General features: G+C 58.0%; 54 protein-coding genes, 7 tRNA genes and 2 pseudogenes (1 of these 63 running past the window's edge). 49 read left to right on the top strand and 14 right to left on the bottom strand.

Going from position 1 to position 57671, the window contains the following annotated elements:
* The 7 genes from I2E13_RS00310 to I2E13_RS00285 all read left to right on the top strand — a co-directional run.
* Positions 1-9 carry the final stretch of a pyridoxamine 5'-phosphate oxidase family protein gene (locus I2E13_RS00310; RefSeq protein ID WP_195403847.1) on the top strand. The gene continues 438 nt to the left of window position 1, outside the view, so 9 of the gene's 447 nt are visible here — the last part of the coding sequence; its start codon lies beyond the left edge, outside the window; the stop codon is at positions 7-9.
* A 54-nt stretch (positions 10-63) separates the two neighbouring features.
* The gene (locus I2E13_RS10870; protein WP_271817549.1) at positions 64-252 is read left to right on the top strand and encodes a pyridoxamine 5'-phosphate oxidase family protein; all 189 of its coding nucleotides are present in this window, start codon (positions 64-66) and stop codon (positions 250-252) included.
* 54 nt (positions 253-306) lie between these two features.
* The gene (locus I2E13_RS10865; RefSeq protein WP_229057751.1) at positions 307-474 is read left to right on the top strand and encodes a hypothetical protein; all 168 of its coding nucleotides are present in this window, start codon (positions 307-309) and stop codon (positions 472-474) included.
* A gap of 256 nt (positions 475-730) precedes the next feature.
* Positions 731-1801, top strand: a complete 1071-nt coding sequence (gene argC / locus I2E13_RS00300; RefSeq protein WP_195403846.1) for an N-acetyl-gamma-glutamyl-phosphate reductase — start codon at positions 731-733, stop codon at positions 1799-1801.
* Between the two features lie 135 nt (positions 1802-1936).
* Positions 1937-3205: a bifunctional glutamate N-acetyltransferase/amino-acid acetyltransferase ArgJ gene (gene argJ / locus I2E13_RS00295; RefSeq protein WP_195403845.1), complete on the top strand. Its 1269-nt coding sequence runs from the start codon at positions 1937-1939 to the stop codon at positions 3203-3205.
* A gap of 81 nt (positions 3206-3286) precedes the next feature.
* Positions 3287-4267, top strand: a complete 981-nt coding sequence (gene argB / locus I2E13_RS00290; RefSeq protein WP_117806086.1) for an acetylglutamate kinase — start codon at positions 3287-3289, stop codon at positions 4265-4267.
* A 69-nt stretch (positions 4268-4336) separates the two neighbouring features.
* Positions 4337-5620, top strand: a complete 1284-nt coding sequence (locus tag I2E13_RS00285; protein WP_195403844.1) for an aminotransferase class III-fold pyridoxal phosphate-dependent enzyme — start codon at positions 4337-4339, stop codon at positions 5618-5620.
* A 611-nt stretch (positions 5621-6231) separates the two neighbouring features.
* Here the strand turns inward: I2E13_RS00285 and I2E13_RS00280 are convergent.
* Positions 6232-6307, bottom strand: a tRNA-Val gene (locus I2E13_RS00280).
* Positions 6308-6494: 187 nt separating this feature from the next.
* On the opposite strand from I2E13_RS00280, the gene asnB reads away from it, so the two are divergent.
* From asnB to I2E13_RS00190, 18 genes are all read left to right on the top strand, one after another.
* Positions 6495-8375: an asparagine synthase (glutamine-hydrolyzing) gene (gene asnB / locus I2E13_RS00275; RefSeq protein ID WP_195403843.1), complete on the top strand. Its 1881-nt coding sequence runs from the start codon at positions 6495-6497 to the stop codon at positions 8373-8375.
* 112 nt (positions 8376-8487) lie between these two features.
* Positions 8488-10050, top strand: a complete 1563-nt coding sequence (locus I2E13_RS00270; protein WP_195403842.1) for a Mur ligase family protein — start codon at positions 8488-8490, stop codon at positions 10048-10050.
* Positions 10051-10157: 107 nt separating this feature from the next.
* Positions 10158-11069 carry an HAD family hydrolase gene (locus tag I2E13_RS00265; protein ID WP_195403841.1) on the top strand — a complete coding sequence of 304 codons (912 nt, stop codon included), beginning with the start codon at positions 10158-10160 and terminating at the stop codon, positions 11067-11069.
* Between the two features lie 51 nt (positions 11070-11120).
* Entirely contained in the window at positions 11121-12005 is an 885-nt protein-coding gene (murI, locus tag I2E13_RS00260) for a glutamate racemase (protein ID WP_195403840.1), read from the top strand.
* A 54-nt stretch (positions 12006-12059) separates the two neighbouring features.
* Positions 12060-12785 (top strand): ribonuclease PH, encoded by a 726-nt coding sequence (gene rph, locus I2E13_RS00255; RefSeq protein WP_195403839.1) that lies wholly within the window; start codon positions 12060-12062, stop codon positions 12783-12785.
* Between the two features lie 143 nt (positions 12786-12928).
* A complete protein-coding gene (gene rdgB / locus I2E13_RS00250; protein WP_022094898.1) occupies positions 12929-13570 on the top strand; it encodes an RdgB/HAM1 family non-canonical purine NTP pyrophosphatase in 642 nt (213 codons plus the stop codon).
* 3 nt (positions 13571-13573) lie between these two features.
* Positions 13574-14020, top strand: coding sequence for a D-aminoacyl-tRNA deacylase (dtd, locus tag I2E13_RS00245; RefSeq protein WP_195403838.1), 447 nt, complete (start codon positions 13574-13576; stop codon positions 14018-14020).
* A 306-nt stretch (positions 14021-14326) separates the two neighbouring features.
* The gene (locus I2E13_RS00240) at positions 14327-14623 is read left to right on the top strand and encodes a Veg family protein (protein ID WP_006234957.1); all 297 of its coding nucleotides are present in this window, start codon (positions 14327-14329) and stop codon (positions 14621-14623) included.
* Positions 14624-14625: 2 nt separating this feature from the next.
* Entirely contained in the window at positions 14626-15534 is a 909-nt protein-coding gene (gene ispE / locus I2E13_RS00235; RefSeq protein WP_195403837.1) for a 4-(cytidine 5'-diphospho)-2-C-methyl-D-erythritol kinase, read from the top strand.
* Positions 15535-15571: 37 nt separating this feature from the next.
* A tRNA-Pro gene (locus I2E13_RS00230) sits at positions 15572-15648 on the top strand.
* A 112-nt stretch (positions 15649-15760) separates the two neighbouring features.
* Positions 15761-16036 carry a twin-arginine translocase TatA/TatE family subunit gene (tatA, locus tag I2E13_RS00225; RefSeq protein ID WP_195403836.1) on the top strand — a complete coding sequence of 92 codons (276 nt, stop codon included), beginning with the start codon at positions 15761-15763 and terminating at the stop codon, positions 16034-16036.
* A 106-nt stretch (positions 16037-16142) separates the two neighbouring features.
* Entirely contained in the window at positions 16143-16613 is a 471-nt protein-coding gene (gene greA / locus I2E13_RS00220) for a transcription elongation factor GreA (protein ID WP_006234960.1), read from the top strand.
* Between the two features lie 79 nt (positions 16614-16692).
* Entirely contained in the window at positions 16693-18657 is a 1965-nt protein-coding gene (gene lysS / locus I2E13_RS00215; RefSeq protein WP_118094802.1) for a lysine--tRNA ligase, read from the top strand.
* A gap of 320 nt (positions 18658-18977) precedes the next feature.
* A complete protein-coding gene (locus I2E13_RS00210) occupies positions 18978-20546 on the top strand; it encodes a threonine/serine exporter family protein (RefSeq protein WP_229057750.1) in 1569 nt (522 codons plus the stop codon).
* Positions 20547-20844: 298 nt separating this feature from the next.
* Positions 20845-23487, top strand: coding sequence for an ATP-dependent Clp protease ATP-binding subunit (locus I2E13_RS00205; RefSeq protein WP_195403835.1), 2643 nt, complete (start codon positions 20845-20847; stop codon positions 23485-23487).
* A 124-nt stretch (positions 23488-23611) separates the two neighbouring features.
* Entirely contained in the window at positions 23612-23971 is a 360-nt protein-coding gene (locus tag I2E13_RS00200; protein ID WP_099432102.1) for a type II toxin-antitoxin system RelB/DinJ family antitoxin, read from the top strand.
* Positions 23968-24489: a PIN domain-containing protein gene (locus I2E13_RS00195; RefSeq protein ID WP_195403834.1), complete on the top strand. Its 522-nt coding sequence runs from the start codon at positions 23968-23970 to the stop codon at positions 24487-24489. The genes I2E13_RS00200 and I2E13_RS00195 overlap by 4 nt, the downstream gene beginning before the upstream one ends.
* A 148-nt stretch (positions 24490-24637) precedes the next feature.
* A complete protein-coding gene (locus I2E13_RS00190; protein WP_195403833.1) occupies positions 24638-26095 on the top strand; it encodes an aminoacyl-histidine dipeptidase in 1458 nt (485 codons plus the stop codon).
* Between the two features lie 750 nt (positions 26096-26845).
* Here the strand turns inward: I2E13_RS00190 and I2E13_RS00185 are convergent.
* The 3 genes from I2E13_RS00185 to I2E13_RS00175 are packed head-to-tail and all read right to left on the bottom strand — an operon-like array spanning position 26846 to position 29782.
* Positions 26846-27988, bottom strand: a complete 1143-nt coding sequence (locus I2E13_RS00185) for a methyltransferase (protein WP_195403832.1) — start codon at positions 27986-27988, stop codon at positions 26846-26848.
* Positions 27981-29015, bottom strand: a complete 1035-nt coding sequence (locus tag I2E13_RS00180; RefSeq protein ID WP_324249362.1) for a radical SAM protein — start codon at positions 29013-29015, stop codon at positions 27981-27983. Before I2E13_RS00180 ends, I2E13_RS00185 begins: the two co-directional genes overlap by 8 nt.
* A gap of 41 nt (positions 29016-29056) precedes the next feature.
* Positions 29057-29782, bottom strand: coding sequence for a DUF5969 family protein (locus I2E13_RS00175; protein WP_195403830.1), 726 nt, complete (start codon positions 29780-29782; stop codon positions 29057-29059).
* A gap of 171 nt (positions 29783-29953) precedes the next feature.
* Here I2E13_RS00175 and I2E13_RS00170 point away from each other — a divergent pair, with 171 nt between their 5' ends.
* Positions 29954-30607: a DUF1648 domain-containing protein gene (locus I2E13_RS00170; protein WP_195403829.1), complete on the top strand. Its 654-nt coding sequence runs from the start codon at positions 29954-29956 to the stop codon at positions 30605-30607.
* Between the two features lie 500 nt (positions 30608-31107).
* Entirely contained in the window at positions 31108-31590 is a 483-nt protein-coding gene (locus I2E13_RS00165) for a hypothetical protein (RefSeq protein WP_195403828.1), read from the top strand.
* A gap of 429 nt (positions 31591-32019) precedes the next feature.
* On the opposite strand, the gene I2E13_RS00160 is transcribed toward I2E13_RS00165, so the two are convergent.
* Genes I2E13_RS00160 through I2E13_RS00150 form a run of 3 tightly spaced genes read right to left on the bottom strand, consistent with a single transcriptional unit; the run spans position 32020 to position 34154 of the window.
* Positions 32020-32202 (bottom strand): hypothetical protein, encoded by a 183-nt coding sequence (locus I2E13_RS00160; protein WP_195403827.1) that lies wholly within the window; start codon positions 32200-32202, stop codon positions 32020-32022.
* A 12-nt stretch (positions 32203-32214) separates the two neighbouring features.
* Positions 32215-33261 (bottom strand): radical SAM/SPASM domain-containing protein, encoded by a 1047-nt coding sequence (locus tag I2E13_RS00155; protein WP_195403826.1) that lies wholly within the window; start codon positions 33259-33261, stop codon positions 32215-32217.
* Entirely contained in the window at positions 33261-34154 is an 894-nt protein-coding gene (locus I2E13_RS00150; protein ID WP_195403825.1) for a PqqD family protein, read from the bottom strand. The genes I2E13_RS00155 and I2E13_RS00150 overlap by 1 nt, the downstream gene beginning before the upstream one ends.
* A 172-nt stretch (positions 34155-34326) precedes the next feature.
* Here I2E13_RS00150 and I2E13_RS00145 point away from each other — a divergent pair, with 172 nt between their 5' ends.
* The 3 genes and pseudogenes from I2E13_RS00145 to I2E13_RS11245 all read left to right on the top strand — a co-directional run.
* Positions 34327-34686, top strand: coding sequence for a DUF3784 domain-containing protein (locus tag I2E13_RS00145; RefSeq protein ID WP_195403824.1), 360 nt, complete (start codon positions 34327-34329; stop codon positions 34684-34686).
* 96 nt (positions 34687-34782) lie between these two features.
* The gene (locus tag I2E13_RS00140) at positions 34783-36387 is read left to right on the top strand and encodes an ATP-binding cassette domain-containing protein (RefSeq protein WP_195403823.1); all 1605 of its coding nucleotides are present in this window, start codon (positions 34783-34785) and stop codon (positions 36385-36387) included.
* A gap of 101 nt (positions 36388-36488) precedes the next feature.
* Positions 36489-36947, top strand: a pseudogene (locus tag I2E13_RS11245) (ATP-binding cassette domain-containing protein); the annotation flags it as partial.
* A gap of 517 nt (positions 36948-37464) precedes the next feature.
* Here the strand turns inward: I2E13_RS11245 and I2E13_RS00130 are convergent.
* Complete coding sequence (locus I2E13_RS00130; RefSeq protein ID WP_229057748.1) at positions 37465-37956, bottom strand: helix-turn-helix domain-containing protein; 492 nt, start codon at positions 37954-37956, stop codon at positions 37465-37467.
* A gap of 122 nt (positions 37957-38078) precedes the next feature.
* A complete protein-coding gene (locus I2E13_RS00125) occupies positions 38079-38657 on the bottom strand; it encodes a manganese efflux pump MntP (protein ID WP_195403821.1) in 579 nt (192 codons plus the stop codon).
* A 396-nt stretch (positions 38658-39053) separates the two neighbouring features.
* Between I2E13_RS00125 and disA the strand changes: the two genes are divergently transcribed.
* From disA to I2E13_RS00030, 19 genes and pseudogenes are all read left to right on the top strand, one after another.
* Positions 39054-40094 carry a DNA integrity scanning diadenylate cyclase DisA gene (disA, locus tag I2E13_RS00120; protein ID WP_411161258.1) on the top strand — a complete coding sequence of 347 codons (1041 nt, stop codon included), beginning with the start codon at positions 39054-39056 and terminating at the stop codon, positions 40092-40094.
* On the top strand, positions 40094-40822 hold the full coding sequence (gene ispD, locus I2E13_RS00115; RefSeq protein WP_195403819.1) for a 2-C-methyl-D-erythritol 4-phosphate cytidylyltransferase: 729 nt from the start codon (positions 40094-40096) through the stop codon (positions 40820-40822). Before disA ends, ispD begins: the two co-directional genes overlap by 1 nt.
* Positions 40812-41306 carry a 2-C-methyl-D-erythritol 2,4-cyclodiphosphate synthase gene (gene ispF / locus I2E13_RS00110; RefSeq protein ID WP_006234975.1) on the top strand — a complete coding sequence of 165 codons (495 nt, stop codon included), beginning with the start codon at positions 40812-40814 and terminating at the stop codon, positions 41304-41306. Before ispD ends, ispF begins: the two co-directional genes overlap by 11 nt.
* Positions 41307-41309: 3 nt before the next feature.
* On the top strand, positions 41310-42776 hold the full coding sequence (cysS, locus tag I2E13_RS00105; RefSeq protein WP_195403818.1) for a cysteine--tRNA ligase: 1467 nt from the start codon (positions 41310-41312) through the stop codon (positions 42774-42776).
* Between the two features lie 255 nt (positions 42777-43031).
* Positions 43032-43952 carry a 23S rRNA (guanosine(2251)-2'-O)-methyltransferase RlmB gene (rlmB, locus tag I2E13_RS00100; protein ID WP_195403817.1) on the top strand — a complete coding sequence of 307 codons (921 nt, stop codon included), beginning with the start codon at positions 43032-43034 and terminating at the stop codon, positions 43950-43952.
* A gap of 3 nt (positions 43953-43955) precedes the next feature.
* A complete protein-coding gene (locus I2E13_RS00095) occupies positions 43956-44633 on the top strand; it encodes an NYN domain-containing protein (RefSeq protein ID WP_055285223.1) in 678 nt (225 codons plus the stop codon).
* A 224-nt stretch (positions 44634-44857) separates the two neighbouring features.
* Positions 44858-44932, top strand: a tRNA-Thr gene (locus tag I2E13_RS00090).
* Positions 44933-45725: 793 nt separating this feature from the next.
* Positions 45726-45807 (top strand) — tRNA-Tyr (locus tag I2E13_RS00085).
* Between the two features lie 10 nt (positions 45808-45817).
* Positions 45818-45893: transfer RNA gene (locus tag I2E13_RS00080), tRNA-Thr, on the top strand.
* A gap of 3 nt (positions 45894-45896) precedes the next feature.
* Positions 45897-45973: transfer RNA gene (locus I2E13_RS00075), tRNA-Met, on the top strand.
* Positions 45974-46069: 96 nt separating this feature from the next.
* Positions 46070-47260: an elongation factor Tu gene (gene tuf / locus I2E13_RS00070; protein WP_117563790.1), complete on the top strand. Its 1191-nt coding sequence runs from the start codon at positions 46070-46072 to the stop codon at positions 47258-47260.
* Positions 47261-47539: 279 nt separating this feature from the next.
* Positions 47540-47689 (top strand): 50S ribosomal protein L33, encoded by a 150-nt coding sequence (rpmG, locus tag I2E13_RS00065; protein ID WP_102372646.1) that lies wholly within the window; start codon positions 47540-47542, stop codon positions 47687-47689.
* A 13-nt stretch (positions 47690-47702) separates the two neighbouring features.
* Positions 47703-47778, top strand: a tRNA-Trp gene (locus I2E13_RS00060).
* 76 nt (positions 47779-47854) lie between these two features.
* On the top strand, positions 47855-48193 hold the full coding sequence (gene secE, locus I2E13_RS00055; protein ID WP_117583102.1) for a preprotein translocase subunit SecE: 339 nt from the start codon (positions 47855-47857) through the stop codon (positions 48191-48193).
* 3 nt (positions 48194-48196) lie between these two features.
* On the top strand, positions 48197-48733 hold the full coding sequence (gene nusG / locus I2E13_RS00050; RefSeq protein WP_006234984.1) for a transcription termination/antitermination protein NusG: 537 nt from the start codon (positions 48197-48199) through the stop codon (positions 48731-48733).
* 120 nt (positions 48734-48853) lie between these two features.
* On the top strand, positions 48854-49282 hold the full coding sequence (gene rplK / locus I2E13_RS00045; protein WP_022093893.1) for a 50S ribosomal protein L11: 429 nt from the start codon (positions 48854-48856) through the stop codon (positions 49280-49282).
* 117 nt (positions 49283-49399) lie between these two features.
* A complete protein-coding gene (gene rplA / locus I2E13_RS00040) occupies positions 49400-50107 on the top strand; it encodes a 50S ribosomal protein L1 (protein WP_022093892.1) in 708 nt (235 codons plus the stop codon).
* Positions 50108-50419: 312 nt separating this feature from the next.
* Positions 50420-51139: pseudogene (locus tag I2E13_RS00035) on the top strand (beta/alpha barrel domain-containing protein).
* Positions 51063-51713, top strand: a complete 651-nt coding sequence (locus tag I2E13_RS00030; RefSeq protein WP_233502585.1) for an isocitrate/isopropylmalate family dehydrogenase — start codon at positions 51063-51065, stop codon at positions 51711-51713. Before I2E13_RS00035 ends, I2E13_RS00030 begins: the two are co-directional and overlap by 77 nt.
* Before the next feature lie 351 nt (positions 51714-52064).
* Here I2E13_RS00030 and I2E13_RS00025 read toward each other — a convergent pair whose 3' ends face one another.
* The 5 genes from I2E13_RS00025 to I2E13_RS00005 all read right to left on the bottom strand — a co-directional run bounded on the left by I2E13_RS00025 (position 52065) and on the right by I2E13_RS00005 (position 57453).
* Complete coding sequence (locus I2E13_RS00025; protein WP_117635373.1) at positions 52065-53195, bottom strand: DUF4179 domain-containing protein; 1131 nt, start codon at positions 53193-53195, stop codon at positions 52065-52067.
* On the bottom strand, positions 53176-53736 hold the full coding sequence (locus I2E13_RS00020; RefSeq protein WP_117802921.1) for an RNA polymerase sigma factor: 561 nt from the start codon (positions 53734-53736) through the stop codon (positions 53176-53178). The genes I2E13_RS00025 and I2E13_RS00020 overlap by 20 nt, the downstream gene beginning before the upstream one ends.
* A gap of 231 nt (positions 53737-53967) precedes the next feature.
* Positions 53968-54678 carry a metallophosphoesterase family protein gene (locus tag I2E13_RS00015; protein WP_195403816.1) on the bottom strand — a complete coding sequence of 237 codons (711 nt, stop codon included), beginning with the start codon at positions 54676-54678 and terminating at the stop codon, positions 53968-53970.
* The gene (locus I2E13_RS00010; protein ID WP_117855827.1) at positions 54675-56591 is read right to left on the bottom strand and encodes a BMP family ABC transporter substrate-binding protein; all 1917 of its coding nucleotides are present in this window, start codon (positions 56589-56591) and stop codon (positions 54675-54677) included. The genes I2E13_RS00015 and I2E13_RS00010 overlap by 4 nt, the downstream gene beginning before the upstream one ends.
* 94 nt (positions 56592-56685) lie before the next feature.
* The gene (locus tag I2E13_RS00005; protein ID WP_089572515.1) at positions 56686-57453 is read right to left on the bottom strand and encodes a mechanosensitive ion channel family protein; all 768 of its coding nucleotides are present in this window, start codon (positions 57451-57453) and stop codon (positions 56686-56688) included.
* Between the last annotated feature and the right edge of the window lie 218 nt (positions 57454-57671).

The following is a 57671-nucleotide window of genomic DNA, read 5'->3' as shown; positions in this document are numbered from 1 at the left end:
GGGCTCTAATTTCCCAAATTGACTACCCATTCCAAAAAGACTGGTCAGGCGACAGGAGGAAACGTGGACGGATTGAATACGGTTTTGGAGTATCTGACGTCGGTGCCGGCGTGGTACTTGGCGACGAGCGTAGACGGGCAGCCACATGTACGCCCATTTTCGTTTGCTCAGATTCAGGACGGTAAGCTGTGGTTTGTGACGGCGCGCACCAAAGACGTGTGGCAAGAGCTGCTGCAAAATCAGCGTTTTTAGGCCACGAGTTGGTGGCCGGGCCATGGCTGGCTCATCTTGCGCGGGCGTGTCGGCTTGGATGACCAGGCCGCTCCCGATATGCGCGAGGCGGGATGGAAACATCTTGAGCGCTTGAGCGAGCACTATGAGGGGCCTAACGACCCCACGCTCGTCTTCTTTAGCGTAGAGAAACCCGAGGCCTTTATCTGCAACCATGACGAATGGGTGCCGGTCGAGCTCTAGCCAGCTGGCTCATCCTAACAACTTGGTTTTCGCATGGGCGGGCCCCGTATTGCCCGGCGCCGTTAGGAGCGTCGGTCAATACGGGGCCCGCTCTATTTGTCAATTCCTTCAAGCGAATGTGTCGGGAATGTTTCAATGCATGAATATGCAAAAGATTTGCGTATATATGCATCTTTTGGTGTTAAAGTTTCAACCCACTTCATAACGACGGCTGCGGGATGCGCATTGGTGCATAACTGCAGACAAGGAGTCTGATATGTCTGTAAAGGTTGGAATCGTCGGTGCGGCTGGATATGCCGGCGCCGAGCTCATTCGCCTCGTCCTCGGTCACCCCGAGTTTGAACTTGCTGCCATTACGTCCAACGCCGATGCCGGCCAGCCGTTGTCTGCGGTGTATCCGAGCTTTGCTGGCGTGAGCGATCTGGTTTTCACCACGCATGACGCCCCCGAGCTTAAGAGCTGCGATGCGGTTTTTCTTGCCGTGCCGCACACGGCTGCCATGGCACAGGTGCCCGCGCTGCTTGCCGCGGGCGTTTCCTGTTTCGATCTTTCGGCCGACTACCGCCTGAACGACGCGTCCGTCTTTGAGACATGGTATGCCGCCGAGCATACGAGCCCCGATCTGCTCAAGACCCGTGCCTTCGGTCTGCCCGAGCTGTTCTGCCAAGACTTGGAGACCGCCGCATCCGACCATGCTAACGGCAAACCCGTGCTGGTCGCCTGCGCCGGTTGCTATCCCACCGCAACGAGCCTTGCCGCCGCGCCCGCCGTGCGCGCCGGCTGGGTTGCCCAGAGTGGCCCCGTGATCGTTGACGCTATCAGCGGCGTGACGGGCGCCGGTAAGTCCTGCAACGCCCGCACCCATTTTTGCAGCGCGGACGAAAACCTGGAGGCCTATGGCGTGGGCAAGCATCGTCATACGCCCGAGATTGAGCAAATCCTTGGCCTAACCGATTGCGTCGTCTTTACCCCGCACCTGGCACCGCTCAAGCGCGGTCTGCTCTCTACGGTGACGATGCCGCTTACGCCGCAGGCTATCGATACCTTGACCCTTGAGGACGTCGTCGACCATTACAAGCAGTTCTACGCCGGTCGCACCTTCGTGCGCGTACTCGATGCCGGCCAGCAGCCCAAGACGGCTTCGGTCGTCGGCACCAACGCTGCCCAGATTGGCCTCGCGCTCAACAAGCGCGCGGGCGTGCTGGTGGCGACGGGTGCTATCGACAATTTGTGCAAGGGCGCTGCGGGCCAAGCGGTCCAGTGCGCCAACATCGTCTTTGGCTTTGACGAGCGACGAGGCTTGCCCACAGTGGCGTGCCCGGTGTAGCACATTCGATTGTTAACGATTTGGTAGTCGGGCATCGAGTGGGGCGCCACTCTTAAGCTGGTCTCATGATCACGACTGGCATGGCGCACCAACCGATGTCCGTTTTTTTGTTTGACATAAGGAGTCGTAAAGACGATGAATACCGAGCTGTTTGATATCAAGATTCGCGCCGTCGAGGGTGGCGTTACGGCTGCGGCTGGTTTTAAAGCCGCAGGCATCCACGCTGGGTTCCGCAAGAACCCCGAGCGTCTGGATTACGCGCTCGTCGTGCCCGATAAACCCTGTCCCGGTGCCGGCGTGTTTACCACCAATCGCTTTTGCGCGGCGCCCGTGCAGGTGAGCCGTGCCAACCTGGGCGGTGCCGACAAGGGCTACGGTATCATCGCCGGTGTTTCGGTCAACTCTGGCAATGCCAACGCCGCCACGGGTGAGACCGGCCTTGCCTGCGCGCGCGAGACGTGCAGCATCGCATCGCAGGTCATCGGCTGCGAGCCCCAGCAGATTCTGGTTGCCTCCACGGGTGTGATTGGCCAGATTCTGCCGATCGACACGTTTGAGACCGCCATTCCTGCTGCCTACGAGGCGCTCTCCACCCACGGTGGCGCCGATGCCGCTCGCGCCATCATGACGACCGACACGCACTCCAAGGAGTACGCCGTATCCTACGTCAGTGAGGCTGCGGGTCATGCGGGCAATGTCTATACGGTAGGCGGAATGTGCAAGGGCTCGGGCATGATCATGCCCAACATGGCCACCATGATCGCAGTTATCACCACCGATGCCCCCGTCGAGCCTGTGGCACTTCATGCCCTGCTGCTCTCGACCGTCAAGCAGACCTTTAACAAGGTAACGGTCGATTCCGACACCTCGACCAACGACACCTGCATCATGCTTGCCTCCGGCGCCGCTGCCGCAGATGCCGAGCCTATCGTCGAGGGCTCCGATGCCTTTGACGAGTTGGCGTTTGCCGTACACGAGGTGTGCGAGAGCCTGGCGCGCAATATCGCCGCCGATGGTGAGGGCGCATCCAAGCTTGTTACGGTCAACGTTACCGGCGCCGTGAACGATGAGGAGGCCGATATCGCCGCCCGTGCCGTTGCCAACTCGCCGCTCGTTAAGACCTGCATCGCCGGCCACGACTGCAACTGGGGCCGCGTTGCTATGGCGCTTGGCAAGTGCGGCGTGAAGTTTAATCAGGAAGACGTTTCCATCGACATGATGGGCATGCCTGTCTGTCGCGACGGTCTGACTGTTTCCTTTGACGAGGACGAGGCTCTGCGACGTTTTGAGGCGTCCGAGATTGTGATCTCGGCAGACCTGGGCGCGGGCGACGCGGCGACCACCGTGTGGACCTGCGACCTCACGCACGAGTACATCTCCATTAACGGCGACTACCGTTCCTAGATTCCAGGCACGCTGCGCATCTTGCCGCGATTGCGAACAGCGGAGCACGGCGCGATAGCTACACGAAAGACGAGGCAGATTATGAAATTCGCACGCGATTGTCGTTCGAGCGAATCCAACGAAGCGACCGCGCAGCTGCTGTTCGAGGCACTGCCGTGGATTAAGAACCTGACCGGCAAGACGGTTGTTATCAAATATGGCGGAGCCGCCATGGTCGACGAGCAGCTGCGCCGCGACGTGATGAGCGACATCGTGCTGCTCAAGATCATCGGCATGCGCCCCGTTATCGTGCACGGTGGCGGCAAGGCCATCAACGAGGCGCTGAGCCATTACGATATTCCCGTCGAGTTTAAGAACGGCCAGCGCGTGACCACGCCGGCGACTATGGATATCGTGCGCGAGGTACTGGGCGGCAAGGTCAACCAGGAGCTGGTCGCGGCGCTCAACCACCACGGCAACCTGGCCGTGGGCGTGTCGGGCAGCGATGCCGGCACGCTCATCGCCGAGCCGCTCGACCCCGAGCTCGGTCGCGTGGGCAAGGTCACGCACGTCAACACCGACTATATCGAGCGCCTGCTCGATAGCGAGTACATCCCCGTTATCGCTACCGTCGCGGCGGGGGAGGACGGCGGTTTCTTCAACATCAACGCCGATACCGCCGCCGGTGCCGTTGCGGCGGCGCTGCATGCGCATAAGGCGATCTTTTTGACCGACGTCGACGGCCTGTACAAGGACTTTAGCGACAAGGATTCACTTATCTCCAATCTGACGCTCGATGAGGTCAATGAGATGCTCTACGGCGGCGAGGTCGATAAGGGCATGATTCCCAAGCTGCGTGCTGCCGTCGATGCGCTTGCCGGAGGCGTATTTCGCGCTCACATCATCAACGGTACCACGCCGCATTCGCTGCTGCTGGAGCTGCTGACCGACGCCGGCGTCGGTACCGTGATCCACTCCACCGAGACGGCTTACGAGTTCGATACGCATCCGCATCCGCTTTCGACGTTTGCTGCGCGTCTGACCGAGAACCTCGACGAGGTCGAGAAGCTTCAGACGGTCTAACTGACCCGCAGCCGCCCCATTCCTGCACCCATAGGCCTGCGCCGTCCGGCGCTCAACGAAAGGCATCCCATGTCACTTGCAGCTCAGCAATCGCTTGAATCCCATTACGTTATGCATACCTTTGGCCGCTCTCCGGTCGAGTTTGTCGAGGGCCACGGCATGAAGCTCACCGGCGACGATGGCCGTGAGTACCTCGACTTTCTTGCCGGCATCGGCGTGTGCAGCCTGGGTCATGGCGACCCGGCTGTGCTCTCGGCGCTCGAGGCACAGACCAAAAAGCTCATGCATGTCTCCAATTACTTCTACATTGAGCAGCGCGGACAGGTCGCGGCGCTGCTGTCCAAGCTTGCCAACGACGACGTAGATGGTGCGCGCGTGCTTGCCGATGCCATTGCCGCCGGCGATGAGACCACGGCAGCTGCTCTTGGTGCCCCGGCTGCGGACGAGCAGGTGTGGGAGACCTTCTTTGCCAACTCCGGCGCCGAGGCCAACGAGGGCTCGATGAAGCTCGCGCGCCTGTACGCCAAGCGTGCCGGTAACGGCGGCAACACCATCGTGTGCATGCGCGGCGGCTTCCACGGCCGTACGCTCGAGACCATTGCCGCCACCATGCAGGATTGGCTGCAGGATAGTTTCCGCCCGCTGCCGGGTGGCTTTGTGGCCTGCACGCCCAACGATATCGATGAACTGCGTGCGATCTTTAAGCAGCTGGGGAGCGAAATTTGTGCCGTGATGCTCGAGCCGATCCAGGGTGAGAGCGGCGTGCACCCCATGACCGAGGAGTTTATGGCGGCAGCGCGCGACTTGGCACATGAAGTGGGCGCCGTGCTTATCGCCGACGAGGTCCAGTGCGGCATCTTCCGCTCCGGCAAGCCGTTCGCATTCCAAACCTATGGCGTGGAGCCCGACATCATGAGCCTTGCCAAGGGCATTGCTGATGGCGTGCCCATGGGTGCCGTCGTGGCAAAGAAAGAGATCGCCGACGTGTTTAAGCCCGGCGATCACGGTTCGACTTTTGGCGGTAGCTGCTTGGCCATCGCGGCGTGCGCCGCGACGCTCTCCGCGCTCGTGCGCGGCGATTATGCCGACCATGCTGCCAAGGTAGGCGCCTATATGGAGCAGGCGCTGGTTAAGCTTCCGCATGTGGTAGAGGTGCGTGGCCGTGGCCTGATGCTCGGCTGCGACCTGGATGATGCCGCGGGCGACGCGCATGATATAGTTGCCCGCGCGCTGGCCGCCGGTGCCGTGATTAACGCTACAGGTGCTCATACGCTGCGTTTCCTGCCGCCGCTCGTGTGCGAAGAGGCCGACGTGGACAGCCTAATCGAGATCCTGTCGGGTGTCTTGGGCTAACGCGGCGCAATAACTTAATTTTGACCGGGTTCCGGACTGCGGACGTGTCTACGTGGCATGATTCGGCGGTCTGGAGCCCGTTTTGCCTTAGATTTGCTAAGGCAGGGAGACCTGCTGGTCAAAAAACATTAAATATGAGTACTGTTACCGATTTGGTCGCAGCAATTTTGGACTAATAAGGCAAGATGGCAAGTCGAAATGGCGATGAACGCACGATTTTGATCCGATTGTTAGTCCTTATAATGGACATATGTTGCGTAACGTAAGCAAATACAATCTTTTGATATGTTGTAAGCAAGGTAGCAGTACTCATTTTTGCCATTTTTTGGCCACGGCCTTTGTGACGGACGTGCTGGCGGGTTCGAATCCCATGCGCTGGGCCTGAAAAAAGGAAAGGCCTCCATCGCTGGAGGCCTAACAACTCAGTGGTGGGCGATGAGGGATGTCGCGTGCGGCTGACGCCGCCCGCTCTCGCTTCGGGCCTACGGCCCTCGCGTGCTGCGCTGGAAAACGCTTCGCGTTTCCTCAGCTCCGCACCCTTGCGGGTTCGAATCCCATGAAATAGGCCCAAACAAAAAACGGTCCCCTTTCGAGGACCGTTTCCAAATCAGTGGTGGGCGATGAGGGATTCGAACCCCCAGCCTTGTGCGTGTAAAGCACCTGCGCTAACCGTTGCGCCAATCGCCCGTGCGGAGAGAGTATAGCAAAACAATCGCCTCATTCATCTCATATCCATTAAAGGTAACCGGCGCGTGTCACAGCGGAGCTGATTCAGTTGAGATTGCCTGAACATTCCGCCCCTCTTTACGCCCTCGGGTATACTCAAAAGCTACTGATTCGATTTGATGCCCAGCAACAGCAGAGGGGATAGTATATGTGCGGTTTTGTCGGTTTTGTCGGTGGGACGGATAACCAATCCGAGGTGCTCACCAAGATGATGGACCGCATCGTCCATCGCGGTCCCGACATGGGCGGTCAGTTTATCGACGGCCGCGTTGCCCTCGGCTTCCGCCGCTTGTCGATCCTCGACCTGACCGAGGCCGGCGCTCAGCCCATGGCCAATGAGGACGGCAGCGTCGTTATCGTCTTCAACGGCGAGATCTACAACTTCCAGGAGCTTCGCTCCGAGCTCGAGGCCAAGGGCTACAAGTTCCACTGCGGCGCCGACACCGAGAGCCTCCTGCACGGCTACGAGGAGTGGGGCGAGGCCGTACTCGATCGCTTGCGCGGTATGTACGCCTTCGTCATCTGGGACAAGAAGAAGAACAAGCTTTTTGGCGCCCGCGATATCTTTGGCATCAAGCCGCTCTACTACTATCCCATGGCCGATGCGGGCGACGGCGCTCCGGGCGTGCTCTTTGGTTCCGAGATCAAGAGCTTCCTGGACTACCCGCACTTCCACAAGGCGGTCAACAAAAAGGCCCTGCGTCCGTACATGACGCTGCAGTATTCGGCAACCGAGGAGACCTTCTTCGAGGGTGTCTACAAGCTGCCGCCGGCGCATTACTTTACCGTAGACATCCCGACCGGCAAGATGAACATCGAGCGCTACTGGGATTGCGATTACTCTGCCGTCGAGAAGCCGTTCGAAGAGTATGTCGATGAGCTGGACGAGGTCGTGCACGAGAGCGTCGAGGCCCATCGCATCGCCGACGTCAAGGTCGCGTCGTTTCTCTCCGGTGGCGTCGACTCCAGCTACATCGCCGCTTGCCTTATGCCCGACAAGACCTTCTCGGTGGGCTTCGATTACAAGAACTTCAACGAGACCAACTACGCCAAGGAACTTTCTGACAAGCTCGGCGTCGAGAATGTCCGCAAGATGATTACCGCCGACGAGTTCTTCGGTGCGCTCGAGGACATCCAGTATCACATGGACGAGCCGCAGTCCAACCTGTCTTCCGTGCCGCTGTGGTTCTTGGCCGAGATGGCCCGCAAGGACGTCACCGTCGTGCTTTCGGGCGAAGGTGCCGACGAGCTCTTTGGCGGCTACGCCTACTACGAGGACACGGTCCCGGTCCGCAAGTACAAAAAGATGGTGCCGCTGCCCATCCGTCGCGCGCTCGGTAACCTGGCGTTGCATATGCCGTACTTCAAGGGACATAACTTTCTGATCAAGGGCGCCGAGATCCCTGAGAAGTCGTTCCTGGGACAGGCTCTGGTATGGCCGGAGCGCGAGGTCGACGGCGTGCTCAAGCCCGAGTACAACACCGGCGATGGCGCCTTCGAGCTTGCCGCTCCCATCTATGCGCGCGTGAAGGGTCAGCCCGAGCTGGTCAAGAAGCAGTACCTGGACATGAACATGTGGCTCCCGGGCGACATTCTGCTCAAGGCCGACAAGATGTGCATGGCGCACTCGCTGGAGCTGCGCGTGCCCTTCCTGGACCGCAAAGTCATGGAGTTCGCCGAGCACATTCCCGACCGCTACCGCATCAACGAGAACGGCAACAAACAGGTACTCCGCCACGCTGCCAACAAGTCACTGCCCGATGAGTGGGCCACCCGTCCCAAGGTGGGCTTCCCGGTGCCGATTGTCTACTGGCTGCGCGAGCAAAAGTGGCACGACTATGTCAAGGAGTACTTCACCGCGCCGTGGGCAAGCGAGTTCTTCGATACCGACGAGCTCATGCACCTGCTCGATCTGCACTTTGCGGGCAAGGGCGATTTCCAGCGCAAGATCTATACGCCGCTCGTGTTCCTGGTGTGGTACAAGCGCTTCTTTATCGACGAGGACCAGCCCGCTGTTCAGGCTGCCTAGCCTCGGCTTACGAACGCCTGCGCGTAACGGCTCCTCCGGGAGCCGTTTTTGCGTGGGTGCGTTTCGGTTACTATAAAAACCGTCCCTGCCAAATGGCTGAGAAAGGTGAAAGATGCACCATTCGGATTCCGCGACCGTGACCACGGTCGATACGCTTGCCAAGCTTCTCGACGTGTGCGGCGAGCTGCGCGCATCAGAGCAGGTTGACGAGCGTGCCGTGACCGGCTGCTCGTTTGATTCGCGCGCGGTCTCGGCAGGTGACGTGTTCTTTTGCAAAGGTGCTGCCTTTAAGCCCGCGTTTTTGAGCATGGCGCTCGATGCGGGTGCCGTCGCATTTGTGTGCGAAGAGTCGCTGGTCGAGTCTCTGGAGCCGCTGGCGCAGGAGAGGGGTGCTGCGATGCTGGTTGTTGATAGCGTTCGCACGGCCATGGCCCTGTTGCCGCCGGAGGTCTACGACCGTCCCGACCACGACGTCAAGATCGTGGGCATCACCGGTACCAAGGGAAAGACCACGGCCGCTTTTATGCTCCAGTCGATTATCAAAGCGGCGGGCGAGTCCTGCGGCATGATCGGCTCGGTGAGTACCGACGATGGTATCGAGTGCTACGAGAGCACCAATACCACGCCCGAGGCCCCAGAGGTCTGGCGCCATATCGCCAACTGCCGTGAGTCCGGTCGCCAGTCCATGGTCATGGAGGTCTCGAGCCAGGCGCTCAAGTACCAACGCGTCGAGAATCTGCCGTTTGACGTGGCGTGCTTCCTCAACATCGGCCGTGACCACATCTCGCCGATCGAACACCCCACGTTTGAGGATTATTTTGAGAGCAAACTCAGGATCTTTGACCAGGCAAAGACCGCCGTGGTGAATCTGGGCACCGAAGAGGTTGACCGTGTGCTGGAGGCAGCGTCGACGGCCGAGCGCTTGGTGACCGTTGGCGTCGAGCATCCCGAGGCAAGCCTGTGGGCGAGCGATGTGCGCATGGTCGGCTTTAGCATCGAGTTCAACTTGCATGGCCTGTGTGCCGACGAGTCCGAGGCGGGGGAAAAGGTCCTGCTGGGTATCGCGGGAGACTTTAACGTGGAGAACGCGCTGGTCGCTATCGCCGCTGCGCACGAGATCGGCATCGGTATCGAGGCTATCAAGAAGGGCCTCTCCAAACTGCGTGTGCCGGGCCGTATGGAGGTCGTGGAGTCGAAGGACGGCCGCGTGATCTGCGTCGTAGACTATGCGCACAACCAGCTTTCGTTCCGTTCGCTTTTCTCGTCGGTCAAGCGCGCGTTTCCCGCTAGTCCAGTCATTGCAGTGTTTGGCGCTGCCGGCGGCAAGGCGCAGGAGCGCCGCGAGCAGCTTCCGCGCGAGGCCGCACCATATTCCGACCTGATGATCTTTGCCAACGAGGACCCGGCTCACGAGGACCCGATGAAGGTCTGTCGCGAGCTTGCCGAGCATGTTCCCGACGATACGCCGAACGAAATCATCCTCGATCGCGAAGCCGCTGTGCATGCGGCGTTCAAGGCGGCGCGCGAGGAGTACGTCAGCCCCAATGCTCCCACCATTGTCTTGCTGCTGGCAAAGGGTGACGAGGAGCTCATGCACGTGGGTGACGAGTTCGTGCCTATCGAGAGCGACCTTTCGTTGGCCAATCGCCTGATCGATGTTACCCAGTTTGACTAATGAACCATGATGGCGGCGGCGCCCTGAGTGCGCTGTCGCCATAAGCGTGTTCCCTCAATCAAAACATGCCGTCCAAGCCCAAACCCTTCTACGTAAACGGAGTAACCATGTCCCACAACACCCTGCCGACCGTTGCCGAGCTTTCGGGCGAGATGCGCGAGCGCTTGGCCAAGGTCAAGTACGTCTTTACCGACCTAGATGCCACGATGCTCGCACCCGGCTCGTGCGTGCTGCGCGACAACGACGGCAATCCCTCGACCAAACTCGTCGAGGCCGTCGTAGCACTTGCCCGCGCTGGTATTCAGGTGGTTCCCACCTCGGGCCGCAACCGCACCATGATCCACGAGGATGCGCGCGTGCTCGGCCTCAATTCCTACATCGGCGAGATGGGTGGCCTGATCATGTACGACCTCAAGGCCAACGATTGGGAGTATCTGACCGGCGATATGCCCTACGACTCCTCTTGCGGTCTCACGCCGCACCAGGTGATCGAGCAGACCGGCGTGTGCGAGAAGATCCTCGCCCGCTGGCCGCACAAGATCGAGTACCACAACGACATGTCGACCGGCTACAAGTACCGTGAGGTCACCGTCGGCATGCGCGGCGATGTGCCCGACGATGAGGTCCAGGCCATCCTCGACGAGGCCGGCTGCGGTCTGGTCTGGGCTTGCAACGGCCATCTGACTCACCTGTCCAAGCCGACGACGCTTGAGCTTAATCGCGTCGAGGACGGCCGCGCATTCAACATCAACCCCGCGGGGCTCAACAAGGGCGTTGCCATTGCGCGCTTCTGCGAGCACCTGGGGATCGAGCGCGAGGAGACGCTTGCGCTCGGCGACTCCGAGTCCGACTTCTACATGGCCGACCATGTGGGCATGTTCTGCCTGGTCGAGAACGGCCTGACAAGCGCCGGTGCGCCCGAGTTCCTGGCTGCTTGCGAGAACGCTTTCGTTACGCGCGGCAAAATTGTCGACGGTTGGGCGGCGACGGCAGAGCTGCTGGTCGCGGCGCGTTCGTAGCGCGGCGTCGCCGCACTTGGACATGTCTTTTCGAGAGAGACTGGTGAGGTAATGTCCGATATCGAGAATCCGGCAGGCGACACGCGCCCGATTGGCGTGTTCGATTCTGGTTTGGGCGGTCTGACGGTTGCGCGCGCGATTGCGACGGCGCTGCCGCATGAGTCCGTCTACTACTTCGGCGACACCAAACGCTGCCCCTACGGCACGCGCACCGAGGATGAGGTGCGCTCGTTTGCGTTGCAGGCGGGCCGTTGGCTGTCGAAGCACGACGTCAAGATTATGGTCATCGCCTGCAACACGGCGACCGCCGCGGCCTTGCGTTTGGCTCAACAAGTGCTCGACGTTCCCGTGATCGGTGTGATCGCCCCGGGCGCACGCGCCGCCATTAACAGCACGCGCACGCGTCGCGTGGGCGTGCTCGCCACCAACCTCACCATTCGCTCGGGCGCCTACACGCGTGCCATCCAGGATTTGGATGCTGGTGTCGATGTGTATGGCTGCCCGGCTTCGAGCTTTGTCGAGGTCGTTGAGCATGAGCTCGCCTCGGGCGCGCATCTGCAGGAGCAGTGGCTCGAGAACGAGGATATTTTTGATACGCCAGCCGTTCGCGCGCTGGTCGGCGCCACAGTCGAGCCGCTGCACGATCGTGGCATCGATACCGTGGTGCTCGGCTGTACGCACTTCCCGCTGCTGGTGGGTCCCATCCGCCATGCGCTAGGACCCGGGGTACGCGTGGTGAGCTCCGCCGAGGAGACCACCCGCGAGCTGACCGATATCCTCACGCGCCGTGAGCAGCTGGCGGGCGTCGCCGCCGAGCCGCAGCATCGTTTTGCCACGACGGCCGATAACATTGCCGAGTTTGCGGTGGCGGGCAGCTTTATCTTTGGTCAGCCGCTCAAGAGCATTGAGCATATCGATATCGATGAGCTGAAATAGATGTAAGGCCGCCGTCAGAGCCTTCGCCACACCTTTTGCCGAAAGGATTTTTCTATGGAGTACATGCAGGTCAACCGCGCCAACGGCCGCGCCGTCAACGAGTTGCGCCCCGTTAAGCTCACCCGTGGCGTCATGAAGCACGCCCACGGCTCGTGTTTGGCCGAGTTTGGCGACACGCGCGTGTTGTGCGCCGCCACTATCGAGGAGGGCGTGCCGGGCTGGCGAAAGGGAGCTAAGGCCGGCTGGGTGACCGCGGAATACGCCATGCTGCCGACGTCGACCGGCAAGCGCTGCAAGCGCGAGCATGCCAACCGCAAGGGTCGCTCCATGGAGATCGAGCGCCTCATTGGCCGCAGCCTGCGTACCGTCGTCAACATGAAAGCGCTCGGCGAGTACACCGTCACCGTCGACTGCGATGTGATTCAGGCCGATGGCGGTACGCGTACGGCGAGCATTACCGGCGCCTGGGTGGCGCTGCACGACGCCCTCGCCATGTGGGTCGAGGCGGGCAAGATCGAGCGCATCCCGCTTACCGGCCAGGTGGCTGCCATCTCCATGGGCGTTGTCGACGGCAATACGCTGCTTGACCTCGATTATTCCGAGGACAGCCACGCCGAGGTCGACATGAACCTCGTCGCCACCGACACCGGTGAGATGATCGAGCTCCAGGGCACCGGCGAGCAGGCGCCCTTCGACCGCAAACGCCTCAACGCCCTGCTCGACCTGGGCGACAAAGGCATCGCCGAGCTCATCGAGCTTCAGCGCCAAGCCATCGCCTAACCTGCCAAAAAGGGACAGGTTTATTTTGGCAGGTTTTATCTGGGAAAACGTCGAAGTATAAGACTGCCGTTGATTGAGAGGGGAGAGGCGGAGGCCCTCGTCGCCCTCGGCGCGGCATTGCTATAGAGACAAGGAGACCACTCATGGCACTTGAGAAGATCGACATCGACACCCTCGACCCGGCGGCGACCATTGTCGTGGCAACGGGCAACGCCCATAAGCTCACCGAGATCGAGGCCATTTTAGGCAAGGTCATGCCCGAGGTTCGCTTTGTGGCGCTCGGCCAGCTGGGCGATTTTGAGGACCCCGAGGAAAACGGCACGACGTTTTTGGAGAACGCCATCATCAAGGCGCAGGCTGCCGTCGAAGAGACGGGGCTCATGGCCATCGCCGACGATTCTGGCTTGGTCGTCGACGCGCTTGACGGCGAGCCGGGCGTGTATAGCGCGCGCTATGCGGGCGTGCACGGAGACGATGCCGCCAACAACGCCAAGCTTCTCGTTAACCTGGAAGGCGTGGCGGACGAGGACCGCACCGCGCGCTTTATGAGCGTCGTTGCGCTTATCGACACGGATGGTCTGGTCACCTATGGCGAGGGCGCCTGCGAGGGCGTTATCGCACACGAGGGCCGCGGCGATCACGGCTTTGGCTATGACCCGCTGTTCCTGCCGGTCGACACGCCGGGCAAGACCATGGCCGAGCTGACGGCGGACGAGAAGAACGCCATCAGCCATCGTTTCCACGCGCTCGAGCATCTGTCCGCCAAACTGACGGGCGAGGAGTAGGCCGTGCGTGCGGTGGTGCAGCGCGTACTCAACGCCGGCGTAACGTTCGACGGCGAGTGCGTGGGCAAAATTGGGCGCGGCTATCTGGTGCTGCTGGGCGTGGGCCACGGCGACACGCGCGCCGAGGCCGATAAGCTGTGGGGCAAGCTCCGCGGCTTGCGCATTAACGAGGACGAGAACGGTAAGACCAACCTGGCACTTGCCGATGTCGACGGCGAGGTTCTCGTAGTGTCGCAGTTCACGCTGTTCGCCGATTGCCGTCACGGCCGCCGCCCATCGTTTACGGATGCCGGCGCCCCCGATGTCGCCAACGAGCTCTACGAGTACTTCCTGACGCTCGTTCGTCAAGATGTCGAACACGTGGCGCATGGCATCTTTGGCGCCGATATGAAAGTCGACCTCGTCAACGACGGCCCATTCACCATCGTCCTCGATACCGACAGCCTTTAGGTTACGCGGTTTTACCAAACCGCGTAACTACTCGACGCTGCACGGCCACCATTCGGCCAATCTGTCGCTCAAACCGTCGCTCGCGTACCAAAGTACGCGTCGCTCCTCTTTCGCGACACCTTGGCTCGAATGGTGGTCGTTCGCTGACGTGAACTGGTCATGCGAGGTTGTCGTCTGGTACGTATTTGGGACGGGGCTTATTTAGCTACTTGCGTATGGCGGCAGCAGGGTGCTATAGTATTAGAGTTTTGTCTATCTTAGGGGTATTATCCCCTTTTTGAATTGCACCTTCTGGAGGCCCTGTTCATGGAAGAGATGGAAGTCAATCACGTCGACGACATCCACGAGAAGCTGACCGATATGGTGGGCGATCGCGTCAAGGTGAAGGCCAACATGGGCCGCACCCGCGTCGTCGAGCGCATGGGCACCATCAAGAGCGTCCACCCCGCCGTCTTTATCGTCGAGGTTGACGAACGTCGCGGCCGCAAGTCGCGTCAGTCCTACCAGTATATCGATGTCCTCACCGGGCAGGTCGAACTGTTCGACCCCGAGAGCGGCGAGCATATCTTTACCCCGCTCGGCAACCAGCTCGAGGAGCACTAGCGGTGACCGATCGGTCCCTGACTCTTTCCGCGCCGGCAAAGATTAACCTCTACCTGGGGGTTCATACCGAGCGCGATGACCGCGGCTACCACAGGGTCGATTCCCTGATGGCAGCCGTCGGTCTTTCCGATTCCGTGACGGTCGCGCCGGCGCAGGCGCTGACCGTCCAGACGGTTCCGGCATCAGATTTTCCCATGCAAAAGAATACGGCGTATCGGGCTGCGGTTGCTATGGCCGAGCATTATGGTCGCGAGGCAAACATCTGCGTGACGATTGAGAAGCGCATTCCATTGTGCGCCGGCTTGGGCGGCCCCTCGACGGATGCGGCCGCGGTCATTGTCGCCTTGGCGGAGCTCTGGGGAATTGATCGCACCGACCCCGCGCTCGACGACATTGCGCGGGGTATTGGTGCTGACGTCCCGTTCTTTTTGCACGCGAGCCCTGCGTTCTACGTAGGTGGGGGAGACGTGCTGGCAACTGAGTATCCCGCGCTGCCCGCAACGCCCGTCGTGTTGGTCAAGCCGCGCGAGGCAAGTGTTTCGACAATTGAAGCCTATCGACGTTTTGACGAGGCCCCGGTGCCTGCAGACAAGCCCGGCGCGATAGCTTCTGCCTTGCGTGCTGGTGATGCCGAGACGGCATATGCGCTCATCCATAACAACCTAGGTGTCATTTCCGCACAGATGGAGCCGCAGATTCAAATGGTTCTCGATTGGCTGCGTAAACAGGACGGCACGGTTGCTGTAGATGTGTGCGGATCGGGTGCCTGCTCGTTTGCCATTTGCGACACCGCCGCCACGGCCGAAAGGCTTGCCGACGCTGCCCTGCAAAACGGCTGGTGGTCCTGCGCGACGGAGCTCATTCCCAACACGGTTCGCATTGAAGCGCCAAAGAAATTAAAATTTCTCTAGCACACGACGGAAATCTTTGTTACTATAGTCGAGCTAACGGGTTGTGGCTCAGTTTGGTAGAGCACTGCGTTCGGGACGCAGGGGTCGCTGGTTCAAATCCAGTCAACCCGACCAGAGCATGAGGAGGGACCGCTTCTTGCGGTCCCTTTTTTTAGCTATTGTTGTGATACCGCGACACCCGCGGTATACTCATTCGAGCTTGTCTCGCTGTATTGTGGAGGTCTACATGTTTGGACTGAGGGCTCCTGAGCTCATCATTATTCTCGTTGTTGTCCTGATTATCTTCGGGCCCAAGAACCTGCCGAAGCTCGGCAAGTCCCTCGGCTCTACCGTCAAGAATATCCGCGAGGGTATGGAGGGCGACGATAAGGGCGAAACCAAGCAGGCCGAGGAGGTCGTGGTCGAGCAGTCCGAGGAGGACAAGGAGATCGCAGAGCTCGAGGCCAAGCTCGCTGCTGCCAAGCAAAAGAAGGCAGAGGACAGCGACGCGGACGCAGAGTAGTCCCATCCCTTTGGGGTGAGCACCTGACCGGCTTGCCCGCAGGCTAGCCGGTCTTTTTCGTTTTGTTGACAGTTGATCGTTACATCATAGTTGGGGAGATATCCGTATGGACGCAAGCCAGATCGTACTGACCGCTGAGGGCCGCCAGAAGCTCGTCGAGGAGCTCGCTTGGCGTGAGGGCGATTACGCCAAGGAGATCGTCGAGGACATCAAGGAAGCCCGCGCGTTCGGCGACCTTTCGGAGAACTCCGAGTACGACGCCGCCAAGGACAAGCAGGCCCAGAATGCTGCTCGCATTGCCGAGATTCAGGCCATCCTCGCCAACGCTCAGGTTGCTGCCACCACGGGCGATCTGACCGTCTCCATCGGTTCCACCGTTTCTCTGATCGATCCCAACGGTGAGGTCATGGAAGTCACGCTCGTCGGTACCACCGAGACCAACTCGCTCGAGCACAAGATCTCCAACGAGTCTCCGGTCGGCCACGCCATCATTGGTCACGGCGAGGGCGACTCCGTCGAGGTCGTTACGCCTTCCGGCAAGACTCGCGTCTACACCATCGCCAAGATCGCACGCTAGACCACGGTCCCGCGTAAAGGTATGTTTTCGCTCCCTGGGACCGAATCCTGGGGAGCGTTTTAATTTGAGGAGCTAACTTATGGCAGAGAACCAGAACGCCGCCGATCAGGCATCGACGCTCAACGACGAGCGCGCCACCCGCCTGGCCAAGCGCGCCGCCCTGTTCGAGGCGGGCCAGAACCCCTATCCCGAGCACTCCGAGATTGAGGACTACGTCGTCGACATCGAGACTAAGTACGCCGAGCTCACCGATGGCGAGGACACCGAGGACGTCGTGAAGATCGGCGGCCGTGTGGTCGCCAAGCGCGGTCAGGGCAAGATCATGTTCATCGTCGTGCGCGACGCGACCGGCGAGATCCAGCTGTTCTGCCGCATCAACGATATGGACGAGGCCGCCTGGAATACGCTCAAGGCCCTCGACCTGGGCGATATCCTGGGCGTGACCGGCGTAGTCGTGCGCACCAAGCGTGGCCAGCTTTCCGTTGCCCCCAAGAGCGCGACGCTGCTGTCCAAGGCCGTTCGCCCGCTGCCCGAGAAGTTCCACGGTCTCTCCGACAAGGAGACCCGCTATCGTCAGCGTTATGTCGACCTGATCGCCAACGACGACGTTCGCGAGACCTTCCGCAAGCGCTCGCAGATCCTCTCCACGTTCCGCCGCTTTATGGAGTCCGATGGCTACATGGAGGTCGAGACTCCTATCCTGCAGACCATCCAGGGCGGAGCTACTGCCAAGCCGTTCATCACGCACTTCAACGCGCTCGATCAGGAGTGCTACCTGCGTATCGCCACCGAGCTGCACCTCAAGCGCTGCATCGTCGGCGGCTTTGAGCGCGTTTTCGAGATCGGCCGCATCTTCCGCAACGAGGGTATGGACCTTACCCATAACCCCGAGTTCACCACGATGGAGGCCTACCGCGCCTTCTCCGATCTCGAGGGCATGAAGGCGCTCGCCCAGGGTGTCATTAAGGCCGCTAACAAGGCTATCGGCAACCCCGAGGTTATTGAGTACCAGGGCCAGACCATCGACCTTTCTGGTGAGTGGGCAAGCCGTTCCATGACCGATATCGTCTCTGACGTGATTGGTAAGCAGGTCACCATCGACACGCCGGTTGAGGAGCTTGCTGCCGCCGCACGCGAGAAGGGCCTGGAGATTAAGCCCGAGTGGACCGCCGGCAAGATCATCGCCGAGATCTATGACGAGCTGGGCGAGGACACCATCGTCAACCCCACCTTCGTGTGCGATTACCCCATCGAGGTTAGCCCGCTTGCCAAGCGCTTTGAGGATGATCCGCGCCTGACCCATCGCTTTGAGCTGGTCATCGCCGGTCACGAGTACGCCAACGCGTTCTCCGAGCTCAACGACCCGGTCGACCAGGCCGAGCGCTTCGCTGCCCAGATGGCCGAGAAGGCCGGTGGCGACGATGAGGCCATGGAGTACGACGAGGATTACGTGCGCGCCCTCGAGTACGGTATGCCTCCCGCGGGTGGCATCGGCATCGGTATCGACCGCGTGGTCATGCTGCTCACCAACCAGGCTTCCATCCGCGACGTGCTGCTGTTCCCGCACATGAAGCCCGAGAAGGGTTTCCAGTCCGGTGCCGCTGCTGCCAAAGCTGCCGAGGCCGGCAACACCGCGAGCCCCTTCGTCAAGCCGCTCAAGCCCACGGTTGATTATTCCAAGATTGCCGTCGAGCCGCTGTTTGAGGAGTTCGTCGACTTTGATACCTTCTCCAAGAGCGACTTCCGCGCCGTGAAGGTCAAGGCATGCGAGGCCGTCAAGAAGTCCAAGAAGCTGCTGAACTTTACGCTCGACGACGGCACCGGCACCGACCGTACCATCCTCTCCGGCATTCACGGTTATTATGAGCCCGAGGACCTGGTCGGCAAGACCTTGCTCGCCATCACCAATCTGCCGCCGCGCAAGATGATGGGCATTCCCAGCTGCGGCATGCTCATCAGCGCTATCCACGAGGAGGATGGTGAGGAGCGTCTCAACCTGATCCAGCTCGACGCCTCCATCCCCGCCGGCGCAAAGATGTACTAACTAGTTACGCGGTTCTACGAACCGCGTAACGGCTCGACGCTGCGCGGGCCGCATTTGGACAATCTGACGTTCAACTTCAAGGGCGCGACCAGAAGGTCAGCGCCCTTTCGTTTCACGTCACCTTGTCTCAAATGCGGCCCGCTCGCTGACGTTGCCAATACATCGGCGTTGCCTTGGCCATCAATAGTCATTGGGGACGTTCTTAAACGACCACCCAACGGCTATTGAGCACATGGCTCGCATGGCAGCCGTCTCTTTTATGTTTCCTTTAGCCGTTGCTGCCTAGGATAGGGGTTAGTCGGTAGGAAGGGAGCGTCTATATGGACGACGCGAGCGAGCGTGCAATCGAAGAGGACATGCTCGATCAGTTCAATTACTTTGACGATGAGGATGAGGAGCTAATCGATCGTCGCGAGCCGGCATCGCTTGACTCATTTGATCTGGTCGATGAAGAGACTGATGAGGTTGAGGACGAATCAACGGAGCCCCCACAGTCTTCGCGCCTTGACTCGCTGCTTTCGAGAGCCCCCATGCACCACGGTGTTCGTGCCGGCGCACTCCATATGAAAACAGACTGGCACCAGATCGTGACGGCAGGCGATGAGCTTGCCGTCGATGCGCCGCTCACCGATAAGTCATCCATCATCTGCCGCACCGGTATGCTTATGCTCGCGAGCGGAACGGGTGCCTGGCGTGTACGCGATACCATGAATCGCGTTGCCGCCGTACTCGGTGTCACCGTCCACGTTGACTTAAGTCTTCTGTCGTTTGAGTGCACCTGCATCGAAGATGGCCACTGCTTTAACGAGGTTGTCAGCCTGCCCACAACGGGAGTCAATACCCATCGCATTTGGATGATGGAGAGCTTCCTAAAGGAAATCGAGACGTATGGGCGCCGGTTTACCGTGCACGAATACCACGAGATGCTCAAGACCGTTGAGAGTTCAAAACCCGATTACGCTCCCTGGCAACAGGGCCTTGCGGCAGCTTGTGCTTGCGGCGCCTTCGTCTTTTTGCTCGGCGGCGGCCCTATCGAGATGGCCTGCGCATTCGTAGGCGCTGGTGTTGGCAACTTTGCTCGCTCTCATATTCTCAAGCAGGGTCTTGGCCAGTTTAGCGCGCTGACGATTGGCGTTGCGCTCGCTTGCGTTTCGTATCTGCTGGCATTGCTCGGCCTTGGCCAGGTCGTACCGGGGGCAATGTCGCACCAAGAAGGCTATATCGGCGCCATGCTCTTTGTGATTCCCGGCTTTCCCCTCATTACGGCAGGCCTCGACATCGCTAAGCTCGATATGCGAAGCGGCATTGAGCGTCTTTCGTATGCCGTGTCGATTATTGTGATGGCGACCCTTGTGGGCTGGATGGTTGCCGAGTGTGTGGGGCTGGCACCGGATGATTTTGCTCCGCTCGGCCTTTCGCCGCTTGCCCTTACGCTCCTGCGCGTGGTGATGAGCTTCGTTGGCGTATTCGGCTTCTCGGTGATGTTCAACAGCCCGGTAAAGATGGCCGCGGCAGCTGGGCTGATCGGCGCCGTGTCCAATACCTTGCGCCTTACGCTCGTCGATGCGCCGACGCTGTTTCCCTTTCTGGGCCTGAGCGTAGGTATGCCTCCCGAGGCGGCAGCGTTTATCGGTGCGCTGGTATCGGGCCTGCTCGCGAGCTTAGCCGAAATCAAGCTCACCTACCCACGTATCGCCCTCACGGTGCCATCGATTGTCATTATGGTGCCGGGCTTGTATCTGTATCGCTCGATGTATTACATGTGCACCTTCGACACGGTCAATATGCTCGGCTGGTTTGTGCGTGCAGTGCTCATTGTGGCGTTTCTGCCCGTTGGCCTGGGCGTGGCGAGAACCCTCACCGACTCTCGCTGGCGCCACACCAGCTAATTGGTGCAAATGAAACTGATCCGCAAAACATGAACGTGGATAATCTCCCGTTTTTGGCCTGTTTACGGGCTCAAGACGGGAGATTATCCACGCTCGTGGAATGGGTGTCCGAAAATCCACGCTCGTTGGGCCGATGCAGACGCACCTGGCGATTCCTTTTTTGTAGACGTTGTCGCGCGGCTACGGGCGGGAAAGGTCCCAACGGTTAACATATACTCCATATGGGTAAAGAGACCAAAGCGCTGCCGCGGGCGGCGCTTTGCGTTTGAAAAAACTAGCTCGTCTAAGAGGAACTAGCATGTTAGACCGTTTTACCGATCGCGCGCGCAAGGTCATGTCCATGGCCAAGCAAGAAGCGCTCGATCTTCACTCAAATAAGGTGGGTACCGAGCACCTGCTGCTCGCGCTCGCTAAGGAGGACGAGGGCATTGCCGCCGAGGCACTGCGTTCGCTCGACATCTCCTACGATGACATCATGGATACTCTCAAAGAGGTCCAGACCACGGTTCCCGAGCCCAGTGAGGAGACCGAGGCGGCCAAGCTCGCCTTTACGCCGCTCGTCATTAGCGTGATGGAGCGTTCATTCCGCGTGGCGCGTGAAAACAACCAGACCTACGTGTCGACCGAGCACTTGCTGATCGGCATCGTCGAAGAGGGCAACGGCATGGCCATGGACATCCTCATGCGCCTGGGTGTGTCGTCTGCTTCCATTAAAAAGGCCATCGAAAAGCTCACTGCCAAGGATCAGGACAAGAAGCGTCCGCTCGCTGGCGCTGGCGCTGGTCGTCCCGGTGCGGGCCTGCCGTTCTTTAGCGGCTCGGATGCCTCTCAGCAAAAGGGGAGCGGCACCGATACACTTAAGCAGTTCGCGACCAACCTTACGCAGAAGGCGCGCGACGGCGAACTCGATCCGGTGATCGGCCGCGAAAAGGAAGTCCAGCGTATGATGGAGATCCTTTCGCGCCGCACCAAGAACAACCCACTCATTCTGGGCGACCCCGGCGTGGGCAAGACGGCCATCGTCGAGGGTCTGGCTCAGCAGATTGCAGCCGGCAACGTGCCCGAGAACCTCATGAACCAGAATATCTGGACGCTCGACCTGCCGGGTCTCGTTGCGGGCGCCAAGTATCGCGGTGAGTTCGAGGAGCGCCTCAAGAACGTGATCCAGGAGGCAACCGAGGCCGACGACGTCATCTTGTTTATCGATGAGATGCACACCATCATCGGTGCCGGTTCTGCCGAGGGCTCCATCGACGCGAGCTCCATGCTCAAGCCCGTGCTCGCGCGCGGTGCCTTCCAGATTATCGGCGCCACCACGGCCGAGGAATTCCGCAAGTACCTCACCAAGGACCCGGCCTTCGAGCGTCGCTTCCAGACCATCGATGTCGAGGAGCCGAGCGTCGAGGACACGGTCAAGATCCTGACCGCGCTCAAGCCGCGCTACGAGGAGCACCACCATGTGCGCTATACGCAGGGTGCTATCGAGGCCGCCGCGAACCTTTCCAACCGCTACATCCAGGATCGCTTCCTGCCCGATAAGGCCATCGACCTCATTGACGAGGCCGGTGCCCGCGCCCGCATCGCCGCCAACCGCGCGCCCGAGCCGGTGCGCGAGGCCGAGCATCGCATAGAGGAGCTCAAGGCCGCCGCGCAGGAGGCCACCGAGAGCGACGACATGAACAAGGCCGCCGAGATCACCGAGCAGCAGAAGGCTGCCGAGATCGAACTCGCCGAGGCCAAGGCTGCCTGGACCGCCGAGCTCGACGCCAGCCCGCTCACCATCGATGTGAGTCAGATCGCCGATATCGTGTCCGTGACTTCGGGCGTGCCGGTGTCCTCGCTTACCGAGAGCGAGAGCCGTCGCCTGCTGCAGGCAGAAAGCGTGCTCAAGATGCGCATCATCGGTCAGGATGAGGCTGTCGAGGCCGTTGCCAAGGCCGTGCGCCGCAGCCGCTCGCCGCTCAAGGACCCGCGTCGCCCCGGCGGTAGCTTTATCTTCCTGGGTCCCACCGGCACGGGCAAGACCGAGCTCGCCAAGACGCTCGCCGAGTACCTCTTTGGCAGCAAGGACGCGCTCATCAGCTTCGACATGTCCGAGTTCGGTAGCGAGTTCGAGGTTTCCAAGCTCATCGGCAGCCCTCCGGGTTACGTCGGTCACGACGAGGGCGGCCAGCTCACCAAGGCCGTTCGTCGCCACCCGTACTCGGTCGTGCTGTTCGACGAGATCGAGAAGGCACACCCCGATATCTTCAACATCCTGCTGCAGGTGCTGGAGGAGGGTCGCCTGACTGATAGCCAGGGCAAGACGGTCGACTTCCGCAACACCGTGATCATCATGACGTCCAACGTGGGCGCCCGCGAGATCGCACAGGATGCGAGCGTTGGCTTTGGCACCACCGGCGAGCAGGGCCTCACCTCGAGTGAGATCCGCGGCCGCGCGATGGGCGAGCTCAAGCGCCTGTTCCGCCCCGAGCTGCTCAACCGCATCGATGACATCGTGGTGTTCCAGAAGCTCTCGGGCGAGAATCTCACCAAGATCGCGCACCTGCTGGTGGACGACCTGCGTCAGCGTTTGATTGCCAACGGCATGAACATCAAGCTCACCGATGCGGCCTATGACAAGATCGTGGCCGAGGGCACCGACCTCACCAACGGTGCGCGTCCGCTGCGCCGTGCTATTCAAAAGCTCATCGAGGACCCGCTGTCCGAGGAGCTTCTGGCCGGTGAGTGGGGCGAGGGCGATACCGTACTGTGCGACGTGGCCGATGGCAAGTTCGTCTTTAGCCACGGCACGGGCGAGATTCCGGCGCGGCGTCCGGCAGGTACGCTCGGTGGCGATACCGCCCCGGCGGCACCGCACACCGGCAACGCCGCGCCCGTGAGCGGCGGCGTGACCTCGGGCCCCGGTGGCATGATGCAAGCCGGCTCTGGTGCGCTGTAGGGATTGAACATACCTTGTATAACGGGGGCGTTTCCGATAAGGAAGCGCCCTCATTTCTATTGAAATGCGCTTCAATCTGCCGTGCTATACTAAAATCGAGATATAGTATAGCAAAGGAGCTGATATGCCTACCTCAATACTCGACACGCGGCCAGTTCAGATGAACGTGCGTATAGATCGCCAGCTCAAAGAGGCGGGAGACGCCGTCCTGACTCATATTGGCATGACGCCGTCACAAGCCGTTCGGACACTTTGGGAGTATCTGGTCGTTAACGGACGCATGCCCTCGAAGGGAGACGCGGCGGCTCCGGTTTCTGACGGAGTGGAGCCCCGGCGCATGGAGTCAAGGGCCGCGCAAGGCAGCCATATCGTTCGCGATTCGTGCCTCAAATACGGCATCCCCATCCCTGAGTTCTCGGGTGACTACGACGACCTCTATGAGGAAGCCATGGCGGAGCGCTATCCCGAGTGGGTGGAACTATGAGCACGGAAGGCGTCCTCAAGCTGTTAATCGATACCAATGTATGGATGGATTATTTTTCTGGTAGGTCTGACCGTACGGCAAACGTCGTCCATCTGATCGAGATTGCCGACGCTTCGGAGCAGATTGCCCTGTTTGCCTCGTCGCTTTCGGTCAAAGATGTCTCGTATCTTGTCTCGGCGGCAATCAAGAGAGAGTGCCGAAGGAAGAATGGCTTGCTGAGCGATAGCGCCATTGCGGCGGCGGACGAAACGGCCTGGGCATGCATTCGGCAGATGCGCGAGCTCGCCCTTATCGCGCCGGTGGGAGCAGACGAGGTGTTCGATTCCTTTGTGTTCAGGCATCATCACAATGACTTTGAGGATGACCTGATGCTGGGCGTTGCCAATCGCATCGACGTCGATTACGTCGTGACGGAGGACAAAAATCTCATTAAACATACCAATGGCGTATGCATAAACGTTGATCAAGCGTTGAGGTTGGTTGAAGGGTCCAACGTCTCCTCAGCACGGCCCGTCTAACCTGCTTTATCTTAATAAAGTGGGGTTTTCCCACCGTTAGCCGATGATGCGAGAGCGCTCGGCGTTTTCGACTGTTTTATGCAAACGAAGTCTGGGAATATACAAGGCGCATGTCTTATTGTCTAACCAGTTGCGCCAAGGAGGCACCATGGACTACAAGATTACCGGCTACGAGCCCGCCCAGCTGTTCCATTTCTTTGAGGAGATCAGCGCGATCCCCCGTGGGTCTGGCAACGAGAAGGGCATCAGCGATTTCCTGGTCGCGTTTGCCAAGGAGCGCGGCCTCGACGTGTATCAGGACGAGGTCTACAACGTCATCATTCGCAAGCCCGCATCTGCCGGCGCCGAGAATGCCCCGACCGTGATGCTGCAGGGCCACATCGATATGGTGTGCGACAAGTTGGGCTCCGTTGAGCACGACTTTATGACCGATGGTATCGACCTGGTCGTCAAGGACGGCGTCCTCACGGCTAACGGCACCACCCTGGGCGCCGACAACGGCATCGCTGTCGCTCTGATGCTTACCGTGCTCAACGACGATTCGATTGCTCATCCGGCCCTCGAGTGCGTGTTCACCACCGACGAGGAGACCGGCCTGGTTGGCGCCGAGACGCTCGACAAGTCCCAGATTAGCGCCCGCACCATGATTAACCTTGACTCCGAGGAAGAGGGCGTTGCCACCGTCAGCTGCGCTGGCGGCGTCGTCGTTACCTACACCTGCCCCATCGCGCGCGAGCACAAGACCGGCAGTACCCTTACGCTCGAGATCTCCGGCCTGCTGGGCGGTCACTCCGGCTCCGACATCAACCTGGAGCGCGGCAACGGCAACCTCATCATGGCCCGCATCATCGATCGCCTGATGGTTGCCGGCGAGCCCGCCATCGTCAGCTTTAACGGTGGCACCAAGGACAACGCCATCAACCGTGAGTGCAAGGCCGTTCTGATCTACGCCGACCACGCTGCCGCCGAGGCCGCGGCCCAGATCGCCCGTGGCATCATCGCCGACGTCACCTCCGAGCTCGAGGTCTTCGACCCCGGCTTTACCTGCACCGTCGAGATTGCCGACGACGCCGAGGTCGAGGCCATGGACGAGAAGTCCGCGCTTGCCCTCATCCGCGCCCTGCGTCTTGCCCCTAACGGCGTGATCCGCCGCAACGTCGCCACCGACGGCTCCGTCGAGGTTTCCTCCAACATCGGTGTGGTTGCCACTTCTGACGGCCAGGTCAAAATCATGCTGTCCCCGCGCTCCTCGATCACCTCGCTGCAGAACGAGTTCAAGGACCGCCTGCAGACGCTGGCCGATGTTCTGGGCTTCGACGCCAAGTTCGAGTTCGAGTATCCCGGCTGGAGCTATGCCGAGCATTCGCCGGTCCGCGACATCTTTGTCGAGAGCTATCGTGAGCTCTTTGGCTCCGAGCTGCGCATCGAGTCCATCCACGCCGGCCTTGAGTGCGGCCTGTTCGCCGAGGCCCTGCATGGCCTGGACGCCATCGCCGTGGGCCCGACGCTCTCCGATGTCCACACCCCGGACGAGAGCATGGAGCTCGCTTCTGCCGAGCGCTTCTACGAGCTGCTCATCGACGTCCTCAAGCGCCTCGCTGCGTAAAGGTCGCACAAGCAGCAGTCCGAGCCACGTGCTAGCGGATTGCAAATGACATTACAAGAGGGGGCATCCGAGCTTTTGCGACGGGTGCCCCCTCTTCTTTTGAGAAATGGGATATTGCCCGGCGTCTAACCCATATCACCCTTTAGTCAATTTGGGACGTGTCTCTATAGTATTGTCAACTCTCCCGGGACGAGTCCGCCCTCCTCGAGTCGCTCGGGAGGCTCGGCGTTGCAGAGACGGCGAGGCCGGACGGGGATTACCTCTTCGTGATGGAGGGGAACCCCCGGCACTGGAGGGTGACGGGGAAACGCCTCGGGTGCAGTTACACAAGGGGGCCTGTCCACGAGGTCCACGCGCGGGAAGTCAATAAATTTGCCGTTCAAAAGGGGCAATATAGGAAAGGGCCAAGCCGACTATTGAAATGACGATAAAGACAAGACATCCTGATGTATGTCGGAATATAGATAGGGCAAACCGAATCATCTATATCGCTTCTATGAAACCCGATGCAAGTTCTTCTCAATCTCGAAATAGATTGAAGGCATTGAGAGGAACTTTATACTACAAAAATCGTAGGTCTGCCACCTAGACAGAAGAAGTGATTTTGTATGCGGAATCTTGCATTTTGAAAACCGGTGCCAACTATGAGGTGTGAGTCGGGTTCGGTAAAGCGTGGGGGAAATGAGATAGGCTGCGCGTCATCAGAGAGTGGCGCGCAGCCTATTGACCTGCTTTCGTATGACGGATGCTTTAGAGGATCCAGGGGCCAAGTGGGTTGCCATCTGCGGAGCAGTCTTGAATCGTTAGGATGGGATTTTGAAAGGGCTGTCTCTCCCTCCACGCCTTCAAGTGATAGGTGCAGACGCGGTCGTAGTGGATTTTTTTGTATGCGCGCGATATCTCTTTTACAGCCTCCTCTTTGCTGGAATATTTTCCTGGAGCATGTGCAACAGATGTGCATGCGATACCGTCGATCCAGCCAGATTGGGGTCCGAGGTTAAAGCTCGAGATTATTGTCAAGACACCATTGAGGCCAGCTTGCAACAAATCGTTCTGTATTCGTTCAAATGCTGATTGATTGTTGGTTCCAAGGCCAATCATTCCAATTGCAGAGAGATATCCGCTATCAGTGAGTTTATCTCCTGCACCTCGAATAACCTTGCTTGTGATGTTGAGGCCATCTGGACCGCCATCGCCAACGAAGGGGTACGGTACGTCTTCTGGGATTGGGAGCAAAGGAGGATTCACCGTAATGAGCTCATAGCTGCAAGAGCTTTCGATATTGTTTAGTGCGTTGTAGAGACTTCCTGTTAGAATAGTTAAATCATCGCTAATACCATTGACCAGTGCGTTTAGTTGGCAGATTTCTGAGGCGATTGGATTGATATCTATCGCCGTGACGTGCATTCCTGATTTTGCCAGTATGAGTGCCTGGATGCCTGGTCCTGAGCAGAGGTCTAAGGCATTCTTTCCGGGGGATGGGCTTAGCCGACGGGCGAGCCCAATTGAATCAGAGCCAAAATATAGTAAAGGCGAGGGCGATGGCGCATCGGCAAAAAGCCAGACGCCATGATATCGGATTAGAGATAAACCGGAAAGGGAGGCATTGCCATTGTGCTCGCTTAGCAGCCCGAGTGAGGCTATGGTTTCAACCGTGCCTTTCAGCAGACTTCTTTTTGCCACTTCTGAATCGAGATCAATCTCTCCACCTAGCATCAGGAAGGAGACGAGCTCTTGATGCTCCCTGTCAAGTTGATCCCAGATGCGATGCACGCATTCAAAAGGATCTATAGATATGTCAAGTGTGTCTAAAAAATCTGTTACTCCAAGAGTGTCCAATCTACGGAGTGGATTACTCGAGAGCGAATTTAAAGAGGGTAGCACTTCAATCATGTATATCAGACCCATTTCCGATAAAGGTAGTCTCGAATTCAGTCTCGACAATCAAGTCGGCTGCCAGTTTAGGAGCTAGCTTTGCAAGACAGGTCTGTGCCTCTTTCGAGAGGGCGATGTCTTCGCAAATCTCGCATTGAGAGAGGTAGCTTGAGCGCCCAAATGAAGAAAGGCCTCCGCTCGTGCGCAAGTGCTTCAGCAGTCCTCCTGGTCCTATGTATTGTATGTAATTAAGTAGGAGCAACTGCAGTTCATTAATGTCATCTGTCAGATTGATTTTGCCAAGATCGAAAAGCCAAGTTCCCTCTGCATTTATTCCGCAGCAGGGTGCAAGATGGCAGTTTGGGGTAATAACGAAGTCTTGGCCGCAGTCGGAACAGTGTGACGCTAAGAGACGTGCCTGCGGTCGCGCATTTTGGTTGAGACTGAGATTTCGTGCGCGCCCAATTCGCGTGATGCCTGAATCCGTGATGAAGCGGGCTGGCGCGCGGGGAGGCTGGGTATTATCGTCGAACTGATGCAGGAGTGGAATGTCTTCATTAAGATACTTGCACAGGTATGCCGGGCTTATTGTGCTGTTGTTATCTCTGCAGACCGCAATGCCGAGAGTTTGAAAGCCCATTGTTTTTGCTGAGTTCCAAAGGTTGCGCACATTCTCGAGGGGTATATATTCCGCATGAAAGTCGTCGCAGCTGATATTGATTTCGTCAAGGCCGCATGACTTCAATTCGTCGAGGAACGTTTCTGCGTCTCTTTCGCTTTTCGCCCACCACGCATTCGTTACAATTCGAGTAAAGAGTCCTAAAGAATTCGCATATGCGATGGCCTCGAGAAGGTCATCGCCAAGAAGGGTACATTCTCCGCCTGTAAATACAACAACACCACTTCCGGCGCATACTTCGGCGAAGCTATCGATGAATTGCCGCATTTGGGGAAGAGTAAGCCTGTCGCTGTTGTTCGGAGCGCAGCTCATCAGACAATGATCACACACAGCGCCACATTTATATGTTGTTATAAATGTCAGCATTCGAGGTCTGCGGAACAGCACGTGCTGCGAGCTTTCGGAAATCATGCCGCGAGCAAACGGGCGTCGGTGATTACCAGGGTGCCTTCGTTCTCGGAGTAAGTAACTTCGAATTCGACGGAGCGATAAGACCCGCGGGCGACCCCATTGGAAGCCCCTTCGGGGTTGATGGTATTGGAGCTGGAATTCTTGATTGCTGTTTTAAGCACGGCTGCTTGCCTCGCTGCACTCAAGCCCTCTTGATCAAATTTCCTGAAAACAGAAGTTTGTTTGTACGATTCCGATAGTTCAACAACATCAGGTTTGTTCATAAAAATAGCTGATCCATAGCCCATTGTGTTGACGTCGTACTTAAAGTTGGCGTTGTTTTGAACATTCGCGTTTGCGTTTGCCATTCCGTTTGCGTTCAGAATGATGTTTGCGTTCGTTACTGCGTTTGCATTAAATACAGCGTTTACGAGAGGTATCGTTTGCGGCTCAATTTCGGTGTCCTCGTCATAATATGCAAGCTGGATTCGACGATATACTGCGCGTGCAACGGGGACACGCGCCTCCTTTTCGGTTGACTCCACCAGTTCGTACAGAGAGACTTTACGATTTCCCGCTTTGATTTGGAGGTCTGTAATTCCATATTTCTGGAATACGGTACGAGGCTGAGCTTCGAAATCGCATCTTGCGTCGGAAGATTGTTCCGCGTCCGCGACCAGTTTTTCAAGGGTTCTAAGCTGGGACTGTATTGAGAGTTCGTTTAGGTGGTTCACATTGTCCATAGCGGTGACCTCCAATGTTGAATAGCTGTCTTGAAAGACTGTGTCATGCTAGTGTCGGTATCGATTTGATACTACGAACAAATTAGAACTAAATGGATATAATTTCCATACTAATTAAAACAAATTTGCATTCAAGTTTTTATTTATACTTGATTTAAGGCGGAGTGGAATGTGAGCGTACAAGGAGATGCGGAATCGATGAGAGCCTCAAAAAAAATTACTGCAGTGTTATCATCTTTCATCCTCTCTATTCTTCCATTTCTGATTCTATGGACGGCTTGGTCATCCCTCCCTGATACAATTCCCGCTCATTGGAGTGGGGGTGTGGTTGATCGATGGGGTAATAAGCTTGAATTGCTGGTTGTTCCGCTGTTTTCTCTGATTGGTTCTATTGCAATTTCTGTGTACCTTATTGTTTCCACGCGGCGAAGAGAGTTCGCGGATTTCTCTGTTCGAATGCGACGGGACTTTGTTGCGTGCTATATTTCCAGTCTTCTTTTATCGACAACCTGCTCAGTGATAATTGCCGTTTGGGTTCAGTTGATTCTTACGCAAAACACTGCGGTTGATGGGGGGCTTGGACTATCGATCCTGTATTCCCTTCCCGGGCTATATGTGATCTTGTGCGCTTTGCCGCCTTTTTATGCGAGCGGCGAGAGCAAAAAGGCGGAGCGCCTGATAACAGTTCTTATTGGCGGCGCGGAGATTGTTCTTTGTGGAATAGTGCTTGAAGGTTCGGCTGCCTCTTATGCGATGATTGGACTGATGATTCTGTTCTGTGCGTTTGAGATTGTGTCACAGGCAAGGGATAGCCGGTCCTTATGAGTTGAATTACGCGCGTGCGGATATAAAGGTTGGCATGTTAGGCTGGTTGTTTTCTCGTTCTGGGACATTTGCAGTAGGATGAGTGGGACTAGGCGCGCTGCGGTGTGATGGTGACGGTTGAGACTTGTATCGCTGCAAATCCGCTGATGCACATTTTGCTATTGGGCTTGAAGGTGGGACCGACAGGCCTTTGTTTGGGATGTTCTGGTCGTCCAGCTCGTGTTGCACGGCTTTATATTGTTACGCTCGTTCGGCGCTCCGTTGGAGCATTTCCGGGTTTGTCGGCATCATGACTTGGCCAAGTGACACGCTTGCCGGGACGGTTGTAACGCCGCGCCGGTTTCGTGTGCTCCTTCGTTGTTGGCCTGTCCAGCCGGGGGCGGATTCGGCCTCATGTTGTGACGCAGGGCCTTCAGGGGCTTCCCCTGGCGAGTTATGTTCGTCCGTATGGGTAAGGGTCGGGTTGAGCTGACAATCCCGTGTCGGAAGGGGCTTGCACCGTGCGCGCGATGACAGAGATTGAGTGGCTGGACGGCGGTGTGACGAAGGTGCCGGAGCTCGCCCTGGGCGATGCGTTCGGCGAGAGCGTCCAGGCGGAGCTCGATTTCGGGTTCGACGACGTGTTGGAGGGCCTTTGGGTCGAGGTGCGCCATCATGAGCCGGATGAGGACTCGGACGGCGACCCGCGCGGGAGGGGCTGCGCACTGTACGCGGACTGCCGGTACAGCCTGGTCGAACCGTCGGACCTCGACCGCGTCTTCTGCATCCTTTACGAGGGGCAGCCGAGGGTCTGCCGCGTCGCGGGGGAGCTGGGGCCCCGTGTCGGCGGTGAACGCGGCCGCTGCGTGGGAATTCGGGATGGGGGCGGGTTCCGGAAACGCCTGCGGAGGGGAGAACCCCGTTGGCGGGGACTATTCGTGATGCTTGATATCGCATCGCAGCATGGAAGCACGGATCATCTTCGCGATGGTCCGACCGGTTGATGGGCTAGGACGTGCATTCAGCAGAGAAGGGGATGGCTTTTAACGCCGCTTTTGGCTTATGCGTGCCGCGCTCCGCGTATGGCCATCCTGCGGTGCTAAAGCATTCTTGAAGTCTGCTAAGTGGATTCGTTTTAATCGCGCACGTGACCGTTTGTCCATGTCGCACAACAGGATTCGGTGTTGATTGCCCGTGTAATGACAGCGCGAGTTTCGGGGGGGTGTGGCGTGAGCGGAGTCGCCGCGTTGTATAAGTCTGGCCGGCCCGACTGATGTGTCGCTCTGTCGGGCCGGCCGAGAATGGTGAAGAGATCTCGCTGTTGAATGAACGAATGTTACAAGCGGCTTTTCAAGGCGCTTTGGGTGTTGGCCGGGGCTGCGCAGTCAATCGTATGCAGTGATAGGCGAGGTGATTGCTCGATGAGCCGCCGACTAGTTCTGTGCAGCGCTCGCGCCGGTGCCGTCGTTGTCTGCCGAATACCAGAATGCGTAGGCCGCAACGACGGCATCATAGACGGCTGCGACTACGCTATCCACGACGGCTGCAAAGTTGACTACAATGGGAACGGGGCCGGTTTTGGAATCCATCTTCTCTACTTCTGGGGTCTCGTACATGGGAACATCTCCTTAGAATTGGGGCAGGACGCTCAGGTCGTCTAGATCGTCGTCGATCAGGTCGATATAGAGGTCGCCGTCCATATTGATGTCTGCAATCAACGATGAGATCTCTTCCATCTCGTCAATCGAGTGCATACGATTGGCCAACGCGGTAACAACGGGCTTATCCCAAACGGTTGCCATTCCGGCATCGTAGTATTCCTGAAGGCTGTGTTTGCGAACGTTTCCGATGATGAGAGGTATATAGGGGGATGCGACGATATCACCATTGGCGTGGATGGCCACTTGGTCAAATTGCATTTGCAGTTGAGGGAATCTGACCAAGTGGTCGATGGGGTCGCCCCACTCAAGCATGAAGTAGCCTCGATAGTCCGGATCGTATCGAAGGTCATTGATCGTGTTGACTAGCCGACGGTATTGATTATTCGAAGGGCAAATCGTGCGGTTTCTTCGGGCTCTACCGAGGAGCATGAGCGGCTGAACTCGAAGGTCAATTCGGTCAGTTCTACCCGACGATTTCAGCTTGTCTCGAAGCATCGTGCAAACTGGTTTGAAATCGTCGACATTGAACGATGTCGGACAAAAGGCAATTGAAAGGTGCAGTGAGGTTTCGTTCAGCGTGATATCGATGGCGTCGAGCACCCGGTCGTATAATCCCGAGAGTCCTCGCATATGTTCGTGAGAATCGCGTAGGCCATCGAGGCTAAACTGTATGCCGTTTAAACCGGCGCGTTCGAGCTCATGCAAAGTATTTGAGTTTGCGAGCAGACCGTTTGACACGAGGTTGCATTTGACGCCAGATGCGCTGAGCCGCCGCAAGGATTCGATGACAAGATCCTTGCGCAGGAGGGTCTCGCCTCCGCAGAAGCAGAAGCTAAAGGGGCGCATTTGACAAATCGAGTCGACGAGTTCGAGGACTTCGTTGTCGGATAATTCGTTCGCGACGACATCGTTTTCTCCACTGTTGTTGAAGCAGTGTAGACAACGAAGGTTGCATTTGTTTGTAATGTCGAGCGCAACGCTGTGGGGCGCTCCGATTATTGCCGGCATGCTCATTATTGCTTCTTATCGAGCGGGCGAACAAACAGCTTGACGTCGCCCGAGTCGAGCTCATTGGGCAGGGTGCCGACTAAGGAAAAGCCAAGGTGCTGGTCGGAACGGTCAAGTTGTTCGGCGATTGGGGTGGAATCAGGCGCGTTAATTCTGAGCGCGCGGTAGGCTTTGGGAGCGGAAGATCCGTAGTATTCCGCAAGGTGGTCGAGCACACTGGCAAGCAGCGTGGAGCTGCATGAGATGAATTTGATGATGACGCTGCGGCCGGCGGGATTAGTGGTCGGCTCGCATATTATCAATCCATTAATTTCTCCGGACTGGCTCGCGAGTAGAAAATAATCATGGGTAAAGGAAAAGAGCCTTTGGCGAAGAACCAGAAAGTTCTCCAATTCGGGCTCAACGTCGAACTCAGAGAAATAGATCCTATTGCCATTTTTGGACTGTTTTGCAGAGAGGGATTTTGCAGCCGCCTCTTCGATTTCAGCAAACCTGCTCGCGTCCGCGAGAATAAGCAGCTCGTCGGGATCCACCGATGTTAGGTAATCGGAGCCGAAAGGGTCGTTCATATATCTCCCTTCTTTCTTCCAAACGATAAGACAGTTTACGGTCAGGCTATGCAGGGTTTGTGCCAGGTCGTGCGCTAGCGTCTCGCGCGGTTGATCTGGGTATTTTTCCTGGAACAGACGGAGAATTTCGGGCAAATCGCGGGTGCCGTCGCATAAGTCAAGAATCTCTTTGGCGACCCTGTTGAGGATCGTATAGATTTGTTTCCCATCTGAGCTTAGGACGCTCAGGCGGTTATTTGGTTCACTGCGAAGGTAACTTGGGTCGAGGGGGATAGGGATGACTCCAGGCAATGATGAGATTTGCGCGCTCCAAACATTCACAGATTCCATTGATCTCCTCTGGTTGTGGCCTATCTTCCTCGAATAGCAATTCCTTCGATAAAATATCACAAATCGAAACGATAAAAAAAGAACATATTTATATCGTTATACAATAATACATTAATAAAAAACGTTTTGATGTTTGTCGATAGGGCTGGTATCGAAGGAGTGGACTGGAGTGATGGCGATGTCGGACGTTGTGGTTTCAATGGTGGGGTCATGCCTGCTGCTGGTGTTCGGAATAATGATGTATCGAGGCAAGCTCACGGGATTGCTTGCCGGAATGTCATTGCTATCGGGAGAGCGTTTAGAGGAGGCAAAGCGGGCGGCCGAGACTCTAGGTGTAAACCGAGTGATGGGGGCGGCTATAGTTTTCTCCGCAATATGCCTTTTTCTCTCGTCCCTTTTTCCGGACAAAAGGGCTATTCTCGGCCTGATGGTGGCTGCCGTTATAATCTCCGCGCTTGCCTATGCAAATAGGGGGCCTATCCGTATGTATATAAAGGCGAAACGGGATCCTGGGCACCGCAACCCGCAGTAATGTCTTGAGCAAGGATTAACAACAAGGGATATATGGGAGCGATTAAGCGGCGAACAAATTCGGTCTTGGATAAAAGGTCGCTTGATGGGAGCTGGCATGTTTAAGAAGACGGTTCACGAGTTGTTTCGGTGTAAAGGGTCACGGCTTTTCGTGATTCTCATGTTGGTGAATTTTGCTCTCTCGTGCGTCATGCCCGCCTTAAACGGTGGGTTTGTAGACTTTCTCGTGACGAATAGGGATCCATCTCGCGTCGTGTGGTTTGCGGCCTTTGTTGCGGGCATAGGGATATCGGCCTCCTTCATGTCGTATGCGATGGGCGTGAACGTATCGCGCGTCATCTTGGAGATGACGATGAGGCTGATGGGAGCCACGTGTGAGTCGTTTGAACGGGGACCCCTGGAAAAGGGGGAGCAGGCGGATCCATCCTATACAACGCAGAGGGTATATGCGGATTCGAATGCGGTGTCATCGTTTGTCGTGAACAACTTCCTGACGATCGGGCTTAACATCGTTCTGGTTGTGTTGATATGCATCATCCTGTTTTCGATCAATCCGGTGTTCCTGGTGTTAAGTGCATGTTCGCTTGGTGCGTACTTCATTTTATTCAGGGTGTTGAAAAAGCCGTTGTACAACACCTCGCTTGCGAACAAGGAGGGGTTGAGCAAGCTTTTCGCGTCCGTGAGCGGCGAGCTGTCGCAGTTGTTTGACATTAAGTGCGATGGCGCATATGACCAGAGCACCCGGACGCTCAAAGGGGTATTCGAGGGGTACTACCCGATTTACATGAAAGCAAGTAGGGTCTCGAATCTGGCCACATCAAGCGACGGCCTGATCTCGTCTGTGTTTCGGGGGGCACTGCTCGTGATCTCCGGGATGGAAATATTGAGCGGAAGAATGAGCATAGGTGAGTTCACAATGGTGAACTCGTATTACTCGATGGCGTTCGGATGCTTCAAGTATTTTTTGAATTATTTCAAATCGTATCAGGACGCAAGGGCCTCGTTCGACCGATTGGGGACTCTGTCGGAGGGCGCCGTGGAGCGCGGCACCATCACGGTTGGGCACGTGGAGAGCATATCGTTGTCCAACATCGCGTACCGATACGCGGGGAAGCCCTACTTGTACCGCGACCTCTCCGTGGAGGTGGAGGGAGGAAAAACCTATGCCATTACCGGGCCGAACGGATGCGGGAAAAGCACGTTTCTGAAGGTGCTCCTTGGACTATATTCCGCTGGGGGACATCGGGCTTTGGGGTCGGTGCCATATGAAGAGCTCGATATGGAGACGATTCGACGGGATCTGTTTGCGGTGTGCCCGCAAAAGCTCTTCATTCCGAACGAAACGGTGGAAAATTATCTTGAGAGGACGTCGATTCGGGGATCGAACGAAAATCTCTGCGAGCTTGTGCCGGGCTTCTATCGAACCGTCGAATCGTTGAAAGGTAAGAATTGTAGAGATCTTTCTGGTGGAGAGTATCGAAAGCTAAGGATATTCGCAGCACTTCGTAGGCGGCCGGAAGTGCTTGTGTTTGATGAACCAACGAATGATCTAGACGAAGAAAGCCGTCGGGAGTTCACGGAGTATATTCATCGAAATCCCTTCGATCAGCTAATTTTCGTTGTAAGCCATGATCGGGATTTGATTTCGGCATGCGATAAGAAGCTGGATTTGGATTTCGATCCGAAAGACGGGCAATGCTGATGGGAAACGCTTAGAGTTCGGGCTTGCGCGTCATGGAGTGATCTCTCCTCTTATCGAAAATCGTTACAATATAAGAAAAACAGTAAGCAAGAAATGGTTCGGGGAAGAGCTCGCTGCTGTCAGTGATATTGGGGCTACATCCAGATAACACGGAAGGGGCCGTCCTCTACAACGGGGTATCACAGCATCGCATCGACCGATACGCATTGCGGCGGTGCCGAGTTGGCATTACGGAGCAAGAGCCCCCTATTGTTGAGGGGACGATCCTCGATAATCTTACGCTGCTTTCTGATGATTTCGCTGCCGACAAGCTGAATCGGATGCTTGTCATATTGGGGTTAGACAAAATGATTGCCGCTGCGGAGAACGGGGCGGCAGCGATGCTTGGCAGCAAGAAAGGAGGGGTGTCCGGCGGGGAGAAGCAGAACATCGCAATTGTGCGGCAGATGTTGAAATCGCTGGACGTCATGTTGTTTCTTGAGTCAACTTCAGCGCTTGATGCAAAGAGCCGGAGCGCTAATATAAATTGCTTCATGAGGTTAAGAAAGACCATATTGTAATTGTTGTCACTCATGACGAGGAGATGCTTGCGGCTTGCGACGAGGTCATTCCGATGCCCAGATGCTTATCGGGACGTGGCGTTGAAGGCCCAGAAGATCGAAATGGCGTGGGTGTTGGGTAAGTCCCTACGCGTACGACGTTGGGTTTCTGAGCTTCATCGTCCTGCAAAGAAGGCTTTGTAACACGTTTCCCCTGGGAGGCCCCTTTTGTCCGTAGTGGCTAAGAGGGGCTTTTTCGTTTCCCTCTTGCGGCGGAGGGGGACACCATGCGCCTATACAGGACGACCAGCGCGCTTTCGTCGGATGACGGGCTATGTGTCGAGATGGGGGTCTCGGGTGGAGGCCGCGTTGCGGTCGCGGTCGGCCAGCGACCATCGGTACGGCTCAATCGTATTACCAGAACTAGTAAGGAGCCGCCCTTTCGGACGACTCAAACTGTAATGGGGCCCTTTTGGCTACTTTAGATATGGGCACGTTCGCTGATTGAAGAAATTAAAAGAGACACGTCCTAAATTGACTAATGTTCAAAGTGCTCAGCGGTGCCCCCTTCAAGATTTACTTGGGCAGAGTCGTTTGCGGCAATCGAGACTCCGAGATTGGACATGGCGAAATCGGCGAAGACCTCGTCGTAGAGTGCGGATGTAAAGGGGGCATCTGCAAGAGCCGGAATGGCGGTACTACGACGGTTGCGATGAGAGGGACGTTGGGCGTGATGGCGTCTGGGGGTACTGCGAGGTTGCAGATCAGCATGCGGGGCGTTGACTGATTGCTCGTTATTCGTTTTGGCGATATCCCCTTGAGCGGCGAGCGCCAGTCCGAGAGCATTGAAGATCGCCAATAGCTTGTCGAGCCGAATACCCGTGGCGTCGCCGAGCTCGAGCGATGCGAGCAGGCGCTCCGAAACACCGGCCTTTTTAGCGAGGGCCGCACGGGTGATTCCCTGCGACTCGCGTGCCTGACGCACATAGATGCCAGCTTGGCGCGGTGTGGTGATGGGAAGGGTATCCATGGCAATCTCCAAACGTGCAGACTTTTGCATATTAGTATGACCTGCAAAAGTCTGCATGTAAAGGCCTCATGCAAAACTCTGCATGAGGCCTTTACATTGACGCTGGACCTATGAAGGATGTTTTACAGCGCGAGGACCCCCAGGTGCTCAAGCAGGATCTTGAGCCCGATGAGGACGAGCACGACGCCACCCACGATGGTGGCGGGTTTTTCGTAGCGCGCGCCAAAGGTGTGGCCGATCGCTACGCCGGCGACGGAGAAGATAAACGTTGTGACGCCGATAAGCGATACGGCGGGCACGATGTCGACCGAGAGCGCGGCAAATGAGATGCCCACGGCTAGGGCGTCGATTGAGGTGGCGATGGCGAGGATCAGGTACTCGCCCAGGTCGATTTTTTCGGCATCCTTGCCGTCGCCTTCGTCCTCGTCTTCGGTAAAGGCTTCCCACAGCATCTTGCCGCCGATGAAGGCCAAAAGGATAAAGGCGACCCAATGGTCGATGGGTCCGATGATACCCACGAACTGGCTGCCGAGTGCCCAGCCGATCACGGGCATGCCGGCCTGAAAGCCGCCAAAGAACAGGCCGAGTACCACGGCGACCTGAAGGTTGATCTTCTTCATGCCGAGGCCCTTGCAGATGGATACGGCAAAGGCGTCCATCGAAAGGCCAACGGCGAGCAACGCGAGCTCTGCGAGTCCCATAGTCTGGCTCCCTCTCTGCGGGCGGGCCCGCGTGTACCTCTTGGGGGAGCAACAAAAAGAGACCCGTGGCGTACGCGTTGCGCGCACAGCCACGAGTCTCGTTCATTAAGGCAAGCCAGGCCGCATTGGCCAGTATGTTGACTTGCCGCGCCACCGGAGGCGAACCCGGTCACGCGACTACTCCCTCATTTATGTGATTCTCGATGCTACCACATGAGTAGTCAATTTGGGACGGGCTCTTTTGACTCCTAAATAGCTACCCCAGCTGTGTTCGCTCATTCTGTAAGCATCGGATTTCGCAAGCGCCGCGGGGGCAAACCGTGAGAAACTATTTAGCGTTTATGGAGCGTATACGATGGGAGCGATGCCTTGGATAAGAACGAGCTGCAAAAGCGTATGGAACAGGCCATCCGCCTGACGGCACCTGGCCAGCCGATCCGCACCGCCCTCGACATGATCATCGCCGGCCACCTGGGCGCCCTTATCTGCGTTGGCGACACCGAAAACGTGCTCGCTGCCGGTAACGACGGCTTCCCGCTCAACATTTCGTTTACCTCAAACCGTCTGTTCGAGCTTTCCAAGATGGACGGTGCCATCGTCATCGACGGCGACCTCACCCAGATCCTGCGCGCTAACTTCCACCTCAACCCCGACCCCTCGCTTGCCACGAGCGAGACGGGCATGCGTCACCGCACCGCCGCTCGTATGTCGGTGCTCACCGATGCCATCGTGATCTCGGTCTCGGCCCGTCGTGCCGTCGTCAACGTGTACGTTCACGGCAAGAGCTACGAGATCCAGCCCGTCACCACCATCATGAGCTCGGTCAATCAGCTCGTCGCCACGCTCCAGACTACCCGTCAGTCGCTCGATCGCTCCCTGCTGCGTCTGACGGCCCTCGAGCTTGACGACTACGTCACGCTCGCCGACATTACCGGTATTTTCTCGAGCTTCGAGATCATGCAGCAGGCAAAGACCGAGCTTAAGGATTGCATTGTCAAGCTGGGCAACCAGGGCAAGCTCGTGCAGATGCAGCTCGAGCAGCTTGCCGGCTCCAGCATGGATACCGAGTATGACCTGATGATCCGCGACTACGCGAGCGATTCCTCCGAGGCCAATGCCGAGAAGATCCGCGCCAGCCTGAGCCGTATGACGCCCAAGGACCTGTCCGACCCACAGCATGTGGCGGCGGTTCTGGGTTACGACGACCTGGACGAGGACTCCGTCATGACGCCGCTGGGCCTGCGTACGCTTTCGCGCGTGTCCGTCGTGCGCGACGGCGTGGCCGAGAAAATTGTCGACGAGTACGGCTCGTTGCAGGAGCTCATGGACGACATCAGCGAGGATCCGGAGCGCCTGGGCGACTTTGGCGTCAACAACCCTGCCATTCTCGCGGACTCGCTGTACCGCATGAAGGGCACCAAACAGGGGAACGCATAATGGCGCCCGTATGCGCCGTGGTCGTTGCCGGCGGCAGCGGCCAGCGCTTTGGAAATCCCGGCGGCAAGCAGCTCGTCAATGTAGCGGGTCGTCCGCTCATGAGCTGGTCCATCCGCGCGTTCGATCGGAGCGACAAGGTCGGCCACATCGTGGTGGTGTGTCCTGCCGAGCGCCGTGCCGAGATGCGCCGCCTGGCCATCAGCCCGTATTCGTATAGCACGCCCATCAGCTTTGCCGATGCCGGCGAGACCCGCCAGGATTCCACCCGCGCCGGCGTGCACGCGGTGCCGGCGGGTTTCGAATATGTCGCCATTCACGATGGTGCCCGTCCGCTTATCACGACCGAGGCCATCGATCATGCGATTGACGTGCTTGTGGGTGACCGATCGCTCGACGGTGTCGTGTGCGGTCAGCCCGCGATCGATACGCTCAAGATCGTCGATGGCGACAACATCGTCGAGACGCCGCCGCGCGAGCTCTATTGGGCCGCGCAGACGCCGCAGATCTTTAGCGTCGACGCCATGAAGCGCGCCCACGCTGCAGCCATTGCCGAGGGCTTTATCGGCACCGATGATTCGTCGCTGGTCGAGCGTATGGGCGGACGCGTCCGCTGCGTCCAGAGCCCGCGCGACAACCTTAAGGTGACGGTGCCCGAGGACCTGCGTCCCGTAACCGCGATTCTGCTTGGCCGTATGGCCGAGGGAGAGGACCTTCCCCATGTTCAGTAACCTGCGCATTGGCCACGGCTACGACGTCCACCGTTTGGTGGAGGGGCGTCGATGTATCATCGGCGGGGTTGACATTCCCTACGAGCGCGGCCTGCTGGGCCACTCGGATGCCGATGTGCTCGCGCACGCTTTGGCCGACGCCATTCTGGGCGCCTGCCGCGGGGGAGACATCGGCAAGCTATTCCCCGACACCGATCCCGCCTACGAGGGTGCCGATTCGATGGTGCTGCTCGCTCGCGTGATGGACTATGCGCGCGAGCTGGGCTTTGAGTTTGTCGATGCCGATTGCACCATTGCCTGTCAGCAACCCAAGATCACCCCGCACCGCGATGCCATGCGCGCCAACCTTGCCCATGCCCTGGGCGTTGACGTCGAAAACGTGGGCGTCGCCGCCACTACGACCGAAAAGCTCGGTTGGGAAGGCCAGGGCGAGGGAATCGGTGCCTGGGCCGTCTGCCTGCTACAGAAAACCGTTAAGGAGTAACGAATGCGTATCTACAACAGCGCTACCCATAAAAAGGAAGAGTTCCAGCCCATCGAGTCCGGCAAGGTCCGCATGTACGTGTGCGGCCCCACGGTCTACGACAACATCCACATCGGCAATGCCCGCACGTTCATCAGCTTTGACGTGATTCGTCGCTGGCTCATCGCGAGCGGCTACGAGGTCACGTTCGCCCAGAACCTCACCGATGTCGATGACAAGATCATCAAGCGCGCCAACGAGCAGGGCCGAACGGCCGCCGAGGTCGCGACGGAGTTCTCCGACAAGTTTATCGGCGTCATGCGCGCCGCCAACGTGCTCGATCCCGATGTGCGCCCCCGCGCCACCAAGGAGATCGGCCCCATGATCGCCATGATCAAGACGCTTATCGAGCAGGGCCACGCTTACGCAGCCGATAACGGCGATGTGTACTTTGCCGTGCGCAGCGATCCCAACTATGGTCAGGTCTCGGGCCGCAACATCGACGACCTTATGGTTGGCGCGCGCATCGAGGAGAACGAGGACAAGAACGATCCGCTCGACTTTGCCCTGTGGAAGGCCGCTAAGCCCGGCGAACCCAGCTGGCCGAGCCCCTGGGGCGAAGGCCGTCCCGGTTGGCACACCGAGTGCGCCGCCATGGTGCATCGCTACCTGGGCACTCCGATCGACATCCACGGCGGCGGCTCCGACCTTGCCTTCCCGCATCACGAGAACGAGTGCGCTCAGGCCACCTGCGCCTGGCACCAGGGCTTCTCCAACACCTGGATGCACACGGGCATGCTGCTGGTCGACGGCGAGAAGATGTCCAAGTCGCTCGGAAACTTCTTTACGCTGGCCGAGGTGCTCGAACAGCACTCTGCCGCGGCCCTGCGCCTGCTGATGCTGCAGACGAGCTATCGCTCGCCGCTCGACTTTTCTTGGGAGCGCCTGGAGGGTGCCGAGAACTCGCTCACACGTATCGCCGGTACGGTCGAGAACCTGCGCTGGGCCGCGAACCATGCGACGGCCGATGCCGATGAGGCAGCATCCGAGGCGTTTGCCTCCAAGGCCGCCGAGACCCGTGCCACCTTTAAGGAGTGCATGGACGACGACTTTAACACCGCCGGCGCCATGGGTGCCGTCTTTGGCTTTGTGACCGAGTGCAACCAGTACCTGGAGCAGGCGGGCGACGCTGCCGACAAGGCCGCCGCGCTTGCCGCCGCCGACACGCTTGCCGAGCTGCTCGATACGTTTGGCGTTGAGCTCCCCGAGCCCAAGGTCGAGCTGCCGCTGGGTCTGCTGGGCGTTGCCGCCGGCCTGGTCGCCTACACGGGCGACGACGTGGACGAGGCCGCTGCCAAGATTCTCGAGGCCCGCGCCGAGGCCCGTGCCGCCAAGAACTGGGATCTGGCAGACGCCATCCGCGACCAGCTCAAGGACCTGGGCCTGACGATCGAGGATACAGCCGCTGGCACTCGTATTAAGACTCTCTAATCCCCGCGGGTTTCCCAAGCACCCGACCTTGCCGTTCAAACCGTCGCTCGCGTACTCAGGTACGCGTCGCTCCTCTTTCACGGCCATCTCGGACACTTGGAAAACCCGTGCCGACCGCCCGAGCCACGGCACCTTGCCTTTCAATCGTCGGGCATGACCTCAAGGTCTATGCCCTCCTCTTTCAAGGCAATCTGCCGCACCTCGGGCGGTCGGTCTATTTGTTTCGTTTGATAGTTGTATTTAGGAGGTCGCTTTATGGCCGACAATCGCAAGCGTGCGCCTCGTGGTGGCAAACAGGCTGCTTCTGGCTCGCGTCCGATTCGCCGCAACGAACGCGCTGCCACTCCCAAGGGCCAGCGCGAGCGCTCCCAAGCCCAGGCTGCGCGTCCGCAGCGAGATCGTAACCGCGACACTGTCCAGGCTCCCAAGGGCGAGTTTATCGAAGGTCGTCGTGCTGCCGCCGAGGCGTTGCGCACTGGTTTTCCCATCAAGTGCGCGCTCATCGCCGAGGGCGGGGAGCGCGATGCTGCTTTGTCTCGTCTGGTCGATGACCTCAACGCCGCGGGTGTCCGCATTAAGTATGTGCCGCGCGCGCAGCTCGATGTGCTGTCGAGCCATGGCGCTCACCAGGGTATTGCGCTCGAGGTGGGAAATTTCCCCTATGCTGATGTCGCCGATATCCTCGATCGCGCGGGTGACGGACCGGCGCTCGTCGTCGTGCTCGACCATGTGACCGACGATGGCAACTTTGGTGCGATCGTGCGCTCCGCCGAGGTCGTGGGCGCGGCGGGCGTCATCATTGCAAACAAGCGCGCCGCCGGTGTGACCGTGGGCAGCTACAAGACCTCTGCTGGTGCCGTCATGCACCTGCCCATCGCGCAGGTTCCCAATATCGCCCGAGCGCTTGACGACCTCAAGGCCGCCGGCTTTTGGGTGGGCGGTGCTTCCGAGCACGCCAAGGGCAGCTGCTGGGATGCTCCCTTTGAGGGCCGCGTTGCGCTCGTCATGGGCTCCGAGGGCGACGGCATCTCGCGCCTGGTGCTCGAGAAATGCGACTTTTTGACCAAGCTTCCCCAGCGCGGCATGACCGAGAGTCTCAATGTGGCCCAGGCGACCACCGCGCTGTGCTTTGAGTGGCTGCGCCGCAATGCCGGCGAGCTCATGGGGGAGGAGTAGCGCATGTCCAAGAAGAACCGCGCCAAGTCCAAGGCCAAGCGCTTTGGCGAGGGCTCGGCCAAGCCAATTGTTTCGGCCGCGACCTATGGCGTGGGCGGCAATGCGTTTGCGCAGGCTATCGCCGATCCGGTCTCGACGGTGCACTCCAATAAGCCCGAGCTGCTGGTGGTCGACGGCTACAACGTGATTCACTGCACGCCGCGCTACGAAAAGCTCGTCTACGACCATTCCGACGATCCATATTCCAGCGACGTCCACGATATGGCGCGCACCGCGCTCATCAACGATGTTGCGGCGTTTGCCCAGGGCCGCTACGAGGCCGTAATCGTGTTCGACGGCGCGGGCAATATCTCCAGCGAGCGCCCCAACCTGCCGGCCCGCGGCGTGCGCATCGAGTTTTCGCCGACGGGCGTCTCCGCCGATACCGTGGTACAGAAGCTCTGCATCGAGGCGCGCGAGGAAGGCCGCGCGTGCTCCGTGGTGTCGAGCGACGGCACGATCCAGGCCGTCGTCATGGGCAAGGGCGTCACGCGCATCTCGAGTCGCATGCTGGTGGACGAGATCAAACAGATCGATAACGACGTTCACGAGGCAGAGGAAGCTCCGCAGATCAAGATGACTCTGGGCAGCCGCCTGAGCCCCGAGGCCTTGGCCAAGCTTAAGGCCCTTCGTGGACGGTAGGGGAGTATCTGTAGAGACCAGCTACTCGGCTGGTCAATTCACTGGCTTGTAGTTATTGGATTGTGGACTTGCCGTCGCCAAAACGAATAGCTTTTTGTCTTGGCGAACGGATAAAACTATTCGTTCTGACGAAGGGTTTTGAGATGTGGTCGGGTGAAGGGCCTGTTGCGCCTCGTCCGCAATTCCTTTATTCTTAACTGGCTTCGCGCGAAAGCGCCAAGTGTGCCAGTGTGGCGCAACGGTAGCGCAACTGATTTGTAATCAGTGGGTTGCAGGTTCGATTCCTGTCACTGGCTCCATGAGAGTTTCGGGCCCTGTCTCCAATTGGGACAGGGCCCGTTTCTATTTATGTTGACATGTCAGCGGGTTTGACTCCCACCAAGCTTCAGGTTTGTCTCGATCTATAACACGGGCGGGCTGAAAACCCTCCTTATAGTTACAGATCGAGACATTGCCAAGGGACGGCCGATAACATCTCGATCTGTAACACGAAGAGGCTGAAAACCGTTCTTACTGTTACAGAATGAGACGTAAGCCGGGGTCGCTGCGTGGTATCTCGATCTGTAACAGATAGGGGAGAAAATGTTCTCTATATGTTACAGATCGAGACAAAAGCCGTGTCGAGCTCGGCTGCCCCCCCCTGAGCGTGGATTATCGGACGTACGAGCGTGGAAAATCTCCCGCTTAGTGAATGATCGTGGATAATCTGCCACTTTGGCCTTGGGGGCACGCCAATAGTGGGAGATTATCCACGCTCGATTTCAAACGGGAGAAAATCCACGCTCGAATCTGCCACGGAAGCCCGATCTCGACCTATATATAGGTGCAAATAGGCTGTTATCGAAGTTCGATCCTGAAGGTGTACTCCACTACACCAAAGTGTTACCTTGGGAAACGTCACCGCTGTATCCAAAACCACCGTCCTTCACATCCAAACTCAACAAAACCGCAGGTCACGGCTATATAGATACGCCCGGAACCGTGTATCTAGAGGTTTTCGTTGACAGCCCCCAAGGTTGCATCGTATTATCTTTTTCGTTCGCGGGGGCGGCGGTCCAAAAGACCAAAGGACCTGCGGATACTTGAACGATTGGGAGTTTGCCCGAGTGGTTAATGGGGACGGGCTGTAAACCCGTTGGCTCTGCCTACATAGGTTCGAATCCTATAGCTCCCACCCGTCAAGTGCCTGTATAGCTCAGTCGGTAGAGCACTTCGTTGGTAACGAAGAGGTCACCAGTTCAAGTCTGGTTGCAGGCTCCATCCGGCGGTGTAGCTCAGTTGGTTAGAGCACACGGTTCATACCCGTGGCGTCACTGGTTCGAATCCAGTCACCGCTACCATAGGTAACACGGTGGCTTCTCAATAGTATGTTGAGAGGCCACTATGGTATAAAGGCAAAGTCCCGTCCGGGGACGACCTGTTTAGAGGAGGGCTTTATGGCCAAAGAGAAGTTTGAGCGCACTAAGCCGCATGTTAACATCGGCACCATTGGTCACGTCGACCACGGCAAGACCACGCTGACCGCTGCCATCACCAAGGTTCTCTCCGAGACCGAGGGCTGCAAGGCTGACTTCACTGCGTTCGAGAACATCGACAAGGCTCCCGAGGAGCGCGAGCGCGGCATTACGATCTCCGTCTCCCACGTCGAGTACGAGACTGCTGCCCGTCACTACGCTCACGTTGACTGCCCGGGCCACGCTGACTACGTCAAGAACATGATCTCCGGTGCTGCTCAGATGGACGGCGCCATCCTGGTCATCGCCGCTACCGACGGCCCCATGGCTCAGACTCGCGAGCACATCCTGCTCGCCCGTCAGGTCGGCGTTCCCTACATCGTCGTCTTCCTGAACAAGTGCGACATGGTTGACGATGACGAGCTCATCGACCTCGTCGAGATGGAGACCCGTGAGCTCCTCTCCGAGTACGATTTCCCCGGCGACGACATCCCCGTCATCCGTGGTTCCGCTCTGGGCGCTCTCGAGGGCGACGCCAAGTGGATGGACGCTATCCGCGAGCTCATGAACGCCGTCGACGAGTACATCCCGACGCCTGCTCGTAACAACGACCTCCCGTTCCTGATGGCCGTTGAGGACGTTATGACCATCTCCGGCCGTGGTACCGTTGCTACCGGTCGTGTCGAGCGCGGTGAGCTCAAGCTCAACGAGCCCGTCGAGATCGTCGGCATCAAGGATACCCAGAACACCGTCGTTACCGGTATCGAGATGTTCCGTAAGTCCATGGACTTCTGCGAGGCTGGCGACAACGTCGGTCTGCTGCTCCGCGGCATCAAGCGCGAGGACATCGAGCGCGGCCAGGTTCTCTGCAAGCCCGGTTCGGTTACCCCGCACACCAAGTTCACCGGTGAGATCTACGTTCTGACCAAGGAGGAGGGCGGCCGTCACACCCCGTTCTTCGATGGTTATCGTCCTCAGTTCTACTTCCGTACCACCGACGTTACCGGTACGGTCAAGCTCCCCGAGGGCACCGAGATGGCTATGCCTGGTGACCACATCACCATCGAGGGCGACCTCATCCACCCGATCGCCATGGAGGAGGGCCTGCGCTTCGCTATCCGCGAGGGTGGCCACACCGTCGGTTCGGGCATCGTCTCCACGATCATTGAGTAAATTAGCTCTTTGATATAGCTGACTTAGAGAACCCGGCACTTATTTGGGTGCCGGGTTCTTTTCTGCAATGGATATTGAGCCGTTGCTGGTGTCGAGAGGATCGATAATGGTTCTGGGTACACCGTCGATTAGATCTCGCTGGCCCCATTGATGTGTTCCAAATATGAATGGATCCACCGAGAACCAATTGATTCGAGGTTTTCATTGACAGCACTTACATAGAGCTGATAAAGTACCATCTCGTGCCCGTACGGGGCGGATATGAAAGGTTCAGGATACATGCGTACTCTAGTTACTCTTGCGTGCACTGAGTGCAAGCGCCGCAACTATACGACCACCAAGAACAAGGCGAACATGCCTGATCGTATGGAGATCAAGAAGTATTGCCCCTGGTGCCGTCACCATACGCTGCACAAAGAGACTCGCTAGTCTCTAGTCACATACGCCAGTAGTTCAATTGGTAGAGCATCGGTCTCCAAAACCGAGTGTTGAGGGTTCGAGTCCTTCCTGGCGTGCCAGTCATTATTCCGTAAGCTCCCACTTGGGGGCTTACGGTTTACTCATGTATAAGCGCATTGCGCGGAGGTAACCCAAATGGCCAACAAGAAGAACAAGAAGAAGGCTCAGCAGCCGGCACCTGCCAACAACGCTGCCGCCAACTCCAAGGTTGAGGCCAAGAAGGCCGTTGCCAAGAAGAACGAGAAGGCTGCGAAGTCCAAGAAGAACGAGAAGCCTGGTTTCTTCGCCCGCACCAAGAAGTATTTCGCTTCGGTGAAGTCCGAGATGAAGCGCGTCACGTGGCCCGATAAGAAGGAACTCGTGAACTACTCGGTCGTCGTTTGCGCTTCTCTGATCGTCGTCGGCGTCGTCATCGCTCTGCTCGATGCTGGCTTTGGCGAGGCTCTTGCTCTGTTCTCTGGATTGAGGGGCTAAACCATGTCTAAGCGTTGGTACGTCGTTCACACTTACTCTGGATACGAGAACCGCGTTAAGTCCGATCTCGAGCATCGCATCGAGACTATGGGCATGCAGGACCGTATCTTTGATATCGAGATTCCTATGGAGCGCGTCACCGAAATTAAAGAGGGTGGCAAGCGCGAGACCAAGGATTCCAAGATCTTCCCGGGCTACGTCCTGGTTCGCATGGAGATGGATGACGATGCATGGACGTGTGTTCGCAACACGCCCGGCGTCACCGGTTTCCTGGGCGGCAACGGCAAGCCCGCTCCGCTTTCCCGCGACGAGTACAATAAGATGACTCGTCGTCCCGGTAAGGGCGATTCGCCCAAGCGTACGTCGGTTGATATTCAGGTCGGCACGTCCGTCCGCGTCACCGATGGCCCGCTTACCGACTTTGATGGCAAGGTCTCCGAGGTTAATACCGAGGCAGGCAAGCTCAAGGTCACGCTGATGATCTTTGGCCGCGAGACGCCGGTCGAGCTCGACTTTAACCAGGTCGCTGTCATCGCTTAAGTTTGCGTCCGTTCGCGCGAGCGTGCTTCTTCTGTGACTGCTCATCTCAGGAGTGCTTCTAACACGTGCGTGCTTACGATATAGCAAGTACTTCACACTCGTGATTCGAAAGGAATGACCATGGCTGAGAAGAAGGTTGCCAACGTCATTAAGCTCCAGATTCCTGCTGGTGCAGCTAACCCCGCTCCTCCCGTCGGCCCCGCCCTGGGCGCTGCTGGCGTGAACATCATGCAGTTCTGCCAGGCCTTTAACGCCGAGACGCAGGACAAGAAGGGCGACATCATCCCCGTTGAGATCTCTGTCTACGAGGATAAGTCCTTCTCCTTCATCACCAAGACCCCGCCGGCGGCTCACCTCATCAAGAAGGAGCTGAACCTCAAGTCTGGTTCCGCTAAGCCCCAGGCCGACAAGGTCGGTCAGCTCTCCCAGGAGCAGCTCACCAAGATCGCCGAGATCAAGATGCCGGACCTCAATGCCAACGACATTGACGCCGCCAAGAAGATCATCGCCGGTACCGCCCGCTCCATGGGCGTCACCATCGCTGAGTAGCGATTTCTTTAGGTAATGACGGGTGCTCCGACCGGTGCGCCCGTTATATGTGTGCAATAGGGCACACGATACGATGTGGGAGGGCTCACGCCCGTTTAACCACAGGAGGTAATGCACATGGCTAAGCATGGTAAGAGCTATAACGCCGCTGCCGAGAAGATCGACCGCGCCACGCTCTACACCCCCCTTCAGGCTGCCAAGCTCATCAAGGAGCTCGACACCGCCAAGTTCGACGAGACCGTCGAGGCCCACTTCCGTCTGGGCATCGATACTCGTAAGGCTGACCAGAACATCCGTGGTTCCATCTCCCTGCCCCACGGCACCGGCAAGACCGTTCGTGTTGCCGTCTTCGCCGAGGGCGAGAAGGCCCGCGAGGCCGAGGCTGCCGGCGCCGACATCATCGGTTCCGACGAGCTCGTCGCCCAGATCCAGAAGGGCGAGATCAACTTCGACGCCGCTATCGCTACGCCGAACATGATGGCCAAGGTTGGCCGCATCGGTAAGATCCTTGGTCCCCGTGGCCTCATGCCGAACCCCAAGCTCGGCACCGTGACCATGGATGTTGCCAAGATGGTCTCCGAGCTCAAGGCCGGCCGCGTTGAGTATCGCGCCGACCGTTACGGCATCTGCCACGTGCCCCTGGGCAAGAAGTCCTTCTCTGAGCAGCAGCTCGTCGAGAACTACGCTGCCCTGTACACCGAGATCCTGCGCGTCAAGCCTTCTTCTGCTAAGGGCAAGTACGTCAAGTCCATCTCCGTGTCTTCCACCATGGGCCCTGGCGTCAAGGTCGATCCCGCTGTCCAGCGTGACTTCCTGGCTGAGTAACTTTTAGTTACTGCCTGAGCAAAGCAAGCATTGCTAAAGAAACCCGGTTCTGCCTCGTGCAGGACCGGGTTTCTTGCTTTTGAGTCAACGAAACCACCACGAAGGGGACAGGCACCCTTGTGGTGGTTTTACTTGTGTTGTACTTTAGCGCGATGTAGTACTACCCGAGGCCGAAGGGAGCCCAACATGTTTAAGAACACGCAACAGCTCCTAGCCCTAGCGCTACTAGATTGGATAGCGCGCTAGGGTTGTAATCTCGCTATAACGATTTGTTGTACCCGGGTGCGCTATCGTCTGCCGCTTTCAGGCGTGATGAGCGACACGGGTATTTTTCTATCTCTAGGCCTTCTCTCTCTCCTGAAAGCCATCTGTCATAAAACGGTCAATCAGGAGGAACATATAAGCCGCAAAATCACAATCTTTGACGCCACCCTGTGCGACGGTGAGCAGTCGCCGGGCGCCAGCATGAATACCGAGGAAAAGCTCTTCATCGCCCGCCAGCTGGTGCGCATGAACGTGGACGTTATCGAGGCGGGCTTTCCCATCTCGAGTCCTGGTGACTTTCGCTCCGTACAGGAGATTGGCAAGATTGCGGGCGACCGATGCACGGTATGCGGCCTGACGCGCGCTGTCGACAGGGATATCGAAGTGGCTGCAGAGGCGCTCAAAACGGCCCAGAGGCCCCGTATCCATACAGGGCTGGGTGTGAGCACCAGTCACCTGCGCGACAAGCTCCATATGACTGAGGAAAGGGCAATTGAGTGAGCGATCCATGCCGTCAAACATGCTCGCAAGTTCGTTGACGATGTTGAGTTTTATGCCGAGGATGCCGGCCGCTCCGATCAGGAGTTTCTGGTGCGCATTATCGAGGCGGCCGTAAAGGCCGGTGCCACGGTCGTGAACATCCCCGATACGATGGGCTACAACATGCCGTGGGACTTTGGCGCCCGCATCCGTGACCTGCGCGGGCGCTGCGGGTGCGGCCGGTCAGCGTGCGGTCGACGTGATGGAGTATCGCGAGTACGAGATTGAGCGCATTGCGCGCCAGGCATTTGAGGCGGCGCGCAAACGTCGCGGCAAGGTGACGAGCGTTGATAAGCGCAACGTGCTGGAGACGAGCCGCATGTGGCGCGAGATCGTGCATCGCGTGCAAGACGAGGAGTACTCCGACGTGGAGCTTGAGGACCTGCTCGTCGACAACGCCGCCATGCAGCTCATCAGTCGACCGGCAGACTTTGACGTCGTGGTGACGGAGAACATGTTCGGCGACATCCTGTCCGATGAGGCGGCTCAGATTACCGGATCGCTCGGTATGCTTGCCTCTGCCTCGCTGGATGATGGCGTATCGCTGTTTGGGCCGAGCGCTGGCAGCGCTCCTGACATCGCGGGGCTCGGCGTGGCCAATCCGCTGGCTCAAATCTTGTCGGTGGCGATGCTGCTGACCTACGCGCTCGACATGGGCGAGCAAGCCGCGTGGATCGAGAGCGCCGTGGCGCGCGTGCTCGACGAGGGCTGGCGCACCCGTGACATCGCCGATGTCAACACCCCGGCAGATAAGATCCTCGGCACCACGACGATGGGCGACAAGGTCGTCGCCGCGCTGTAGGCGATGCCGATTCAAGCTGTCAAATATCTCAATCTGTAACATCTAAGGGGCAAAATCGTTCCTACCTGTTACAGATTGAGATTTTCGGCCGAGCATCCGTGGTCTGTCTCGATCTGTAACAGCTAACCGATTATTTGGGCCCTACCTGTTACAGATTGAGACAAACCGTTGGGACAGGTCGGACGAGTCAGCAAAACCACCACAAAGGTGCCGGTCCCCTTCGTGGTGGTTTTTAGCGCAACGAGGTGTTCCCAGCCGACCATACGGGCGGCCTTGCGCTCACGCTGCTCGATGACAGCGCATCTTTAGACGCGAAGTGCGGAACCGGGTGCATATACGAGCCGCGTAGCGTTACGAATTCATGGGAATGACCGTATCGCCAATTTGTACGCTTGCAATCTTGTCTGTGTCACAAACTTGCGAGAACGGCCAGGTCTTGTGGACATCAGTGGTGCCGTTATCCAGTTTATTTGCGAAATAGCCGCTGTGGCTGGTTGCGTCCTCAACATGACCGTCTTTGAACGTCACGATGAGGGGTATGTTGCCAACGGCATCCATAGACTCCTCCATGTTTTGAGACATCTTGCCGCTGTTGTTGTCGTGTTCGATGGAACGATCTATGTTGTAGCGGACTGAAACGCCAACGCAGGATACGGTGGCCTCTTGAATCGTCGCCTTGGTGCCGTTAAAGTTGACCGATTTGGGCGCGGGAATCGTAACGGATGTATCTTCGTAATTCAGCTGGAACTTAAGATCCCATGGGCCCGTAAGTATTTTCTTATACTCGGGAAGCTCTTTGCCAGCACGTGGCACAACGAGAGAGTTGATATGCGTGCGGACGGTCCTGCCCATAAGGCCGGGTGATTCAACGCTGAACTGTGCAAAGTATTGAATGCTGGAGTCATTGGGGTTCTTGTCAATGAGCCATGATTGGCCTTGGCCGCCATGCTCGCCATCAACGTATACGTTTCCATCGACACTTCCGGCGATAGTTCCGTTCTCGCCCGGCTCGGAAAGCTTTTTCAGGGCAGCGGGATCGTCGAACGTAAGCGTATAGGCGATGGTAACCATATCCTTGTCGCCCATGATGGCGTCGGCGGTCACGGTGACTCCGTTGTTGGAGCAGCTAGCACCGACGGGCCGGCCAATACGGTCGATGATCTCGGTTTGAGAAGCAGGTCCGTCAAAGATGTCGGAAAGCATGTCAGAAGGAAGCGGCAGGACGCCTGTTGCCATAGCCGTGCCAGCGCCTCCAATGACGATAGCGAGGACTGCCGTTACAGCGGCAATGCGAGCGACTGTTCTTACGGGATGGCGGGCGATGCGCGGCTTGCGTCGCGTGCCATTAAAGTTGCTTTGAGCGGTCGCCGCATCGCTCGAGGCGACGGACTGAGCAATCGAGTTTGCCATGTGCTGCTTCGCATTATCGGTAAACGAAATGTGCTCCAGGGCGTGGCGATAGTCATTCGAATTCGTAGTCATTGTGGTCTCCTTTCAAGGAAAGCCGAAGTGACGCACGTCCGCGGCTAAGGTGCTGGGCGGTTGCAGCTGGCGTCGCGTGAACGGCGTCTGCGATTTCCCTGATGCTCATGCCTGCGTAGTAGTGCAAAAAGATGGCGATGCGCTGTGCTTGAGGCAGGGCCGTGACAGCGGAAAGAATGGCGCAGTCGCGTTGCGCGAAATCTTGCTCGGTATGTGTTACGGGTGCGCAGAAATCGGGGAGCGAATCGAGGTCGACAACCGGGTGATTCGCGTGCGTACGGCCGATATCGCGACATGCGTTCAGTGCGACTCGGATCACCCAAGCACGTTCGTGTTCGAGCGAGTCGAACGGTTGAGTGCGTTGGAGAATCTTGATCAGCGTGTCCTGGCAGATGTCTTGAGCGTCGTCAGCGGATCCAAGGGCCGAATAGCACAATCGAAGGATGAGGTCGGAATACGTGTCGACCAAGCGCTTTGCTTCCCGCTCGATCTGATCGGCATCGCATCGGAGCGTGCTATTGCGGTTACGGCGTGCAGGCATAGTGTCACCTCCAATTGGTCGTGGTGGATATAGGGAAGGCGTCTCGCGAGGTCCCTCTACATACAACACGGTCGAGACTGCATAAGTTGACAAAAAAGACGGCACGTGAGCGCCGTCCTTACAAAACAATGAGTGTTCTCGTTAATTACACAAGCACCGTGATGGACAGGTCGGACGAGTCAGCAAAACCACCATAAAGGTGCCTATCCCCTTCGTGGTGGTTGTTGGCAGTTACCAGGGGGTTCTGGCGGTTGAAGACTCGATTGCTTCGTGGCGTTTGAGCTCGCGGCGCATGGTTTGCGAGTTGAGCCAAGCGGCCTTCCAACCGCGCGTGGGGTAGCGCGCCTCGTCAATTTCGATCTTGGTATAGCCGCAGGCGTTGACAATCTTCGTTCCGCATGGGTGTTGGCGCTCGCGTTGAAAGTTGGGGCCGTAGCTTTGGTGCACATGCCCGTGAATCATATAGTCGGGACCCCAAGACTCAAGAGCCGCATTAAAGCACTCGAATCCTCGATGCGGCAGGTCGTCCAGGTCGCCCATGCCTGCGACGGGTGCATGGGTAAGTAGAATATCGCATCCGTCTACCAGTGCGATTTTTCGCGATAGCTTGCGCATGCGTTTTGCCATCTCGCGCTCGGTATACATGTTCGCGCCGTCGCGGTAGCGCATGGAACCGCCCAGACCCGCAATGCGAATACCTCGGTACACATATACGCTGTCCTCAACACAAATGCACCCGCCCGGTGCATGACGTGCATAGCGGTCATCGTGATTGCCGCGTACGTAGATGAGCGGTTTGTTGATGACCGTGACCAAAAACTCAAGATAATCCGGGTCCAGATCGCCAGCAGACAGAATCAGGTCGATACCCTCAAAGCGCTCCTTGCGAAAGCACTCCCATAGGCATCGTTCTTCGGTATCGGCTATGGCAAGGATTTTCATAGGGCGCGGACCTTCGGCTCATCGTCGAGTTGCGGAATGGTGCCCACCACGTTGTCGGCCAGCCAGTCCATCTCGACGATTTGCGTGCTCGGCAGCGGGGGAAAGCCCTCGATCTGCACCACGCCGTCTTGGCTATGGAGCTCGCCGCCAAATGGATTGATGGAGCCCTCGACGATGCCATTGCGGAGCAGCTGAACAAGCTTACGCGTCTGATAGGGCAGGCCCGGAGCGTAGCGAATGTCGATGACGCCCGAGCTCATACCATACCAGTAGTTGACGGCACGAATCTGGCTGTCGTCACTGGTCTCATCCCAGGTGCCGTGCAGCAGACTTCGCACGATAAGCTCGTAGTATCGGCCCCAGTTCCATACCGGCATGGCGATGCCGGTGACCTTGCCATCGACCAGGCGGTGGAGTCCGTAGGCCGTGGGGTCTTCGAGCGACTTTGACATGTCAGCGCCGGTCATGACGCTCACGCCCTCGCGGCACATGGCCTCGGAAAGGCCTCCGGCGGGCACATCGCCCCAGGTCAGGATAATTTGCGCGCGGGGGTCAAGCAGCGAGGCGCCGATGGCAAAGGCGTTGATCTCGCTAAGCGCGCCCGACGCAAAGACCGACGCGTGGTAGCCAATGCGATGGTTGTCCGCCATGCTGGCCGCAAGGGCGCCCAGCAGAAACTTTGCCTCGTACATCTTTCCAAAATACGAGCGCACGCTTTGGTGGGGAAGGCCGATGGAGCAGTTGAGGAACCGAACCTGGGGATACTCAACGGCCGCCCTGAGCGTGTATTCCATCAGGCGATGCGAGGTCGAGAAGATGACGTTGTCTCCGTGTTTGACAGCCGTTTCCACGGCGGCGTAGAACACGTCCGGATCGTGGCGGTCCTCAAACGCCTCGGTGCGCACGATACCGCCAAAGTGCTCATCGAGATACTGGCGCCCTTGATCGTGCAGGCTGTCCCAGCTCGACGTCGAACAGGGGAACTCATGGATAAAGGCGATGCGTAGGGGGTTGGCCGCCGAGTAGACGGTCTTGCCCATAAAGAAGTTGAGCACGCCGGAGGTGGACTTGGCGGGCGCCTCTTCCTCATCGACGCTCGGCGCTTCGACAAGATCGACCTTGTCCTCGTCATTTTTGCCGGCAATGACCAGCTCGCGCCAAATCTTGCACAGGCGGTTTACGACGATGTCCGTCGGCGTATCCAGTAGACGGTCTTGGTTGTACACATTGAGGTAGACGAGCATGGCGTCGGCGGGCGTAATGTCCAGATGGTCGCCGCCGGCGCGCAGGTAGGCGCGTTTAAAGAGTAGGAAGGTGTGGCGCAGGTAGTCGACCTTTTTCTGTGGCCACTTTTCGACAAGGTCCTGGCCGAGCATCTTGGCGAGCGTCTCATAGCTTCCCTCGCGCGAGAACTCGATCTCGTATAGGGGGCAGACGCGCCAAAACGCGCAGAACTCGCCGTACAGGCGACTTTCGACGGAATCCCATGTGCCGGGGTAGAGGCGGGTGACCTTGGCCGAAACCGTCGGGGCGTCCAGGAATTTGAGGACGCTGACGCGCTTGTTGCCCTCCTGGACGTAGAACCGATGCATGAACTCGGTGACGATGATGGGGTCGCGATAGCCCTCGGTCACCTGGATGTCATAGAGGTTGGACCACTTGCGGGCGAACTCGGTGCTAAATGGCAACAGGGGCATAAAGTTGCACGAAAAGGCAGACTGACGGCCCTTGGTAACCGTGCCGACGACCATTTCGAGCGGAATGTCCCTTAGGCCGACGCTCTCTCGCTGACCTAAGGGGAGCTGGGCAACGAGGCTATCGAGGTCCGTAAGGTACGGGTGCTCGCTTTGGCTGATGGCGCGACGGCGTCCCTGCTCGCCGCGCTTGCGTGCTTGACGATAGGCCTCTTCCATGGTGTCTACTCCCTTAGTCGTTTAAACAACGATATGAACCATGGTACCACGATGCGAAACCACCACAATGGTGCCTGTCCCCTTTGCGGTGGTTTTAGGCGATGATGGGGGCGATGGCGCGGATGCAAGCGTCGGCTGCCGTGAAAGTGGTGCTGTCGTCGCTGACGATAAAGATGATTTTGCCCTTGACGCCAAAGTCGCCGATCTCGCTAAAGAGCACGTACGGCTCCTTGTCAAAGCCAGAGATGGGAAGCACCGCGGCCTTGGTGGCGTCGGTAAGCTCATCTGCCAGCGCGTCCAACGAGGCCCACTTGGACGTGTCCTTTACGGCAACGGGCACGGCAACGCGCCCAAAGGGCATGAGGTGCACGAGCGTGTTCTTGGAGATATTTGAGTTGGGGACGATGATGGTCTGCCCGCAGGCGTCCTCGATGGTCGTATGGCGCCAGGTGATATCTTGGACCACGCCCGTCACGCCGCCGACCTCGATATTGTCGCCGGGTTTGATGATGCCCATAAAGGTCACCTGCATGCCACCGATAAGGTTTGACAGCGTGTCCTGAAAGCCGAGCGAGATGGCGATGCCGCCGACGCCAAGAGCGGCGACGAGGGCGTTTGCGTTAATGCCAAAGCAGTTGTCGAGGATAAAGCTGCCGCCGATCATCCAAATGACGGCGCGCGCGATGTTGATGAAGATGCTCGATGAAGGGAGTGGGTTATCGTCGCGGTTGAGCAGGTGGTACAGGGTCTTGGACGCGACCTTGGCGGCAACGGCGGTGCCGATGGCCAAGATACCTGCCCAGATGATGTTGTGGACCCATCGTTGTGCAAAGAAATGAAGAATCGGCTCAAACAATTCCATGTAGAGAAACCTCCTAATGATCGTCCAACCATGATACCCATCAAGAAGCCCGTCCGATCACATCGTACGGGCTTCTGTGCTCGATATGGGGGTTAGCGAAAACCGCCGCAAGGGCGTCTGTCCCTTTGCGGCGGTTTTGACTCAAGACTTTAGTCTGCTGGCCGCGCAGCGGCCAGCTTTAAACCACCCGCTATGCGGGTGGAGACAAACGGCTTTAC

Source organism: Collinsella aerofaciens, assembly GCF_015554145.1.
GTDB classification, from domain to species: Bacteria; Actinomycetota; Coriobacteriia; order Coriobacteriales; family Coriobacteriaceae; genus Collinsella; species Collinsella aerofaciens_AA.
This window is presented reverse-complemented; position numbering and strand designations above follow the sequence as displayed.

Coding starts and splice junctions, on each gene's coding strand:
- argC (WP_195403846.1), top strand. CDS start 731: ATGTCTGTAAAGGTTGGAATCGTCGGTGCGGCTGGATATGCCGGCGCC.
- argJ (WP_195403845.1), top strand. CDS start 1,937: ATGAATACCGAGCTGTTTGATATCAAGATTCGCGCCGTCGAGGGTGGC.
- argB (WP_117806086.1), top strand. CDS start 3,287: ATGAAATTCGCACGCGATTGTCGTTCGAGCGAATCCAACGAAGCGACC.
- I2E13_RS00285 (WP_195403844.1), top strand. CDS start 4,337: ATGTCACTTGCAGCTCAGCAATCGCTTGAATCCCATTACGTTATGCAT.
- asnB (WP_195403843.1), top strand. CDS start 6,495: ATGTGCGGTTTTGTCGGTTTTGTCGGTGGGACGGATAACCAATCCGAG.
- I2E13_RS00270 (WP_195403842.1), top strand. CDS start 8,488: ATGCACCATTCGGATTCCGCGACCGTGACCACGGTCGATACGCTTGCC.
- I2E13_RS00265 (WP_195403841.1), top strand. CDS start 10,158: ATGTCCCACAACACCCTGCCGACCGTTGCCGAGCTTTCGGGCGAGATG.
- murI (WP_195403840.1), top strand. CDS start 11,121: ATGTCCGATATCGAGAATCCGGCAGGCGACACGCGCCCGATTGGCGTG.
- rph (WP_195403839.1), top strand. CDS start 12,060: ATGGAGTACATGCAGGTCAACCGCGCCAACGGCCGCGCCGTCAACGAG.
- rdgB (WP_022094898.1), top strand. CDS start 12,929: ATGGCACTTGAGAAGATCGACATCGACACCCTCGACCCGGCGGCGACC.
- I2E13_RS00240 (WP_006234957.1), top strand. CDS start 14,327: ATGGAAGAGATGGAAGTCAATCACGTCGACGACATCCACGAGAAGCTG.
- tatA (WP_195403836.1), top strand. CDS start 15,761: ATGTTTGGACTGAGGGCTCCTGAGCTCATCATTATTCTCGTTGTTGTC.
- greA (WP_006234960.1), top strand. CDS start 16,143: ATGGACGCAAGCCAGATCGTACTGACCGCTGAGGGCCGCCAGAAGCTC.
- lysS (WP_118094802.1), top strand. CDS start 16,693: ATGGCAGAGAACCAGAACGCCGCCGATCAGGCATCGACGCTCAACGAC.
- I2E13_RS00210 (WP_229057750.1), top strand. CDS start 18,978: ATGGACGACGCGAGCGAGCGTGCAATCGAAGAGGACATGCTCGATCAG.
- I2E13_RS00205 (WP_195403835.1), top strand. CDS start 20,845: ATGTTAGACCGTTTTACCGATCGCGCGCGCAAGGTCATGTCCATGGCC.
- I2E13_RS00200 (WP_099432102.1), top strand. CDS start 23,612: ATGCCTACCTCAATACTCGACACGCGGCCAGTTCAGATGAACGTGCGT.
- I2E13_RS00195 (WP_195403834.1), top strand. CDS start 23,968: ATGAGCACGGAAGGCGTCCTCAAGCTGTTAATCGATACCAATGTATGG.
- I2E13_RS00190 (WP_195403833.1), top strand. CDS start 24,638: ATGGACTACAAGATTACCGGCTACGAGCCCGCCCAGCTGTTCCATTTC.
- I2E13_RS00185 (WP_195403832.1), bottom strand. CDS start 27,988: ATGATTGAAGTGCTACCCTCTTTAAATTCGCTCTCGAGTAATCCACTC.
- I2E13_RS00180 (WP_324249362.1), bottom strand. CDS start 29,015: ATGCTGACATTTATAACAACATATAAATGTGGCGCTGTGTGTGATCAT.
- I2E13_RS00175 (WP_195403830.1), bottom strand. CDS start 29,782: ATGGACAATGTGAACCACCTAAACGAACTCTCAATACAGTCCCAGCTT.
- I2E13_RS00160 (WP_195403827.1), bottom strand. CDS start 32,202: ATGTACGAGACCCCAGAAGTAGAGAAGATGGATTCCAAAACCGGCCCC.
- I2E13_RS00155 (WP_195403826.1), bottom strand. CDS start 33,261: ATGAGCATGCCGGCAATAATCGGAGCGCCCCACAGCGTTGCGCTCGAC.
- I2E13_RS00150 (WP_195403825.1), bottom strand. CDS start 34,154: ATGGAATCTGTGAATGTTTGGAGCGCGCAAATCTCATCATTGCCTGGA.
- I2E13_RS00145 (WP_195403824.1), top strand. CDS start 34,327: ATGGCGATGTCGGACGTTGTGGTTTCAATGGTGGGGTCATGCCTGCTG.
- I2E13_RS00140 (WP_195403823.1), top strand. CDS start 34,783: ATGTTTAAGAAGACGGTTCACGAGTTGTTTCGGTGTAAAGGGTCACGG.
- I2E13_RS00130 (WP_229057748.1), bottom strand. CDS start 37,956: ATGGATACCCTTCCCATCACCACACCGCGCCAAGCTGGCATCTATGTG.
- I2E13_RS00125 (WP_195403821.1), bottom strand. CDS start 38,657: ATGGGACTCGCAGAGCTCGCGTTGCTCGCCGTTGGCCTTTCGATGGAC.
- disA (WP_411161258.1), top strand. CDS start 39,054: ATGGAACAGGCCATCCGCCTGACGGCACCTGGCCAGCCGATCCGCACC.
- ispD (WP_195403819.1), top strand. CDS start 40,094: ATGGCGCCCGTATGCGCCGTGGTCGTTGCCGGCGGCAGCGGCCAGCGC.
- ispF (WP_006234975.1), top strand. CDS start 40,812: ATGTTCAGTAACCTGCGCATTGGCCACGGCTACGACGTCCACCGTTTG.
- cysS (WP_195403818.1), top strand. CDS start 41,310: ATGCGTATCTACAACAGCGCTACCCATAAAAAGGAAGAGTTCCAGCCC.
- rlmB (WP_195403817.1), top strand. CDS start 43,032: ATGGCCGACAATCGCAAGCGTGCGCCTCGTGGTGGCAAACAGGCTGCT.
- I2E13_RS00095 (WP_055285223.1), top strand. CDS start 43,956: ATGTCCAAGAAGAACCGCGCCAAGTCCAAGGCCAAGCGCTTTGGCGAG.
- tuf (WP_117563790.1), top strand. CDS start 46,070: ATGGCCAAAGAGAAGTTTGAGCGCACTAAGCCGCATGTTAACATCGGC.
- rpmG (WP_102372646.1), top strand. CDS start 47,540: ATGCGTACTCTAGTTACTCTTGCGTGCACTGAGTGCAAGCGCCGCAAC.
- secE (WP_117583102.1), top strand. CDS start 47,855: ATGGCCAACAAGAAGAACAAGAAGAAGGCTCAGCAGCCGGCACCTGCC.
- nusG (WP_006234984.1), top strand. CDS start 48,197: ATGTCTAAGCGTTGGTACGTCGTTCACACTTACTCTGGATACGAGAAC.
- rplK (WP_022093893.1), top strand. CDS start 48,854: ATGGCTGAGAAGAAGGTTGCCAACGTCATTAAGCTCCAGATTCCTGCT.
- rplA (WP_022093892.1), top strand. CDS start 49,400: ATGGCTAAGCATGGTAAGAGCTATAACGCCGCTGCCGAGAAGATCGAC.
- I2E13_RS00025 (WP_117635373.1), bottom strand. CDS start 53,195: ATGACTACGAATTCGAATGACTATCGCCACGCCCTGGAGCACATTTCG.
- I2E13_RS00020 (WP_117802921.1), bottom strand. CDS start 53,736: ATGCCTGCACGCCGTAACCGCAATAGCACGCTCCGATGCGATGCCGAT.
- I2E13_RS00015 (WP_195403816.1), bottom strand. CDS start 54,678: ATGAAAATCCTTGCCATAGCCGATACCGAAGAACGATGCCTATGGGAG.
- I2E13_RS00010 (WP_117855827.1), bottom strand. CDS start 56,591: ATGGAAGAGGCCTATCGTCAAGCACGCAAGCGCGGCGAGCAGGGACGC.
- I2E13_RS00005 (WP_089572515.1), bottom strand. CDS start 57,453: ATGGAATTGTTTGAGCCGATTCTTCATTTCTTTGCACAACGATGGGTC.